This is a genomic window from Krasilnikoviella flava, assembly GCF_900167525.1.
Classification (GTDB): Bacteria; Actinomycetota; Actinomycetes; order Actinomycetales; family Cellulomonadaceae; genus Isoptericola; species Isoptericola flavus.
Map to the genome: position 1 here is coordinate 677,364 of NZ_FUZQ01000002.1, position 55,936 is coordinate 733,299.

51 protein-coding genes and 1 pseudogene (2 of these 52 only partly in view) are annotated in these 55,936 nt (G+C 74.4%); 34 read left to right on the forward strand and 18 right to left on the reverse strand.

Annotated features, from left to right (window positions below):
• From B5Y66_RS07755 to B5Y66_RS07820, 13 genes and pseudogenes are all read left to right on the forward strand, one after another.
• Positions 1-147: the 3' end of a BMP family lipoprotein gene (locus B5Y66_RS07755; protein WP_079573072.1), read on the forward strand. It extends 957 nt beyond the left edge of the window; only the last 147 of its 1,104 coding nucleotides appear in the window; its start codon lies beyond the left edge, outside the window; the stop codon is at positions 145-147.
• A gap of 165 nt (positions 148-312) precedes the next feature.
• Entirely contained in the window at positions 313-1,857 is a 1,545-nt protein-coding gene (locus tag B5Y66_RS07760; RefSeq protein WP_079573074.1) for an ABC transporter ATP-binding protein, read from the forward strand.
• Positions 1,854-3,347, forward strand: a complete 1,494-nt coding sequence (locus B5Y66_RS07765; protein WP_245806974.1) for an ABC transporter permease — start codon at positions 1,854-1,856, stop codon at positions 3,345-3,347. The genes B5Y66_RS07760 and B5Y66_RS07765 overlap by 4 nt, the downstream gene beginning before the upstream one ends.
• Positions 3,344-4,639 carry an ABC transporter permease gene (locus B5Y66_RS07770; RefSeq protein ID WP_079573076.1) on the forward strand — a complete coding sequence of 432 codons (1,296 nt, stop codon included), beginning with the start codon at positions 3,344-3,346 and terminating at the stop codon, positions 4,637-4,639. Before B5Y66_RS07765 ends, B5Y66_RS07770 begins: the two co-directional genes overlap by 4 nt.
• Before the next feature lie 2 nt (positions 4,640-4,641).
• On the forward strand, positions 4,642-5,097 hold the full coding sequence (locus B5Y66_RS07775; RefSeq protein WP_079573078.1) for a cytidine deaminase: 456 nt from the start codon (positions 4,642-4,644) through the stop codon (positions 5,095-5,097).
• Complete coding sequence (locus B5Y66_RS07780; protein WP_079573080.1) at positions 5,094-6,401, forward strand: thymidine phosphorylase; 1,308 nt, start codon at positions 5,094-5,096, stop codon at positions 6,399-6,401. The genes B5Y66_RS07775 and B5Y66_RS07780 overlap by 4 nt, the downstream gene beginning before the upstream one ends.
• A gap of 20 nt (positions 6,402-6,421) precedes the next feature.
• Positions 6,422-7,255 (forward strand): hypothetical protein, encoded by an 834-nt coding sequence (locus B5Y66_RS07790; protein WP_139820783.1) that lies wholly within the window; start codon positions 6,422-6,424, stop codon positions 7,253-7,255.
• Positions 7,256-7,356: 101 nt separating this feature from the next.
• On the forward strand, positions 7,357-7,620 hold the full coding sequence (locus B5Y66_RS07795) for a hypothetical protein (RefSeq protein WP_079573086.1): 264 nt from the start codon (positions 7,357-7,359) through the stop codon (positions 7,618-7,620).
• A gap of 9 nt (positions 7,621-7,629) precedes the next feature.
• Positions 7,630-8,748, forward strand: coding sequence for an adenosine deaminase (locus B5Y66_RS07800; protein WP_079573088.1), 1,119 nt, complete (start codon positions 7,630-7,632; stop codon positions 8,746-8,748).
• Positions 8,745-9,464: a deoxyribose-phosphate aldolase gene (gene deoC, locus B5Y66_RS07805; RefSeq protein ID WP_079573090.1), complete on the forward strand. Its 720-nt coding sequence runs from the start codon at positions 8,745-8,747 to the stop codon at positions 9,462-9,464. Before B5Y66_RS07800 ends, deoC begins: the two co-directional genes overlap by 4 nt.
• Before the next feature lie 4 nt (positions 9,465-9,468).
• Positions 9,469-10,104, forward strand: a pseudogene (locus tag B5Y66_RS07810) (ABC transporter ATP-binding protein); the annotation flags it as partial.
• Between the two features lie 94 nt (positions 10,105-10,198).
• Positions 10,199-11,755: a hypothetical protein gene (locus tag B5Y66_RS07815; protein ID WP_079573094.1), complete on the forward strand. Its 1,557-nt coding sequence runs from the start codon at positions 10,199-10,201 to the stop codon at positions 11,753-11,755.
• A gap of 70 nt (positions 11,756-11,825) precedes the next feature.
• The gene (locus B5Y66_RS07820) at positions 11,826-12,671 is read left to right on the forward strand and encodes a siderophore-interacting protein (RefSeq protein WP_079573096.1); all 846 of its coding nucleotides are present in this window, start codon (positions 11,826-11,828) and stop codon (positions 12,669-12,671) included.
• Between the two features lie 27 nt (positions 12,672-12,698).
• Here B5Y66_RS07820 and B5Y66_RS07825 read toward each other — a convergent pair whose 3' ends face one another.
• Both B5Y66_RS07825 and B5Y66_RS07830 read right to left on the reverse strand, forming a co-directional pair.
• On the reverse strand, positions 12,699-14,549 hold the full coding sequence (locus B5Y66_RS07825; RefSeq protein WP_079573098.1) for a phospho-sugar mutase: 1,851 nt from the start codon (positions 14,547-14,549) through the stop codon (positions 12,699-12,701).
• Positions 14,550-14,577: 28 nt separating this feature from the next.
• Positions 14,578-15,429, reverse strand: a complete 852-nt coding sequence (locus B5Y66_RS07830; RefSeq protein WP_079573100.1) for a purine-nucleoside phosphorylase — start codon at positions 15,427-15,429, stop codon at positions 14,578-14,580.
• 68 nt (positions 15,430-15,497) lie between these two features.
• Here B5Y66_RS07830 and B5Y66_RS07835 point away from each other — a divergent pair, with 68 nt between their 5' ends.
• Entirely contained in the window at positions 15,498-16,994 is a 1,497-nt protein-coding gene (locus tag B5Y66_RS07835) for an NAD(P)H-quinone dehydrogenase (protein WP_079573102.1), read from the forward strand.
• A 102-nt stretch (positions 16,995-17,096) separates the two neighbouring features.
• Here the strand turns inward: B5Y66_RS07835 and B5Y66_RS07840 are convergent, their stop codons facing one another.
• On the reverse strand, positions 17,097-17,639 hold the full coding sequence (locus B5Y66_RS07840; RefSeq protein ID WP_079573104.1) for an NUDIX domain-containing protein: 543 nt from the start codon (positions 17,637-17,639) through the stop codon (positions 17,097-17,099).
• A gap of 184 nt (positions 17,640-17,823) precedes the next feature.
• On the opposite strand from B5Y66_RS07840, the gene B5Y66_RS07845 reads away from it, so the two are divergent.
• Positions 17,824-19,212, forward strand: a complete 1,389-nt coding sequence (locus B5Y66_RS07845; RefSeq protein WP_079573106.1) for an MFS transporter — start codon at positions 17,824-17,826, stop codon at positions 19,210-19,212.
• Between the two features lie 64 nt (positions 19,213-19,276).
• Here the strand turns inward: B5Y66_RS07845 and B5Y66_RS07850 are convergent, their stop codons facing one another.
• From B5Y66_RS07850 to B5Y66_RS07870, 5 genes are all read right to left on the reverse strand, one after another.
• Positions 19,277-21,067, reverse strand: coding sequence for an ATP-binding protein (locus tag B5Y66_RS07850; RefSeq protein ID WP_217700750.1), 1,791 nt, complete (start codon positions 21,065-21,067; stop codon positions 19,277-19,279).
• A gap of 177 nt (positions 21,068-21,244) precedes the next feature.
• A complete protein-coding gene (locus B5Y66_RS07855) occupies positions 21,245-21,943 on the reverse strand; it encodes a Maf family protein (RefSeq protein ID WP_245806975.1) in 699 nt (232 codons plus the stop codon).
• 40 nt (positions 21,944-21,983) lie between these two features.
• On the reverse strand, positions 21,984-22,910 hold the full coding sequence (locus tag B5Y66_RS07860) for an AEC family transporter (RefSeq protein ID WP_079573108.1): 927 nt from the start codon (positions 22,908-22,910) through the stop codon (positions 21,984-21,986).
• A gap of 33 nt (positions 22,911-22,943) precedes the next feature.
• The gene (locus B5Y66_RS07865) at positions 22,944-24,719 is read right to left on the reverse strand and encodes a DUF885 domain-containing protein (protein ID WP_079573110.1); all 1,776 of its coding nucleotides are present in this window, start codon (positions 24,717-24,719) and stop codon (positions 22,944-22,946) included.
• Positions 24,688-25,734, reverse strand: coding sequence for a LacI family DNA-binding transcriptional regulator (locus B5Y66_RS07870; RefSeq protein ID WP_079573112.1), 1,047 nt, complete (start codon positions 25,732-25,734; stop codon positions 24,688-24,690). The genes B5Y66_RS07865 and B5Y66_RS07870 overlap by 32 nt, the downstream gene beginning before the upstream one ends.
• Positions 25,735-25,993: 259 nt before the next feature.
• Between B5Y66_RS07870 and B5Y66_RS07875 the strand changes: the two genes are divergently transcribed.
• The 4 genes from B5Y66_RS07875 to B5Y66_RS07890 all read left to right on the forward strand — a co-directional run bounded on the left by B5Y66_RS07875 (position 25,994) and on the right by B5Y66_RS07890 (position 30,945).
• Positions 25,994-27,001, forward strand: coding sequence for an ABC transporter permease (locus B5Y66_RS07875; RefSeq protein ID WP_245806976.1), 1,008 nt, complete (start codon positions 25,994-25,996; stop codon positions 26,999-27,001).
• Positions 26,998-27,960, forward strand: a complete 963-nt coding sequence (locus B5Y66_RS07880) for a carbohydrate ABC transporter permease (RefSeq protein ID WP_245806977.1) — start codon at positions 26,998-27,000, stop codon at positions 27,958-27,960. The genes B5Y66_RS07875 and B5Y66_RS07880 overlap by 4 nt, the downstream gene beginning before the upstream one ends.
• A 62-nt stretch (positions 27,961-28,022) precedes the next feature.
• On the forward strand, positions 28,023-29,672 hold the full coding sequence (locus B5Y66_RS07885; RefSeq protein ID WP_079573114.1) for a type 2 periplasmic-binding domain-containing protein: 1,650 nt from the start codon (positions 28,023-28,025) through the stop codon (positions 29,670-29,672).
• A gap of 82 nt (positions 29,673-29,754) precedes the next feature.
• On the forward strand, positions 29,755-30,945 hold the full coding sequence (locus B5Y66_RS07890; protein ID WP_079573116.1) for a glycerate kinase: 1,191 nt from the start codon (positions 29,755-29,757) through the stop codon (positions 30,943-30,945).
• 35 nt (positions 30,946-30,980) lie between these two features.
• On the opposite strand, the gene B5Y66_RS07895 is transcribed toward B5Y66_RS07890, so the two are convergent.
• Genes B5Y66_RS07895 through B5Y66_RS07910 form a run of 4 tightly spaced genes read right to left on the reverse strand, consistent with a single transcriptional unit; the run spans position 30,981 to position 34,039 of the window.
• Entirely contained in the window at positions 30,981-31,553 is a 573-nt protein-coding gene (locus tag B5Y66_RS07895; protein ID WP_079573118.1) for a hypothetical protein, read from the reverse strand.
• Complete coding sequence (locus B5Y66_RS07900) at positions 31,550-31,789, reverse strand: acyl-CoA carboxylase epsilon subunit (protein WP_079573120.1); 240 nt, start codon at positions 31,787-31,789, stop codon at positions 31,550-31,552. Before B5Y66_RS07900 ends, B5Y66_RS07895 begins: the two co-directional genes overlap by 4 nt.
• Positions 31,786-32,355: a hypothetical protein gene (locus B5Y66_RS07905; RefSeq protein WP_079573122.1), complete on the reverse strand. Its 570-nt coding sequence runs from the start codon at positions 32,353-32,355 to the stop codon at positions 31,786-31,788. The genes B5Y66_RS07900 and B5Y66_RS07905 overlap by 4 nt, the downstream gene beginning before the upstream one ends.
• A gap of 31 nt (positions 32,356-32,386) precedes the next feature.
• Entirely contained in the window at positions 32,387-34,039 is a 1,653-nt protein-coding gene (locus tag B5Y66_RS07910) for an acyl-CoA carboxylase subunit beta (protein WP_407656374.1), read from the reverse strand.
• 90 nt (positions 34,040-34,129) lie between these two features.
• On the opposite strand from B5Y66_RS07910, the gene B5Y66_RS07915 reads away from it, so the two are divergent.
• Complete coding sequence (locus B5Y66_RS07915; protein ID WP_079573126.1) at positions 34,130-35,020, forward strand: biotin--[acetyl-CoA-carboxylase] ligase; 891 nt, start codon at positions 34,130-34,132, stop codon at positions 35,018-35,020.
• Positions 35,021-35,051: 31 nt separating this feature from the next.
• Positions 35,052-36,095, forward strand: a complete 1,044-nt coding sequence (locus tag B5Y66_RS07920) for an adenylate/guanylate cyclase domain-containing protein (protein WP_079573129.1) — start codon at positions 35,052-35,054, stop codon at positions 36,093-36,095.
• 325 nt (positions 36,096-36,420) lie between these two features.
• Here the strand turns inward: B5Y66_RS07920 and B5Y66_RS07930 are convergent, their stop codons facing one another.
• The gene (locus tag B5Y66_RS07930) at positions 36,421-37,353 is read right to left on the reverse strand and encodes a LysR family transcriptional regulator (RefSeq protein ID WP_176168811.1); all 933 of its coding nucleotides are present in this window, start codon (positions 37,351-37,353) and stop codon (positions 36,421-36,423) included.
• Positions 37,354-37,490: 137 nt separating this feature from the next.
• On the opposite strand from B5Y66_RS07930, the gene B5Y66_RS07935 reads away from it, so the two are divergent.
• Genes B5Y66_RS07935 through B5Y66_RS07945 form a run of 3 tightly spaced genes read left to right on the forward strand, consistent with a single transcriptional unit; the run spans position 37,491 to position 39,596 of the window.
• Complete coding sequence (locus B5Y66_RS07935; protein ID WP_079573135.1) at positions 37,491-37,877, forward strand: VOC family protein; 387 nt, start codon at positions 37,491-37,493, stop codon at positions 37,875-37,877.
• A 58-nt stretch (positions 37,878-37,935) separates the two neighbouring features.
• Positions 37,936-38,787 carry an SDR family NAD(P)-dependent oxidoreductase gene (locus B5Y66_RS07940; RefSeq protein ID WP_079573137.1) on the forward strand — a complete coding sequence of 284 codons (852 nt, stop codon included), beginning with the start codon at positions 37,936-37,938 and terminating at the stop codon, positions 38,785-38,787.
• Positions 38,784-39,596, forward strand: a complete 813-nt coding sequence (locus tag B5Y66_RS07945; protein WP_079573139.1) for an alpha/beta fold hydrolase — start codon at positions 38,784-38,786, stop codon at positions 39,594-39,596. Before B5Y66_RS07940 ends, B5Y66_RS07945 begins: the two co-directional genes overlap by 4 nt.
• On the opposite strand, the gene B5Y66_RS07950 is transcribed toward B5Y66_RS07945, so the two are convergent.
• A complete protein-coding gene (locus B5Y66_RS07950; protein ID WP_079573141.1) occupies positions 39,580-40,365 on the reverse strand; it encodes an SOS response-associated peptidase in 786 nt (261 codons plus the stop codon). The two genes, B5Y66_RS07945 and B5Y66_RS07950, sit on opposite strands and share 17 nt — an antisense overlap.
• Before the next feature lie 92 nt (positions 40,366-40,457).
• On the opposite strand from B5Y66_RS07950, the gene B5Y66_RS07955 reads away from it, so the two are divergent.
• Positions 40,458-41,687: a multidrug effflux MFS transporter gene (locus tag B5Y66_RS07955; protein WP_079573326.1), complete on the forward strand. Its 1,230-nt coding sequence runs from the start codon at positions 40,458-40,460 to the stop codon at positions 41,685-41,687.
• Between the two features lie 25 nt (positions 41,688-41,712).
• On the opposite strand, the gene B5Y66_RS07960 is transcribed toward B5Y66_RS07955, so the two are convergent.
• Complete coding sequence (locus tag B5Y66_RS07960; protein WP_079573328.1) at positions 41,713-43,092, reverse strand: permease prefix domain 1-containing protein; 1,380 nt, start codon at positions 43,090-43,092, stop codon at positions 41,713-41,715.
• Positions 43,092-43,472 carry a PadR family transcriptional regulator gene (locus B5Y66_RS07965; RefSeq protein ID WP_079573143.1) on the reverse strand — a complete coding sequence of 127 codons (381 nt, stop codon included), beginning with the start codon at positions 43,470-43,472 and terminating at the stop codon, positions 43,092-43,094. Before B5Y66_RS07965 ends, B5Y66_RS07960 begins: the two co-directional genes overlap by 1 nt.
• A 187-nt stretch (positions 43,473-43,659) precedes the next feature.
• Here B5Y66_RS07965 and B5Y66_RS07970 point away from each other — a divergent pair, with 187 nt between their 5' ends.
• Positions 43,660-45,960 carry an esterase-like activity of phytase family protein gene (locus B5Y66_RS07970; RefSeq protein ID WP_079573145.1) on the forward strand — a complete coding sequence of 767 codons (2,301 nt, stop codon included), beginning with the start codon at positions 43,660-43,662 and terminating at the stop codon, positions 45,958-45,960.
• Positions 45,961-46,040: 80 nt separating this feature from the next.
• Complete coding sequence (locus B5Y66_RS07975) at positions 46,041-47,354, forward strand: LCP family protein (protein ID WP_245806978.1); 1,314 nt, start codon at positions 46,041-46,043, stop codon at positions 47,352-47,354.
• Between the two features lie 9 nt (positions 47,355-47,363).
• Here the strand turns inward: B5Y66_RS07975 and B5Y66_RS07980 are convergent, their stop codons facing one another.
• On the reverse strand, positions 47,364-48,311 hold the full coding sequence (locus tag B5Y66_RS07980; RefSeq protein WP_079573147.1) for a LysR family transcriptional regulator ArgP: 948 nt from the start codon (positions 48,309-48,311) through the stop codon (positions 47,364-47,366).
• Between the two features lie 84 nt (positions 48,312-48,395).
• On the opposite strand from B5Y66_RS07980, the gene B5Y66_RS07985 reads away from it, so the two are divergent.
• A complete protein-coding gene (locus B5Y66_RS07985; protein ID WP_079573149.1) occupies positions 48,396-49,025 on the forward strand; it encodes a LysE/ArgO family amino acid transporter in 630 nt (209 codons plus the stop codon).
• 57 nt (positions 49,026-49,082) lie between these two features.
• Here the strand turns inward: B5Y66_RS07985 and B5Y66_RS07990 are convergent, their stop codons facing one another.
• Positions 49,083-50,306: a pyridoxal phosphate-dependent aminotransferase gene (locus B5Y66_RS07990; RefSeq protein ID WP_079573151.1), complete on the reverse strand. Its 1,224-nt coding sequence runs from the start codon at positions 50,304-50,306 to the stop codon at positions 49,083-49,085.
• A gap of 96 nt (positions 50,307-50,402) precedes the next feature.
• Here B5Y66_RS07990 and B5Y66_RS07995 point away from each other — a divergent pair, with 96 nt between their 5' ends.
• The 6 genes from B5Y66_RS07995 to B5Y66_RS08020 form a co-directional block, all read left to right on the forward strand.
• Positions 50,403-51,089, forward strand: a complete 687-nt coding sequence (locus tag B5Y66_RS07995; RefSeq protein WP_079573153.1) for a TetR/AcrR family transcriptional regulator — start codon at positions 50,403-50,405, stop codon at positions 51,087-51,089.
• Positions 51,086-51,988, forward strand: coding sequence for an alpha/beta fold hydrolase (locus tag B5Y66_RS08000; RefSeq protein ID WP_079573155.1), 903 nt, complete (start codon positions 51,086-51,088; stop codon positions 51,986-51,988). Before B5Y66_RS07995 ends, B5Y66_RS08000 begins: the two co-directional genes overlap by 4 nt.
• 124 nt (positions 51,989-52,112) lie before the next feature.
• Positions 52,113-53,375 carry a CpaF family protein gene (locus B5Y66_RS08005; RefSeq protein WP_079573157.1) on the forward strand — a complete coding sequence of 421 codons (1,263 nt, stop codon included), beginning with the start codon at positions 52,113-52,115 and terminating at the stop codon, positions 53,373-53,375.
• Positions 53,375-54,232 (forward strand): type II secretion system F family protein, encoded by an 858-nt coding sequence (locus tag B5Y66_RS08010; RefSeq protein ID WP_079573159.1) that lies wholly within the window; start codon positions 53,375-53,377, stop codon positions 54,230-54,232. The genes B5Y66_RS08005 and B5Y66_RS08010 overlap by 1 nt, the downstream gene beginning before the upstream one ends.
• Positions 54,229-55,017 (forward strand): type II secretion system F family protein, encoded by a 789-nt coding sequence (locus tag B5Y66_RS08015; RefSeq protein ID WP_079573161.1) that lies wholly within the window; start codon positions 54,229-54,231, stop codon positions 55,015-55,017. The genes B5Y66_RS08010 and B5Y66_RS08015 overlap by 4 nt, the downstream gene beginning before the upstream one ends.
• Positions 55,018-55,022: 5 nt before the next feature.
• Positions 55,023-55,936, forward strand: the 5' portion of a protein-coding gene (locus B5Y66_RS08020; RefSeq protein ID WP_079573163.1) for a recombinase family protein. Its footprint extends 613 nt past the window's final position; the window shows 914 of its 1,527 coding nt (coding positions 1-914); the start codon lies at positions 55,023-55,025; its stop codon lies off the right edge, out of view.

Below are 55,936 nucleotides of genomic sequence, written 5' to 3' on the forward strand. Positions count from 1 at the left end.
CTCGAGAACGAAGGCGTGGGCATCGCCCCGCTGCACAACTTCGAGGACAAGGTCGACCCCGCCCTGATGGAGGAGGTGACGGCGCTGCAGGAGCAGATCATCTCCGGCGACGTCGTGGTGAAGTCCTACCTCTCCGGCCAGGAGTGACCGCAGGTCCGGCACACCTCTGACGCCCGTGCGCGGGTCCGCGGGATCACCCCGCGGGCCCGCGCACGACCTGTGCGGGGCGGCGTCGACACCGTCCCGGTGAGAGGCTGACGACGATGCGTCGGTCCCGGCCTCGACGACTCCTCGATCGATGGAAGGCAGAGCATGCGGCTCGAGCTGCGCGGCATCACGAAGCGCTTCGGCGCCCTCGTGGCGAACGACCACATCGACCTGGTGGTGGCGCCGGGCGAGATCCACTGCCTGCTGGGCGAGAACGGCGCCGGCAAGTCCACCCTGATGAACGTGCTCTACGGCCTGTACCAGGCCGACGAGGGGCAGATCCTGCTGGACGACGAGGTCCGGACGTTCGACGGGCCCGGTGACGCGATGGCCGCCGGCATCGGGATGGTGCACCAGCACTTCATGCTCGTGCCGGTGTTCACGGTGGCCGAGAACGTCATGCTCGGGCACGAGTCGACGCGGGCGGGCGGTGTCCTGGACCTCGACAGCGCGCGGGACCGGGTCACGGAGATCGCCGGTCGGTTCGGCTTCCACGTCGACCCGGACGCGGTCGTCGAGGACCTCCCCGTCGGCGTGCAGCAGCGCGTCGAGATCATCAAGGCGCTCTCCCGTGACGCCGACGTGCTCGTCTTCGACGAGCCGACCGCGGTGCTCACGCCCCAGGAGACCGACGAGCTCATGGCGATCATGCGCCAGCTGCGCGACGAGGGCGCCGCGATCGTCTTCATCACGCACAAGCTGCGCGAGGTCCGGGCCGTCGCGGACCGCATCACCGTGGTGCGGCACGGCAAGGTCGTCGGCGAGGCGAGCCCCACTGCGACGGATGGCGAGCTGGCCTCCCTCATGGTGGGTCGCGCCGTCCAGCTGACCGTGCGCAAGGACGCCCCGCGCCCCACGGAGAGCGAGCTCGTCGTCTCCGACCTGCGGGTCACGGGGGCTGACGGGCAGGTGCTCGTCGACGACGTGAGCTTCACGGTGCGCGGCGGCGAGGTGCTGGCCGTGGCGGGCGTGCAGGGCAACGGCCAGACCGAGCTCACCGAGGCGCTCGTGGGCCTGCAGGGCTCCGTGTCCGGCAGCGTGCGGCTCGACGGCAAGGAGCTGGTAGGCCGGTCGGTGCGGCGGATCCTGCAGTCGGGCGTGGGGTTCGTGCCCGAGGACCGCTCCGAGGACGGACTGGTCGGCGAGTTCACCATCGCCGAGAACCTCGTGCTCGACCGGACCGACGGTCCCCCGTTCGTGCGCCGCGGCGCGCTGCAGCTGGCCACCCGCGACGAGTTCGCGCGCGAGAAGGTCGCCGAGTACGACGTCCGCACGCAGGGCATCGAGACCCGCGTGGGCCGACTCTCGGGCGGCAACCAGCAGAAGGTGGTCCTCGCGCGCGAGCTCTCCCGCGAGCTGAGGCTGCTCGTCGCCGCCCAGCCGACCCGCGGCGTCGACGTCGGGTCGATCGAGTTCATCCACAAGCGCATCGTCGAGACCCGCGACACGGGCATCCCCGTGGTGGTCGTGTCCACCGAGCTCGACGAGGCGGTCGCCCTCGCCGACCGGATCATGGTCATGTACCGCGGCCGGGTGGTCGGCATCGTCCCCGCGACGACCCCGCGCGACGTGCTCGGCCTGATGATGGCCGGCGTGCCGCCCGAGGAAGCCTCCGGGACCGACCCCGAGAACGAAGGAGACGTGGCGTGAGCGGCGAGACGCCCCGCCCCGACGGCGCGGAGCCGGACGGGCCCGCCCTCGGCGGCACCACACCCGGGCCCGAGACTCCCGAGCCGGGCGCACCCGACCTGACCGCACCCGACCTGACCAAGGCCGACGTCGACCCCGACTCGCCGCTGGGCGAGGCGATCGGGTCGGTCGACGCCGTCGCGGAGCCCGGGCTCGCGGAGGAGCTGGAGCAGGAGGTCGCGCGCGAGGCCGCCCCGGCAGTCGAGGAGTCGGGCGACCGGTGGCGCGACGCGCTGCGCCGCGCGACGTCCGGCGGCTGGGCCGTGGCCCTCGGCGCGATCGTGCTGGCCGTCGTCGCGGGCTCGATCCTCATCGTGGTCACCGACGAGAACGTGCTGGCGTCGGCGCCGTACTTCTTCGCGCGCCCGGCCGACACGTTCGCCGCGATCGGGCAGGCCGTGGGCGGCGCGTACTCCGCGCTCTTCCAGGGCGCGGTCTACAACTTCGGCGCGGACTCGTTCGCGCAGGGCATCCGGCCGCTGACGCAGACCCTCACGAACGCCACGCCGCTCATCGCGGCCGGCCTCGGCGTCGCGCTCGCCTTCCGGGCCGGGCTGTTCAACATCGGTGGCCAGGGCCAGATGCTCATGGCGGCGACGGCCGCCGGCTGGATCGGCTTCGGCGTCACCGGGCTGCCCTTCCCGTGGCACCTGCTGCTCTGCCTGGTGGCCGGTATCGCCGCCGGCGCGCTGTGGGCCGGCATCGCGGGCCTGCTCAAGGCACGCACGGGCGCCCACGAGGTGATCGTCACGATCATGCTCAACTACGTGGCGTTCTACCTGCTGTCCTACTTCCTGGCGACGCCGGGGCTCATGCAGGCGCCGGGGTCGGCGAACCCCAAGACCCCGCCGATGCAGGACTCGGCCGTGCTGCCTCCTCTCCTCGGCAGTTCGTACAACCTGCACTGGGGCTTCGTGCTGTCGCTGCTCGCGGTCGTGGGCGTGTGGTGGCTGCTCAACCGGTCGAGCGCGGGCTTCGCGTTCCGCGCGGTGGGGGAGAACCCCAAGGCCGCGCGCGTCGCCGGGATCGACGTCTCCCGCACCACGGTGCTCGTCATGCTCGTGGCCGGTGGCCTGGTCGGCCTCGCGGGCACCCAGCAGGTGCTGGGCAGCGTGACCACGGGCTTCAGCGTCGACATCGACGCGGGGATCGGGTTCGACGCGATCACCGTGGCGCTGCTCGGCGGCTCGTCGCCGTGGGGCGTGCTCGGCGCCGGCATCCTGTTCGGCGGGTTCAAGGCCGGCGGCTCGGCGATGCAGGCCGCGCAGGGCATCCCGATCGAGATCGTGCTCGTCGTGCAGTCCCTGATCGTGCTGTTCATCGCCGCCCCGCCGCTGGTGCGCGCGATCTTCCGCCTGCCGCAGCCCGAGCGCACACCCCGGCGTCGGGAGACCCGGCGGGACCGCCGTCGCGCCGCGAGCACGGGCACCACCGAGGGAGGACGGGCATGACCGCCACGACCGTCGACGCGGCCGGGCCCGACGCCCGGGCGGCGCAGCGCACCGTGAGCACGGCGACGTGGAAGGCCGCCGTCGGCCTCGGCGTGGTGCTCGTGCTGTACGCGCTGCTCCTGCTGCTGGCGCCCCACGAGGGATCCGCGCGGTTCGCGCTCTCGACGAGCACGGACTTCGTCGTCCTGTCCACCATCGTCGTGCCGGCGATGGCCACCGCCTGGGTGTGCGGCGCCGTCGGGCTCCTCGTGCTCGGGTACGCCGTGGTGCGCACCCGCGCGGGCCGGCGCGTGCCCACCTGGGCGATCGCGGTCTTCGCGGTGGCGCTGCTGGTGGGCTTCCTCGCCTGGGCCGCCGCGGGCAGCCCGCGCGACCTGTCCGTCGTCGGCCTGCTGGGCGGCGCCGTCGGGCTGTCGGTCCCGCTCGTCTACGGCGCCCTCGGCGGCGTGGTGGGCGAGCGCGCGGGCGTGGTGAACATCGCGATCGAGGGGCAGCTGCTCGCCGGCGCGTTCGTCGCCGCCATCGTCGGCTCGATCACGAACAGCCCATGGGCCGGGCTGGTGGCGGCCGTGGTGGCGAGCGCCCTGGTGGCCCTCGTGCTGGGGGCGTTCACCATCACCTACAAGGTCAATCAGGTGATCGTCGGCGTCGTGCTCAACGTGCTGGTGATCGGCCTGACGAGCTTCTTCTACTCCGAGCTGCTCGTGCCGAACGCCGAGACGCTCAACTCGACCACGCGCTTCGAGCGCCTGCCGATCCCGCTGCTCGAGAGCATCCCCGTCATCGGGCCGGTGCTGTTCAACCAGACCATCGTCGTGTACCTGATGTACATCGCGGTGCCGGCCGTCTGGTACGCCCTGTTCCGCACCCGCTGGGGCCTGCAGGTGCGCGCGGTGGGCGAGCACCCCAAGGCGGCGGACACGGTCGGGATCGACGTCGTGAAGGCCCGCTACCGCGCGGTCCTCATCGGCGGCGCGGTGGTCGGCCTCGGCGGCGCGTTCTACACCGTGGTGTCGATCAACCAGTTCGGCCGGGAGATGACGGCGGGCGCCGGCTTCATCGCCCTCGCGGCGGTCATCTTCGGCAAGTGGGACCCGCTGCGCGCCGCCCTGGCAGGGCTGCTGTTCGGGTTCGCGACGAACCTGCAGAACGTGCTGTCCGTGGTCGGGTCGCCCGTGCCGAGCCAGTTCATGCTCATGCTCCCGTACCTGGTGACGCTCCTGGCGGTGGCCGGCCTGGTCGGCCGGTCCCGGGCACCCGCCGCGTCGGGCACCCCCTACACCAAGGAGTAGCGATGGGTGACGTGACGCCCACCGGGCAGGTCGCGGCGGCGGCGGCCCCCCGTGTCGACTGGGACGCGCTCCGGGCGGCGGCGCGCGACGTCGTCGGCCGGGCCTACGCGCCCTACTCGGGGTTCCCCGTCGGCGCCGCGGCGCTCGCGGACGACGGCCGTGTGGTGGTGGGCTGCAACGTGGAGAACGCCGCCTACGGGGTGACGCTCTGTGCGGAGTGCTCGCTCGTGTCGGCGCTCGTCACGGGCGGCGGCGGGCGCCTGGTCGCCTTCACCTGCGTCGACGGCGCGGGGGAGACGCTCATGCCCTGCGGGCGGTGCCGTCAGCTGCTGTGGGAGCACGGCGGCCCCGACCTGCTGGTGGACTCGGTGCGGGGCGTGGTGCCCATGACCGAGGTGCTGCCGGACGCGTTCGGCGCACCGGACCTGGAGCGCCACCGGCGAAGGGAGACGACATGACCGGCACGCCGGGCGCCGAGCCGTTCGACGCCGTCGACGTCATCCGCACCAAGCGCGACGGGCACCCGCTCGAGGCCGCCCAGATCGACTGGGTGGTGGACGCCTACACCCGCGGCGCCGTCGCCGAGGAGCAGATGTCGGCCCTCGCGATGGCGATCCTGCTGCGGGGCATGACGCGACCCGAGGTGGCCCGCTGGACGGGCGCGATGATCGCGTCGGGCGAGCGGATGGACTTCTCCGGACTGTCGCGCCCCACGTCGGACAAGCACTCCACCGGGGGCGTGGGGGACAAGATCACGCTGCCGCTCGCGCCGCTGGTGGCGTCTTTCGGGGTGGCCGTGCCCCAGCTCTCGGGCCGCGGGCTGGGACACACGGGCGGCACCCTCGACAAGCTCGAGGCGATCCCGGGCTGGCGCGCGTCCCTGAGCAACGCGGAGCTGATGGCCCAGCTCGAGGACGTGGGCGCGGTGGTCTGCGCCGCGGGCGCGGGCCTCGCTCCCGCGGACAAGAAGCTCTACGCGCTGCGCGACGTGACCGGCACCGTCGAGTCCGTGCCGCTCATCGCCAGCTCGATCATGAGCAAGAAGATCGCGGAGGGCACCGGCGCGCTCGTCCTCGACGTCAAGGTGGGCTCCGGCGCGTTCATGAAGGACCTCGACGCGGCGCGCGAGCTCGCCCGCACGATGGTCGACCTCGGCACCGACGCTGGCGTGCGCACGGTCGCGCTGCTCACGGACATGGAGGTGCCGCTCGGGCGCACCGCGGGCAATGCGCTCGAGGTGCGGGAGTCGGTCGAGGTGCTCGACGGCGGCGGACCTGCCGACGTCGTCGACCTCACCGTGGCGCTGGCCGTCGAGATGCTCGCGGGCGCGGGCCGCCCCGTGCCGGAGGCCGAGGTGCGGGCGGCGCTGGGCGACGGACGCGCCAAGGACGTGTGGCGCCGGATGATCGCCGCGCAGGGCGGCGACCCGGACGCGCCGCTGCCCCGGGCGCGCGAGCGGCGGGAGGTGCTCGCGGACCGGTCCGGGGTCGTCACCCGCCTGGACGCCTACGCCGTGGGCATCGCCGCCTGGCGGCTCGGGGCGGGGCGCTCGCGTCGCGAGGACCCCGTGCAGGCCGGGGCGGGCGTGGAGCTGCACGCGAAGCCGGGCGACGAGATCACGGCCGGGCAGCCGCTGCTCACCCTGCACACCGACACGCCCGCGCGCTTCGAGCGTGCCAGCGCGGCGCTCGCCGGGCGGTGGTCGGTCGACGACGCCGGTTCCGCCGGGCCGCGGCCGCTCGTGCTCGACCGGGTCGGCTGAGCCGGTAGGGAGGGCGAGCCGTGCCGGCGCTGCGTCTGTCGGACGCCCTGGCGAGGCTGGGCATGTTCGCCGGCCCGCTGCCCGCGCCGGCGCCGGCGGGGAGGTTCGCCCGGCCGGAGCCGCCCGCCGATCTCGTGGCGGCGCTCGACGCGCTCGCCCCGGCGTTGCGGGCCCGGGTGCTCGACCCGCTGGGTCGCGACGCGCCGTCGCCGGTCCCGGGTCGCCCGCGCACGCTGTCCCTCCCGTCGGACGAGGGTGTGGTCGCCCCGGCCCGGCAGGTTGACGAGCGCACCTGCGGGTCGGCCGTGCTGACGATGCTGGCGCTCGCGGGGGACCCGCGGCAGGCGCTCGAGCTGAGCCGTCGTCCGCGGGGTGCCGCCGCGTCGTTCGCGGCCGCCCAGCGGGCCCTGCACGCGCGCACCACCCGGGGCCCGGGCGGGCTGCCGGCCTGGCCCGCCGGCCTCGGCACGCCGCCGTGGGGTGCGGCCCGCGTCGCCCGGTACGGCCGCGTGCGCTACACCCACCGGGTGGTGGGCGGGCGCTCGGCCCCGCAGGTGCTGGTCGCGGCGGCCGGGGCGGCGGCCGCCGGCGTGCCCGTCCCGCTCTACACGGGCGGCGACCTGTCGCGCGGAGCGGCGACGGCGGTGCCGCGGCACGTCGTCCTCCTGACGGCCGTGCGGGGCGGGCTCGCGACGCTGTACGAGCCGTCGGCAGGCCGCCTGCACGCGGTACCGGTCGCCGGGCTCCTCGCGCCGGGAGGTCCCGGGAGCGGGGCCCGGCGGCTGCTCGCCCCCGCGCTGGGCGGCTGGCCGCACGTCGTGTGGGCCTTGCTGCCGCGCGACGCGCGCGGCTGACGCACGAGACCTGGTCGCGCCACGGAATCTCCCTCTGGCGCGCCATCGGGCCCGGGGCCAGGATGGGAGCGCACTGCCGTCGAGCGAAGGAGGAGGGCTCCATGAGCACCGTCCCGGAGGACGCCCGGCGAGACGCCGGGCTGGAGAACCCCGACGACACCACGAGCTTGGTCGAGGACGCCCTGACGCAGGACGAGGCGGCCCCCGACGACGCGGCGGGCGAGCGCCGCGCGGAGGAGTACCAGCCGCGGCACGCCCGGCCCGACCTGGACGGCGAGGCCGCGGAGGCCGACGTCGTCGAGCAGAGCCAGGAGGTGCCGGGCCTGGACGAGCCCGACGCCGACGACGAGGCTGACGGCCGGTAGGTTGGCCCCATGACGCAAGCCCTCGTCGACGTGATCCCTGCCCTGCCCAAGGTGCTCCTGCACGACCATCTCGACGGCGGCCTGCGACCGCAGACCGTGCTCGAGCTGGCTGCCGAGGTGGGCCACGAGCTGCCGGCGCACGACGCCGCCGCGCTCGGCACCTGGTTCGTCGAGTCGGCGGACTCGGGGTCGCTGGTGCGCTACCTGGAGACGTTCGACCACACGATCGCCGTCATGCAGACGGCCGACGCCCTGGTACGCGTGGCGCGCGAGGCGGTGCTCGACCTGGCCGCGGACGGTGTCGTGTACGCCGAGCAGCGCTGGGCGCCGGAGCAGCACCTCGCCCGCGGCCTGAGCCTTCCGGAGACGGTCGAGGCCGTGCAGGCGGGCATCGACGAGGGTATCCGCGAGGCCGCCGCCCGCGGCCAGATCATCCGCGCGGGGCAGCTGGTCACCGCGATGCGGCACACGGACCGGTGGCAGGAGATCGCCGAGCTGGCCGTCGCGTACCGCGACCGCGGCGTGGTGGGCTTCGACATCGCGGGCCCCGAGGACGGCTTCCCGCCGTCCCGGCACGCGGAGATCTGGCGCTACCTGGCCGAGCAGGACTTCCCGACGACGATCCACGCCGGCGAGGCCGCCGGCCCCGCGTCGATCGCCGAGGCCGTGCACCTGGGGCAGGCCGACCGGATCGGGCACGGTGTGCGGATCGTCGAGGACATCACGTTCCACGTGGGCTTCGACGACGACGGCGAGCGGCGCGCGGAGCTGGGGCGCCTGGCGCACTGGGTGCGCGACCACCAGATTCCGCTCGAGGTGGCGCCCGTCTCCAACTTGCAGACGGGCGCCACCCCGTCGGCGACGTCGGTGGCCGACCACCCGATCACCCGGCTCAAGGAGCTGGACTTCGCGGTGACGGTCAACACGGACAACCGGCTCATGTCCCGCACTTCCATGACGCACGAGATGACGCGACTCGTCGCGGAGGCGGGCTGGACGATCGACGACCTGGCGGACGTCACGCTGACGGCCGCGTGGAGCGCGTTCATGCACCACGACGAGCGCCGCGCGCTCGTCGACGACGTCATCCTGCCGGGGTACCAGCGGGTCGAGGGAGCGCAGCGATGAACGACACCGCCCGGCACCTCCCCGCCGACGCGATCGCGCTGGCGCAGTACGTGGACCACACGCTGCTCAAGCCGGAGGCGACGACGGCCGACGTCACCGCGCTGGTCGAGGAGGGCGTCCGACTCGGCGTGTTCTCGGTCTGCATCTCGCCCACCTTCGTCGCGCACGCGTCGCGCGTCGCAGCCGGCCGCCTCGCGGTGGCGACCGTGTGCGGGTTCCCCTCCGGCAAGCACGTCAGCGCGGTGAAGGCGGCGGAGGCCGCCCGCTCCGTGGCCGACGGCGCCGACGAGGTCGACATGGTGATCGACGTCGGCGCGGCCAAGGAGGGCGCGTTCGACGCCGTCCGGGCCGACATCGCTGCCGTGCGGGCGGCCGTGCCCGCCGCGCACCTGCTCAAGGTGATCATCGAGGCCGCGGCGCTCACGGACGACGAGATCGTCGCCGTCTGCCGCGCCGCGCAGGATGCCGGCGCCGACTTCGTCAAGACGTCGACGGGTTTCCACCCGGCCGGGGGCGCGTCCGCGCACGCTGTGACCCTCATGGCCGAGACCGTCGGGGGTGCGCTGGGCGTCAAGGCCTCCGGCGGGGTCCGGACGCTGGACGACGCGCTCGCCATGATCGGTGCCGGCGCCACGCGGCTGGGCCTGTCCGGGACCGCGGGCGTGCTCGCGGGCTTCACCGGCGGGGCGGCGCCTGCCGGTGGCAGTGGCTACTGAGCCGCTCGTCGACGTCCGCGCCGCGTCCCGCACGCACGGGACGGTGCAGGTCCTCGCACCGACGTCGCTGACGCTCGGTCCCGGCGAGGCGGCCGCCGTCGTCGGGCCGAACGGGAGCGGCAAGTCGACCCTGCTGCGGCTCGTCGCGGGCAAGGACGAGCCCACCACGGGCGAGGTGCGGGTGCTGGGGCTCCCCGCGGACCGGGCGCGGCTGCGGCGCCGCGAGGACGTCGCCGTGCTGCTCGGCGGCCTGTCCGCGTACCCGGACCTCACGGTGGCCGAGCACCTGCGCCTCGTCGCGTCGGCGTGGGCGGGCCGCCACCCCGGGCCGGACGTCGAGACGGCGCTCGCCGCGGCCGAGCTCGACCGGGTGCGCGACCAGCTGCCGGGGGAGCTGTCGTCCGGCGAGGGGCAGATGTTCGCCCTCGCGACGACGCTCTACCGGCCTGCCCGACTCGTGCTCCTCGACGAGCCGGAGCAGCGCCTCGACGCCCGTTGGCGCGCCGTCGCCCGGCGCCTCGTCGACGGCGCGCTGGACGCCGGCCGGGCGCTGCTCGTCGCGACCCACGACCCGGATCTGCGCGCCGACCTCGCGCGCCGGGGCCGGAAGGTCGAGCTCGCCGCCCCGGGACCGCGATGACGGGGACCGCGACGACGGGAACCGCGACGACGGGAACCGCGACGACGGGGACCGTGCTGATGGCGATGGCGACGTCGGCTGGCGTGGTGGTGTCGTGAGCACGATGGCGCACGTCGACGACGGCGCCCGGGTGCCGTACCGGCGCTGGCGGCGGTGGGTCGCGTCGCTGCGGCGCCGGACGCTCGCGCTGCGCGCGGCGGAGTCCGGCGGTGACCCGCACGACCGCGTCTACCTCGGCTACGGCGTGGTGCTGCTCGCGCTGGTCTACGGGCCGATCCTCTGGTCGGCCCTCGCGCAGGCCGCTGCGGCCGTGCCGGTCCCGGACGGCCCGACGGCGCTTGCCGCGCTCGTCGTCGCCGGGTCGGCACTCGCGCTGGGGGTGACGTGCGCCGCGGGGCTCGCGGCGGCCCGGGCAGGCGGGCCGTTGTGGACCAGCCCGGCCGAGGTGACCTTCGCCCTCGGCGGTCAGTTCCGCGCCCGCGACGTGCTGCGCGGCCGTGCCCTGCTGCTGACGCTGGGCGCCGGGGCCGTCGGCGCGTTCGTCGCGACCGCGGCCGCGGCGGGGCTCGCGGGCGGCCCGGCCGCCGCCCCGCCCCCCGTGCTCCTCGGCGCCGCGGCAGTCGCCGCGCTGCTGGCGCAGGTGCCGCTGGCGGTCGGCTCGGCGGCGCAGGCTCCGCGACGGCGACGTGCCGCGGTGGGCGTCACCGTGCTGCTCCTGGCCCTCGGCGCCGTGGCGGCCCTGGGCGCCGCGACGCCGACGGCGGCGGCGGTGGCGATGTCCGGCCAGGCGTTGCCCGGGACCCGGACGGGCGTCCTGGCGGGCGCCGCGCTGGTCGCCGTCGTCGGGCTGCTGTCGGCGTGGCTGGTCGTGCGGGTGCTGCCGGACGAGCTCGACGTCGACCGGGCAGCCGCGGGCCAGGCGCGCACGGTGACGGCCGGGCGCGGCCTGGTGGGCGGCGACTCCGGCGCGGTGGCGGACGTCCTCGGGCCGCGGGTCCATGCGGGCCGCGCCGCGGGCCTGCCCGCCGTCCTGCTGCGCCGTGCGCCCCTGCTGGCGCGCGACCTCCTCGGCCTGCGTCGCCGCCCCGCGGCTGCCGTCGCCACCCTGGTCGCGGGGTGCGCCGGTGCGCTGCTCGTGCGCCTCGGCACGGAAGGCGGCCCCGCGCTCGCGACCGTCGCGGGCGCCCTGGCGCTGTACGGCGCGGCACGCACCTGGGCCGACGGGCTGCACGCGTTCGCCGCGCAGCCGGAGCCCGGCGCCCTCCTGCCCGGGACGACCGGCCGTGCCGTCGCCGGCCACGCAGTGGTGCCCGTGGCCCTCGCCCTGCTGGTGGCCGCCGCGAGCTCGGTGGGTGCGGGGGCCGACGCCGTCGTGGCGGTGCTCGTCCTGACCGGGCTCGCGCTCGGCGCGCGCGTCTGGGTGGCCGGCGCGACGGCGGCGCCCCCGGGGCTCTTCACCCCGATGATGACGCCGAACGGCGACATGTCGATGCTCGTGCTCGGCGCCTGGTACCTGCGCGGGTGGCTCGTGGTGGCCGCCGCGGCCTGGCTGCTCGAGCGCGCCGGCCCCGGTGCCGTGACGGCCGGGCTGGTGCTGGCGCTCGCGGCAGGTCTCGCCGCGGCCGGGGTGCGACGGTTCGCCCGGGCATGAGCGCGCAGCCGGCATGGTGACCGACCTCACACCGGGACTGGTGCCCCGAGGAAGTTAGGCTCGCCTCACCATGTCTGACAACCAGCCTGGGACGCCCGTCGGGCCGCCGGCCCGCAAGCGCACCCCTCACCACGCGACCGTCTCGGCCGTGCGCCGCCTCACCCCGCACCTGGTGCGGGTCACGATCGCCGGCCCCGAGCTCGCCACCCTCGACCCCACCGGGCACACGGACAGCTACGTGAAGCTCGTCCTCGGCGAGCTGACCGACGGCAGGCCGCTGCTGCGTGCCTACACGGTGCGCGCGGCCCGCGGCGCGGCCGCCGGCACGTCGGGGGAGGCCGAGTGGGACATCGACCTCGTGGTGCACGGCGACGAGGGCGTGGGAGGGCCGTGGGCCACGCGTGTCCAGCCGGGCGAGGAGGTCTCCTTCATGGGCCCGGGCGGCGACTACGCACCGGACGCAGCCGCGCCGTGGCACCTGCTCGTCGGCGACGACTCGGCCCTGCCGGCCGTCGCCGCGGCCCTGGAGGCGCTCCCCGCGGGCGCCGTCGCGCACGCGGTGGTCGAGGTGCCCGGCCCGGCGGACGAGCTGCCGCTGGAGACCACTGCCGACCTGACGCTCACCTGGGTGCACCGGGGGAGCGGCGACGGGGTCGGCCTCGCCGGCACGGTCCGCGCCGCGCACGCCGCCGGGGCGTTCCCCGCCGGCGCGCCCCACGTCTTCCTGCACGGCGAGGCGGGCTGCGTGCGCGACCTGCGTCGCTGGGTCCGCGCCGAGCTCGGCGTGCCGCGCGAGCTGCTGTCGGCGTCGGGGTACTGGCGCCGCGGCAGCGACGACGAGGACTGGCGTGCGCGCAAGGGCGAGTGGAAGACCGCCGTCGAGCAGGACGACGCCGCCCTCACCGTCGCCGGCTGAGCTCGTCGAGACCCGGCCCCGACAGGCTCAACCGGCGAGGCCCAACGCCGTCCGCAGGTCGGCCTTGATCCTGTCGAGCTTCTTGTGCGCCGCGACGCGCTGCCGGCCGACGTCGATCGCCGTCGCATCGGGGTCCACGGGCTCCACGACCTCGAGGTAGCACTTCACCTTCGGCTCGGTGCCGCTGGGGCGCACCACGACGCGGGTGTCGTCGCCGCCCAGCAGCACGATGCCGTCGGTGGGCGGCAGGCCGTCGATGCCGTCGGACAGGTCGAGCACCTGGGCGACGCCGGCCCCCGCGAGCGTGCGCGGCGGCGACGTGCGCAGCCGCGCCATCGTCTCGGGGATGCGCTCCAGGTCGTCGAAGCGGACGGAGAGCTGGTCGGTGACGAACAGGCCGTTCTCGCGCGCCACGTCGTCGAGCGCGTCGACCAGCGTGCGGCCCGCCGCCTTCTCCCGGGCCGCGAGCAGCGCGACGAGCACCGCGGTGCTGAGGCCGTCCTTGTCGCGGACGTGGGCGGGGTCCACGCAGTAGCCGAGCGCCTCCTCGTAGCCGAACACCAGACCCGGGGTGCGCGAGATCCACTTGAACCCGGTGAGGGTGGTCGCGTGCCCGACGCCGTACCGCACGGCGATCGACGACAGCACGCGCGACGACACGACCGAGCACGCCACGACGGGCCCGCCGGAGCCGTCCGGCGCCTCGATCCCGCCCTGGGCGATGCGGCGTACCGCCTCCCGCCCGAGCAGCGCGCCCACCTCGTCGCCGTGCAGCATGCGCCAGCCGTGCGAGCGCGCCGTCTCGGCCCCTTGGTGGGTGCCGTAGCTGGGGTCGTAGACGGCCACCGCGCACCGATCGGCGTCGGGGTCGTTGGCGATGACCAGGTCGGCGTGCGCCTCGGCGAGCGCGACCGCCATGTCGATCGCGCCCGGCTCCTCGGGGTTGGGGAACCGGACCGTGGGGAAGGCCGGGTCGGGGTCGAGCTGCTCCTCGACGGGCAGCACCCGGGTGAAGCCGGCGTCGGCCAGCACCCGGGCGAGGACACGGCCGCCGACGCCGTGCAGCGAGGTCGTGACGATGCGCAGCGCCGCGCGCTCCTGCGGCCCGGTGGACGTGCCGGCGCGCTCGGCGAGGTCGTGCACCGACGCGACGTACGCGTCGACCACCTCACGGCCGAGGACCTGCCAGCCGGACTCCGCCCGCGGTACGCCCGACGGCGGGCCCGCGGACGCGATGGCCTCGGCGATGCGGGCGTCGTGCGGCGGCACGATCTGCGCGCCCTGCCCCGCGTCGGTCACGACCCGGCCGCCCAGGTACACCTTGTAGCCGTTGTCCTGCGCCGGGTTGTGGCTCGCGGTGACCATGACGCCCGCGTCCGCGTCCAGGTGGCGCACGGCGAACGCGAGCACCGGGGTGGGCAGGGCGGCGGGCAGCAGCAGCACCTCGTGCCCTGCGGCGGTGAGCACCGCGGCCGTGTCCGCCGCGAAGGTGGACGACCGGTCGCGCGCGTCGTAGCCGACCACGACGCGCGCCGGCACGCCGCGTCGGAGCACGGAGGTGAGGTACGTGCCGAGCCCGGAGGCCGCCGTGGTCACGACGGCGCGGTTCATCCGGTTCGGGCCCGGCGCCATCGCGCCCCGCAGCCCCGCGGTGCCGAACTGGAGCGTGCCCGCGAACCGGTCGCGCAGCAGCGCCACGGCGTGCTCGCGGGTGCTGGACCGCTCGGACGTCGTCTGCTGGGCGAGGCGGGAGAGCTCCGCCTTGTCGTCGTCGTCGACGTCGTAGCGGATCCAGCGCTCCACCTCGTCGAGCAGCGTGGGCAGGTCGGTACCCGTCGTGGCCGGCTCGTAGGCCGGGTCGTCGGTGTCCAGGCTCATGGCGGACTCCCTCGGTCGGGTGCTCAGGTCACAGGGCGGTGACGATACGGGCGAGGAGCTCGCTGATGCGCGGTCCGGCCGTCCGGCCGGCCTCCAGCACCTCCTCGTGCGACAGCGGCTGCGGGCTGATGCCGGCGGCGAGGTTCGTCACGAGCGAGACGCCCAGCACCTCCATGCCGGCGTGCCGCGCGGCGATCGCCTCCAGGGTGGTCGACATGCCGACGAGGTCGGCGCCCATGAGGCCGGCCATCTTGACCTCGGCGGGCGTCTCGTAGTGCGGGCCGTGGAACTGCGCGTACACGCCCTCGGGCAGCTCGGGGTCGACGGTGCGGGCGATCTCGCGCAGGCGGGGCGAGTACAGGTCGGTGAGGTCGACGAACGTGGCGCCCTCGAGGGAGGACGTGCCGGTGAGGTTGATGTGGTCGCGGATGAGCACCGGCTGGCCCGGGCGCCACGCGATGTGCAGGCCGCCGCACCCGTTGGTGAGGACGACCGTCTCGCAGCCCGTGGCGGCGGCCGTGCGCACGCCGTGCGCGACGCGGCGCACGCCCTTGCCCTCGTACAGGTGCGTGCGGCCGCCGATGACGAGCGCGTGCCGCACCGAGCCGTCGGGGCGCTCCACCCGGATCGAGCGGGTGGTCGCGGCATGGCCGGCGACGGCCGGCCGGGCGAAGCCGGGGATCTCGTGCGTGGGGATCTCCGCCACGACGTCACCGATCAGCTCGGCGGCACCGCCCCAGCCCGACCCGAGCACCAGCGCCACGTCGTGGCCGGGCACCCCCGTGGCCTCGGCGATGTGGTCGGCCGCGGCGCGGGCGACGTCGAACGGGTCGGTAGTCGGGTCGTCGAGGTCCCCGACGCTGCGGCTCGTGGTGCTCATGGTCCCGAGGGTAGTCCGGGGCGGGGCACGCCGCCGCGCCGGCGCAGGGGCCCCCGCGGCCTGACACAATGGCCTCCGTGCCTCCCGCGAACACCCCTTCCCCGGACACCCCTGCCTCGACCGTCGCCCCCACCCCCGGCGTCCCCGAGTCCGATCCTCGCGCCCCCCACGTCGTGGTCGTCGGCGGCGGCCCCGGCGGCTACGAGGCCGCCCTCGTGGCCCGCCGCCTGGGCGCCCGCGTCACCGTCGTCGAGCGGCAGGGCCTGGGCGGCGCCGCCGTCCTCACCGACGTCGTGCCGTCCAAGACCCTCATCGCCACCGCCGAGTGGTTCACCACGGCCGAGCAGGGGCCGGAGCTCGGAGTCCGCGGCGAGGCCCCGGCGGGCGAGCGCCGCGACCTGGTCGACCTCAAGGCCGTGAACTCGCGCGTCCTCGCGCTCGCCGACGCGCAGTCGCGCGACATCCACGCGCGCCTGGAGCGGGAGGGCGTCGACATCGTCACCGGCACCGGCCGGCTCGACGGGCCGTCGCGGGTCGTGGTCGAGGAGGGCACGGAGACGGGCACGGTCGCGACGACGACTCTCGACGCCGATACCGTGCTCCTCGCGGTCGGCGCGACCCCGCGCACGCTGCCCACCGCTGTCCCCGACGGCGAGCGGATCCTCACCTGGACCCAGCTGTACCGGCTCACCGAGCTGCCCGAGCGGCTGATCGTGGTGGGCTCGGGCGTCACCGGCGCGGAGTTCGCCGGCGCGTACCAGGCGCTGGGCTCCCAGGTCGTGCTGGTCTCCTCCCGCGACCGCGTGCTGCCGGGCGAGGACATGGACGCCGCCGAGCTGCTCGAGGGCGTCTTCCGCTCCCGCGGCATGACCGTCATGTCCCGCTCGCGCGCCGCCTCCGCCGAGCGCACCGCCGACGGGGTCGCCGTCACGCTCTCGGACGGTCGTGTCGTCGAGGGTTCGCACGTGCTCATCGCCGTCGGCGGGGTGCCGTCGACCGCAGGCCTCGGGCTCGAGGAGGCGGGCGTGCGGCTCTCCGCGACCGGCCACGTCGAGGTGGACCGCGTGTCGCGCACCTCGGTGCCCGGCGTGTACGCCGCCGGCGACTGCACCGGGGTGCTGCCCCTCGCGTCCGTCGCCGCCATGCAGGGACGCATCGCCATGTCGCACGCCCTCGGCGACGCAGTCGCGCCGCTCAAGCCGGGTCGCGTCGCGGCCAACATCTTCACGGCCCCCGAGATCGCGACCGTCGGCCTCAGCGAGGAGAAGCTGCGCGAGCGCGGCTACCGGTACGTCACGACCACCCTGCCGCTGGCGCGCAACCCCCGCGCCAAGATGCTGGGCATGCGCGACGGCTTCGTGAAGCTCTTCGCGCACCCCGACGCCGGGGCCGTGCTGGGCGGCGTGGTCGTGGCCCCGCGGGCGAGCGAGCTGATCTTCCCGATCACGCTGGCCGTCGCGCACCGGCTCACGGTGGACGACGTCGCGGACTCGTTCACCGTGTACCCGTCGCTCTCCGGCTCGATCGCGGAGGCGGCGCGCGTGCTGCACGGCCAGCTGCGCTGATCCGCACCCGACGCCAGGCGGGGGGTTGACCTCGACCGCGGTCGAGGTCCGAGCATGGTCGCCATGCGGATCCCGACGCGGGCACGGGGAAGGGGCCGGTCGTCAGGACGGCGCCGCGGCGCCGTGGTCGAGCAGGCGGAGCAGGTCGGGCAGCGCCGCGCCGAACGCGGGGAGCAGCGGCAGCCCGTCGAGCTCCTCGAGCGCGACCCAGCGGACGTCGAGGCTCTCCGGGTCGGCGGGCGCGGGCTCGACGACGGCCCCGGGGGCGACCTCGCCCACGACCGTCGTGTAGGACCACGGGCCGTGGTCGAGCACGTGCGTGCCGACGACGCCGACGGCCTCGGGCGGGATCGCCGCCTCCTCGAGGGACTCGCGCAGGGCCCCCTCGACGGCGGTCTCGCCCGGCGCGAGCGCCCCGCCCGGCACGCCCCACGTGCCGCCCTGGTGGGACCACAGCGCGCGGTGCTGCAGCACCACGTCCGTCACCGGGCCGGGGGCGCCGCCGGTGCCGGGGGCGCCGCGACGCCGCGCGAGCAGCAGGCCGGCGGCCCCGTGCAGGCCCCAGTGCCGATGGTCGCCGCAGCGCACCCAGCCGTCCCCGGCCTGGCGGTGCAGCGCGTCTCGGGGCGGAAAAGAGGTCGGCACGCCGTCAGGCTACAAGGCAGGATCGAGAGCGGGGCCCGCGACGGGCGGTGCGTCCACCGCGGCGCCGATGAGTGCCGCGCCCGCTCGCGGTCGTACCCGGCACGGGCGCCGCCGGCCCGCACTGTCAGCCCGTCCGCGGCCCGCCGCACGCCCACGACCCGACGAACGAAGGCCCGACCGGACCATGACCGATCCCGCCCGCAGCTCCGCGTCCGACACCACGACCGCCCCGACCGGCCCGACCGATCCGACGACCGCCCCGACGACCGAGGACGGGGGGAGCGCCGTCACCGACCCGAGGGCCGGCGTCGCCGAGGACGACCCCCGGTGGAAGCGGAACATCGCGATCTTCCTCACCGGCCAGACGGTCTCCCTGCTCGGCTCGATGCTGGTGCAGTTCGCCGTGATGTGGCACCTGACGATCCTGACGCAGTCGGGCTCGGTGCTGATGCTCAGCATCGTGTTCGGCATGCTGCCCCAGGCGTTCGTCTCGATCTTCGGCGGTGTGTGGGCGGACCGGCACAGCCGCAAGCTCCTCATCGTCGGCGCCGACAGCACCATCGCCGTGGTCACGCTCGGGCTCGCCCTGCTCATGCTGTCGGGCGTCGACGACCTGTGGGTCATCTACGCGGCGCTGGCCGTGCGGTCGACCTTCGCCGGCATCCAGACGCCGGCGGTGAGCGCGATGGTGCCGCAGATCGTCCCCGCCTCGCAGCTCATCCGCGTCAACGGGATCAACCAGACGATCCAGTCGGGCATGATGCTCCTCGCGCCGGCGCTCGCCGCCGCGATCTACGCGAACTTCGACATCGTCGCCGTGTTCTTCCTGGACGTCGTCACCGCGCTGGTGGGCGTGGGCCTGCTGCTGCTCGTCAAGGTCCCGCGGCTCGTGCGGTCGGACGAGGGCGCGCCGGTGAGCTACTTCGGCGACCTCGCCGCCGGGGTCCGCTACATCCGCACGCACGCCCCGGTGCGGTGGCTGATGACGATCTTCGCGGTGACGATGCTGCTGGTCGGCGCGCCGTCGTACCTGACGCCGCTCATGGTCACCCGGACCTTCGGCACCGAGGTGTGGAAGCTCACCGCCAACGAGATCTTCTGGGCATCGGGGATGCTCGCCGGCGGCCTGCTCATGGCGTTCCTGGGGCCTCGGGTGCGCCACCGCGTCGCGCTGGTCGTGGGGGCGACGCTGGGCGCCGGCGTGCTCACCGCCGGCCTCGGCGTCGCCGGGAACCTGTGGGTCTTCTACGCGCTGGGCCTCGGCGTGGGCGCGGCGTTCACGCTGATGTCGACCCCGGCGATGTCGATCCTGCAGGAGACGGTCGCGCTCGAGATGCAGGGACGGGTCTTCGGGTTCGTGGGCATCGTCATGACCGTCGCGATGCCGCTGAGCATGGTGGTGTTCGGTCCGCTCGCGGACCGGTACGCCGTCGAGTCGCTCCTGGTGGTCGCCGGGGCGCTGCTCACCGCGTTCGTGGCAGTGGTCCTGGTGATCCCGTCGGCGCGCCGCTCGCTCGCCGCCGTCTCCCGCCCGGCGCAGGACGTCGGGGCGGTCCCCGAAGCCGCGAGGTAGCCCGATCGTCCGCGAGGTAGCGCGCAGACCGAACTACCTCGCGGAGGATCCGACTACCTCGGCGTCAGTCGACGATCTCGCAGATGGCGGCACCGGCGGTGACGCTCGCGCCGGGCGCGGCGGACAGGGACCGCACGGTGCCGGCCTTGTGCGCCAGCAGCGGCTGTTCCATCTTCATGGCCTCGAGCACGACGACGAGGTCGCCCTCGGCCACCTGGGCGCCGTCCTCGACCGCGACCTTGACGATGGTGCCCTGCATGGGCGACGCGAGGGTGGCGCCGCTCGCGGCCGCGGACGTGCGGCCGTTGCCGCGGCGGGCGGGACGACGGGCGGCGTTCGCGCGGCGCGCGCGTCCGGCGGCGACGCCGAGGCCCGCGGGCAGCACGACCTCGAGGCGTCGGCCGCCGACCTCGACGACGACGCGCTCGGCGAGCTCCTCGGGCGACTCCTCGGAGTCGGGCACGGGGGCCGGGGCGGCCGGGGCCAGCGCGCCGAGCTCGTCCGCGAAGTCCGTCTCGATCCAGCGGGTGTGCACGCGGAACGCCGTGCCGTCGGTCGGGACGAAGTCCTCGGCCTCCATCACCGCGCGGTGGAACGGGACGACGGTGGGGATGCCCGCCACGTCGAGCTCACGCAGCGCGCGGCGGGCGCGCTGCGCCGCCTGCTCGCGGGTGGCGCCGGTGACGATCAGCTTGGCGATCATGGAGTCGAACGCGCCGGAGATCGTGTCGCCCTCGACGACGCCGGTGTCGACACGCACGCCCGGGCCCGACGGCCAGCGCAACGTGGAGACGGTGCCGGGGGAGGGCAGGAAGCCCGCGGCCGGGTCCTCGCCGTTGATGCGGAACTCGAACGAGTGGCCGCGCACCGTGGTGGAGTCGTAGCCCAGCGGCTCCCCGGTCGCGATGCGCAGCTGCTCGCGCACCAGGTCGATGCCGGTGACCTCCTCGGTGACGGGGTGCTCCACCTGCAGGCGGGTGTTGACCTCGAGGAACGACAGGGTGCCGTCGGTGCCGACGAGGAACTCGCAGGTGCCGGCGCCCACGTAGCCCGCCTCGGCGAGGATGGCTCGCGACGCGCGGTCGAGCTCGGCCTCCTGCTCGGGGGTGAGGAACGGCGCGGGCGCCTCCTCGACGAGCTTCTGGTGGCGGCGCTGCAGGGAGCAGTCGCGGGTGGAGACCACCACGACGTTCCCGTGCGCGTCGGCGAGGCACTGCGTCTCGACGTGCCGCGGCCGGTCGAGGTACCGCTCCACGAAGCACTCGCCGCGGCCGAACGCGGCGACCGCCTCGCGCACCGCGGACTCGTACAGCTCGTCGATCTCGTCGGCCGTGCGGGCCACCTTCAGGCCGCGGCCACCGCCGCCGAACGCCGCCTTGATGGCGATGGGCAGGCCGTGCTCCGCGGCGAAGGCGTGCACCTCGTCCGCGCCCTGCACCGGGTCGGAGGTGCCGGGCACCAGGGGTGCCCCCGCGGCCTGCGCGATGTGCCGCGCGCTCACCTTGTCGCCGAGCGACTCGATCGCCGCCGGCGGGGGCCCGATCCACACCAGCCCGGCGTCGAGCACGGCCTGCGCGAACTGCGCGTTCTCCGACAGGAATCCGTAGCCGGGGTGCACCGCGTCCGCGCCCGAGCGTCGTGCGACGTCGAGCAGCTTCTCGACGTCGAGGTAGGTGTCGGCGGCGCGCTGGCCCTGCAGCGCGAACGCCTCGTCGGCGAGCCGGACGTGCAGCGCGTCACGGTCGGAGTCGGCGTAGACGGCGACGGAGGCGATCCCGGCGTCGGTGCAGGCGCGGGCGATGCGGACGGCGATCTCGCCGCGGTTCGCGACGAGGACCTTGCTGATGGTGGGCACGGCTCACGGTAACGCGTGCCCCGCCGTCCTCCGGCACCCGCGGGACGCCCGCGCCGAAGTCTGTGCCCGGTGCCAACGACGATCCGAGCCGTTTGGAGGGATCCCACATGGACCTGGGCGCGAGGCGGTGCCAGACGTGCTCGGAGTTGGTGGTTTCGGCAGTCGTTCTCGGCCCGCTCAACCAGCGCTGCGGAGCGAGCGCCAGGGCACGCCCAGCTCGCCGAGCAGCTCGCGCAGCAGGGGCAGGCTCAGGCCGACGACGCCGTGGTGGTCGCCCTCGATCCGGTCCACGTACGGCCCGCCGAGACCGTCGATCGTGAACGCGCCGGCCACGTGCAGGGGCTCGCCGGTCGCGACGTAGGCGTCGATCTCCGCGTCGTCCACGTCGGCGAAGTGCACGGTGGTGGCCGACGACGCGCCGAGGGTGCCGCCGGTGCCGCCGTCCTCCGGGTCCCGCAGGTCCACGAGCCAGTGGCCCGTGTGCAGCACGGCAGCGCGGCCTCGCATCGAGCGCCAGCGGCGCCGGGCCTCCGCGGCGTCGGACGGCTTGCCCACCACCTCGCCCCGGCCCCCGGGAAGCTCGAGCATCGAGTCGCAGCCGAGCACGAGGGCGGACTCCTCGCCCTCGACGCGGCCGCTCACGTCTTCCGCCTTGGCCCGGGCCAGCACGAGGACGGCGTCCGCGGGGTCGAGGTCGCCGCCGACACCGGCGCGCGCGGCGTCGAGCACGGCGGGCTCGTCGACGTCGGAGACGACGACCCGGGGCGTGACCCCGGCCGCCGCGAGGGTGGCGAGGCGGGCGGGGGACTGGGAGGCGAGGACGAGGCGCACGGCGTCGTTCACGGGGGCGTCAGGGGCGTCGGGGGTGTCGGGCACGCACGCACCCTATCCAGGCGTGCGGCCCCGGCGGCGTGGCTCAGCCCGTGTGCAGCAGCAGGGAGGACACGAGCAGCACGACCGGCGACGCGACGGTCGTGACCAGGATCGTGTCGCGTGCGAGCATCTCGCCCGTGCGGAAGCGGGCCGCGTAGTTGTACACGTTCTGCGCGACGGGCAGCGCCGCGAGCGTCACCGCCGTGGCGACCTGCACGTCGTCGAGCCCGACGACGTACCGCGCCAGGACGAACGCGAGGGCGGGCATGACGACCGCCTTGAGGACCGACGCGACGACCACGGCGGCACGCCCGCCGGGCTGCTGGAACGGGCGCGTCCCGTGCAGCGACATCCCGAACGCGAGCAGGATCATCGGCACGGCCGCGCCGCCGAGGATCTCCAGCGGCGCGAGCACGGGCGCGGGCACGCTCCACCCGGTCACGGACACGACCGCGCCGGCGAGCGAGCCGAGGATGATCGGGTTGCGCACGGGCTGCGCCAGCACGAACCGCACCGAGACCCGGCCCGACGTCTGCGCGTCGAGCACCAGCAGCGTGAGGGGCGCGAGCACCAGCAGCTGCAGGAGGATCACCGGCACGACGACGGCCGGGTCGCCCAGCACGTACACCGCCACGGGCAGCCCGATGTTGTTGGCGTTCACGTAGCCGGCCGACACCGCGCCGATCGTGACCTCGGTGGCCGGGCGGCGCAGCCACAGCAGGTTCACGAGCACGAACAGGCCCGCGGCCGCCACGGCGGCCACCGCCTGCACCAGCAGGGGGGCCTGGAAGAGCTCGCCGACGTCGGCGTCCGCGATCACCGTGAACAGCAGCGCGGGGCTCGCGACGAAGAACCCGATGCGGTTCAGCGCCGTCCGGGCGTCGGGACCGCCGAGGCGCAGCCGCGCCGCGACGTACCCGACGACGATGACGACGCCGATGATCGCGAAGCCGGTGAGGATGCCTTCCATGCCGGATGACCTGCGGTGCCCGGGCGCGCCGCGTCAGCGGGCGTCGCGCAGCGCGCCGGTCAGCACGTCGAGCCCGACGGAACCGAGTCCCAGCGCCCGGGCGTGGAACGCCCGCAGGTCGAACTCCTCGCCGCGGTCCCGCGCCGCCGACCGGGCGTCGTCGCGGGCCTGCTCCCACAGGCGCTGGCCCACCTTGTACGACGGCGCCTGCCCGGGCCAGCCGAGGTAGCGGTTGAGCTCGAAGCGCACGAACGACTCCGGCATGTTGACGTTCGCCCGGAGGAACGGCCACGCCTTCTCGGCGTCCCAGGTGCCGCCACCCCACTCCTCGGGGGCCTTCTTGCCCAGGTGCACGCCGATGTCGAGCACCACGCGTGCCGCGCGCATCCGCTGCGCGTCGAGCATGCCGAACCGGTCGCCGGGGTCGTCCAGGTGGCCGAGGTCGGCCATGAGCCGCTCGGCGTACAGCGCCCAGCCCTCGCCGTGGCCGGAGACCCAGCACATGAGGCGGCGCCACGAGTTGAGGGTGTCGCGGGCGACGACGGCGGCCGCGCACTGCAGGTGGTGGCCCGGCACGCCCTCGTGGTAGACGGTCGTCTTCTCGCGCCAGGTGTTGAACTCCGTGACGTCGGCGGGCACCGACCACCACATGCGACCGGGGCGCGAGAAGTCGTCGCTCGGCGGCGTGTAGTAGATCCCGCCGGTCTGCGTGGGCGCGATGCGGCACTCGATGGTGCGCACCGGTCCCTCGATGTCGAAGTGGGTGCCGGCGAGGTCCTCGATCGCGGCGTCCGCCGTCTCCTGCATCCAGCGGCGCAGGGCGTCCGTGCCGTGCAGGGTGCGGGCGGGGTCGGCGTCGAGCGCGGCGACCGCGTCCTCGACGCTCGCGCCCGGGCCGGCGATCTGCCGGGCCACGGCCCCCTGCTCGGCGACGATGCGGGCCAGCTCGTCGAGACCCCACGCGTACGTCTCGTCGAGGTCCACCTCCGCACCGAGGAACTCGCGCGAGAAGCGCGCGTAGCGGTCGCGGCCGACCGCGTCGCCCTCCGGCGCCTGGGGTGCGAGGTCGCGCTCGAGGAACTCGGCAAGGCGGGCGTAGGCGCCGCGGGCGGCGCTCGCGCCGCGCTCGAGCTCGGCGCGCACGAGGCTGCACGCGGACGACTCGTCCAGGACGGCGGCGGCGTCGTCGCCGCGCACGAGGCCGAGGAAGAACGAGTCCTCGCCGGCGAGCTCACGCGACTGGGACACGCCCTCGCGCACCTGCCGGATCGCGGCGACCTGTCCCCGCCGTGCCGCCTCGGTGAGGGACGCGACGTAACCGTCGACCGCGTCCGGGACGGCGTTCAGGCGGGCGGCGACGTTCTCCCACGCCTCGACCGAGCCGGTGGGCATGAGGTCGAAGACGTCGCGCAGCTGCTGCACCGGCGACTCGATGTTGTTGAGGCTCGCCAGCGGCTCGCCCGCGTCGTGCAGCTCGAGCGCCAGGCCCACCCGCTCGCGCATCGCGGCGAGGGTGACCCGGTCGACCTCGTCGAGCGGCCCGCCGTCGCGCTCCGCCGCGTCGAGCTCGCGCAGCACCGCGCGGTCGGACCCGGCGCGGGCCTCGTGCCCGGCGGGGGAGAGGTCGGTCATGCGGTGGTCGTGACCGGGCAGCCCGATCGCGGTGGCGAGCAACGGGTCGAGCTCGGCGGAGCGGGTGACGTACGCGTCGGCGACGGCGTCGACCGCGGAGGGCGTGCGGGGCGGGGTGGGGGTGCTCGAGGTCACGAGGGGCAGCCTAGGGCGTGGCCCCGCCGCGGTCCCGCCCATTCCGCGCCGGCCCGGTCGACCCGCGCCAGATGATGGTGTTCAGCGGGGTCGCGGGCGGGGGCGGGGCGGGCTCGCCCCGCAGCCTCGCGACCATCCGGGCCATCGCGGCACGCCCCAGCCGGTGGTGGTCGACCTGGACGGTCGTGAGGGTGGGCTCGAGGTACGCGCCGAGAAGGCTGTTGTCCCAGCCGGTGACGCTGAGGTCCTCAGGGATCGACCAGCCGCGCTCCCGGGCGCCCTGGACCACGCCGGCGGCGACGGGGTCGCTGGCCGCGACCACCGCCGTCGGGTGGTCGTGCTCCGCCAGGGCGTGGACCGCTGCGCGCCCGGAGGCGGGCGACCAGTCGCCCTCGTGCACGATCGCCGGGCCCAGCCCGAGCCGCTCGATCGTGGCGACGAAGACGTCGCGGCGGCCCCGCGCGGAGGCGAAGTCGAGCGCGCCGGTGACGTGCAGGAACCGCCGGTGCCCGAGCTCGGCGAGGTGCTCGACGATCTCGGCCACGGGGGAGCCGTCGGCCAGCTCGCCGACCCCGCGGAAGCGGTCGTCGTAGTCGGCCGACGCGACGATGGCCGCGCGCGCGGGCACCTGGTGCTCGGACGCCGGAGGGAGCGGCGCGAGCGCGAGCACACCCTCGACCTGGCCCGAGTCGGCGAGCTCCAGGACCCGGTCGAAGCGCTGCGCCGCGGACCCCTCGACGCTGAGGGCCTCGATCGTGTACCCGTGCTCGTGGGCCACCTCCATGACGCCGCCGAGGATCTGCGGCGGGCCGTACGTCGCGACGGCGGGCAGGAGGACGGCGACCCGGCCGGTGCGACGCGTGCGCATCGACCGGGCGGTGAGGTTGGGACGGTAGTCGAGCTCCGCGACGGCGCGGGCGACCCGCTCGACCGTCTCGGGGCGCATGCGGGGGTCGTCCCGCAGGTAGCGGGAGACCGTCTGGTGGGAGACCCCGGCCGTCTTGGCGACCTCCCAGATGGTCGCCCGCCGGTCCCGTCCCGCCCGCTGCTCCGTCATGGCTCGTCCTTGCTGGTCATCGCGCCGGCCTCGGTGCGGCGCCCGGTCATTCTGGCACGGCGCCGTCGCGGAGGCGTGGCAGGAGGTGGTTGCGGTGTGATCGATCACCTTCTACGGTGTCGCCCTGGAAGTGATCGATCACTTTTGCACCGGCGCAGCACGCGGAACATCGCGGTTCCCGATGCTCGACCGCTCGACGACGAGAGGACCGACCCATGGCACCACGCCCATCCCTGCGGACACGGCCGCGGAGGGACGGATGACCGCGGTCGAGGAGGCCGGCACGCGGCACCGCCTCCGTTCCCGGGACGACGAGGGCGCGCCGTCCGGCGAGGAGCCCGGCGCGCCGCGCCCGCCGCTCCCGTGGTACCGCCGGATGTTCCGCGACCGTGCCGTGCTGCTCCTGGCCCTGCCGGCGATGGCCGTCGTCATCGTGTTCCAGTACCTGGCGCTGGGCGGCAACGTCATCGCGTTCCAGGACTACCAGCCGTACCTCGGCGTCGGGCGCTCCCTGTGGGTGGGACTCGAGAACTTCTCGATCCTGTTCTCCGGCGACCCGGAATTCCTCGCCGCCCTGCGCAACACGCTCATCATCACCCTGCTGCAGACGGTGCTCGTCTTCCCGGCGCCGATCATCCTGGCACTGCTGCTGCACAGCCTGGTGTCCAACCGGGTGCGGCAGTGGGTGCAGTCGGTGCTGTACCTGCCCCACTTCCTGTCCTGGGTGATCGTCGTCGCCGTCTTCCAGCAGGTGCTCGGCGGCGCGGGCATGATCAACAACTTCCTGCGCGCCCACGGGTGGCAGCCGATCGACGTCATCGGCAACTCCGACGCCTTCTACGGGCTCATCACCTCGCAGGTGATCTGGAAGGACACCGGCTGGGCGACCATCCTCTTCCTCGCCGTGCTCGCGGGGATCGACAAGTCGCTCTACGAGGCCTCCGCCGTCGACGGCGCCACCCGCTGGCGCCAGACCTGGCACATCACGCTGCCGGGGATGCGGCCGATCATCATCATGCTGCTCATCCTCAAGCTCGGGGACTCCCTCAGCGTCGGCTTCGAGCAGCTGATCCTCCAGCAGGACGCCGTCGGCCTCGGCGTGTCCCAGGTGCTGGACACCTACGTCTACAACCAGGGCGTCGTCGGCGGGTACTGGGGCGTCGCGGCCGCCGTCGGGCTCGTCAAGGGCGTGCTCGGCCTGGTCCTGGTGCTCGTCGCGAACAAGGTCGCCCACATGTTCGGCGAGGAAGGGGTCTACCGCGCATGACCATCACCCGAGAGCCCGCCACCCGCGGACCGGTCGGCGGCCCCGCCGGCGCGCCGCCCCGGCGCCGCCGGCGCGCGGTGGTCGACGGGGTCGCGATGCCGGGTCCCGTCGAGCGGACCGCCAAGGGCATCATCCTCACGATCGCGTGCGCGCTGGTGATCCTGCCGTTCGTCGGGATCGTCTCCACCAGCCTCGCGACGCCCGAGCAGGTCACCGAGGCCGGCGGCTTCGTCCTGCTGCCCACGGGGATCGACCTCAGCGCGTACCGCATGATCTTCGCCGGCGGCGTCGTCACGCAGGCCCTGTGGGTCAGCGTGCTGGTCACCGTGGTCGGCACCGCGATCAGCCTCGCCCTCACGACCACCCTGGGCTGGGCGCTCAGCCGCCGCGGCGCGTTCGGCGTCCGCGCGATGCTGCTGCTGGTGCTCGTCAGCCTGCTGTTCAACCCGGGCATGATCCCCAGCTACCTCGTGGTGCAGCGGCTCGGGCTGCTGGACAGCCTCTGGGCGCTGATCATCCCGACGTCGGTCTCCGCGTTCAACGTGGTCGTGGTGCGGGCGTTCTTCGTGCAGCTGCCGCAGGAGATCATCGACAGCGCCCGCATCGACGGGGCCACCGAGTGGCAGCTCTTCCGCCGCATCGGTCTGCCGCTGTCCAAGCCCGTGCTCGCCGTCGTGGGCCTGTTCTACGGCGTCGGCTACTGGAACGCCTTCTTCAGCGCGCTGCTCTACCTGTCCGACGCCAGCAAGTGGCCGCTGCAGCTCGTGCTGCGCACCTACGTCGTCGACGGCGCCCAGCTCGGCTCGCAGGACCTGGGCATCGACGCCTCGTCCCTGCCACCGCAGACCTCCCTGCAGATGGCGATCCTCGTGGTCTCCGTCGTGCCGGTGCTCCTGGTCTACCCCTTCCTGCAGCGTCACTTCGCCAAGGGGATGCTCACCGGCGCCGTCAAGGGCTGACCGCGCCGCACCCGTCTCATCACCCCGCACACCGTCTCGACCTCACTCGACGAGGAGTAGTCATGCCTGACATCCGCACCACCGGTCGGCAGCCGTCCCGGCGCAACGTCCTGTTCGGCGGCCTGGGGGTGGGCGCGTTCGCCCTCCTCGCGGCCGCCGGCTGCAGCAACGAGGGCCGCGGCGGCGTGGGCGCGGTCTCCGCGGCCCAGAACAGCTCCGTGCTGCCGAAGTACATCCCCTACACCGGCGTCCCCATGGACATCAAGGGCGCGGACGGCGTCCCCGACACGATGCTGAAGTACCCGGCGAGCCCGAAGAAGGCGACCAGCGGTCAGCCGGGCGACGGCGAGGACGTGGGCGTCTTCGTCATGACGAACACGCCCGCGCCGCCCAAGCTCGAGAAGAACGCGTACTGGCAGGAGCTCAACGAGCGGCTCGGGTTCGGCCTCTCGGTCGCGCTCACGCCGAGCGGCGACTACTCCGACCGCTTCCAGACGACGGTCGCGGGCGACCAGCTCCCCGACATCTTCGCGATGTTCTCCGGTGACATCCCCGGCCTGCCGAGCCTCCTCGAGGAGCGCGCCGTCGACCTCACCGAGTACCTCGCGGGCGACGCCGTGGCGAAGTATCCGTTCCTGGCGAACATCCCGACCGAGAGCTGGCAGTCGTGCGTCTACAACGGGAAGGTCTTCGCCGTGCCGGTGCCGCGCGGCCCGGCGCAGAGCATGGTGATGTACGCGCGGCAGGACTACTTCGAGTCCGAGGGCATCGACCCGCAGGTGACGTCCTTCGAAGAGTTCTACGACCTGTGCAAGGAGCTCTCCGGCGGGAACACGTGGGCGCTCGGCCGCGTGCCCCTGGGGTTCATCCGGCAGATGTACGAGATCCCGAACGGCTGGTCGGAGGCCGGCGGCACCCTCACCAGCGCGAACCTGCACGAGCGCCAGCAGGACGCACTCGAGGCCGCGCGGCGCCTCGTGGCCGACGGGTTCGTGCACCCCGACGGCGTCACCGCCGCGCAGCCGCAGCGCAAGACGTGGCTCGTGAACGGCACCATCCGCTTCCTCGACGACACGTTCAGCGCCTGGCCCGACTTCTCCAACTACCCGCTCGGGGAGGGCTTCCAGCTCGCCGTGGTGCCGCCGCCGCTCGCGGAGGGCGGCGGCACGGCGGGCATCCACATGGGGCCGCAGGTCCAGAACATCACCTCGATCAGCGCGAAGTCGGCGGACCGCGTCGAGGCGCTGCTCGACGTGATCAACTATCTCGCCGCCCCGTTCGGCACCGAGGAGCACATGTTCAAGACCTACGGCGTCGAGGGCGTGCACTACGAGCTGGACGGCACGGACCCGGTGCCCACGGAGAAGGGGCGCACCGAGGTGCAGCTCGGCCTCAAGTACGTCGTCGAAGGGCCGTGGGTGAACTTCCAGGCAGGCGACCCGAGCGTGGCGCAGGCCGAGCACGACGCCCAGGCCGCCGTCGTCCCGTCGGCGGTGAAGAACCCGGCGTCCGGGCTGTTCAGCGACACGGCCAGCCGCAAGGGCGGCCAGATCGGCGAGAAGCTGGGGGCGGTGGAGACCGACATCCTCGCGGGGCGCCAGAAGGTCGGTGCCTGGCAGCCCGCCGCGGAGGCCTGGGCCAAGGGCGGCGGCGACAAGATCCGCGCCGAGCTCGAGAAGGCGCTCGCGGACCGGAAGAAGACGGAGGGCTGACCGGGCCGGCCCCTCGGGCGGGGCGTGGGTCGTCGCGAGACGCCCGCGCCCCGCTCCGCCCGACCGGCTAACCTCGACCACCGTGCACGAGGACGTGAAGAACCCCGCTGTCTCCCCGCGGCCGCTCCGGGTGGTGGTCGCCCCCGACTCGTTCAAGGGCAGCGCCACCGCCACGCAGGTGGCCACGGCGCTCGCTGCCGGCGCCCGCGCAGGCCTGGGCGACGGCGCCGACGTGCGGGCCGTGCCGTTCGCGGACGGCGGGGAGGGCACTCTCGACGCGATCCTCGGAGCATGGGGCGAGCCGCCGCGCTCGTGCTCCACGACCGACGCCCTGGGCCGCCCCACGACGGCGCGGTACGGGGTCTCGCCCGACGGCCGCACGCTCGCGGTCGAGGCGGCCGAGGCATACGGCCTCCCGAAGGTGTCGGACGTGCCGCTGCGTCCGCTCGACGCGACCAGCCACGGCGTCGGCACCGTCGTCCTCACCGCCCTCGACGACGCCCCCGAGGCGCAGGAGGTCGTGCTCTTCGTCGGCGGCTCCGCGAGCACGGACGGCGGCGCCGGCCTGCTCACGGCGCTCGGCGCCGCCCTGCTCGACGACGGCGGCGCGGCGGTGCCGCCGGGCGGCGGGGGCCTGCGGTCCCTCGCGCGGGTCGACCTGGCCGGCCTGGACCCGCGCGCCCGCGCGCTGCGGTGGCGCATCGCGTGCGACGTGGACAACCCGCTGCTCGGGCCGCGCGGCGCGGCCGCGGTCTTCGGGCCGCAGAAGGGCGCGACGGACGGCGACGTCGCGCTGCTCGACGACGGCCTGGCGCACCTCGCCGACGCGCTCGCCGCCGCGACGGGTCACGACGCACGCGACCTGCCGGGCGCCGGTGCGTCCGGGGGGCTGCCCGTGGGGCTGTCGGCCGCCCTGGGCGCCGCCCTGGTGCCCGGCGGGGAGCTCGTCGCCGATGCGGTGGGCCTGGCAGACGCCCTCGAGGGCGCCGACCTGGTGCTCACGGGCGAGGGGCGTCTGGACGAGCAGTCGCTGCACGGCAAGGTCGTGGACACCGTGGTGCGGCTCGTCGCGGGCCGTGCGCCGGTGGTTGTGGTCGCCGGCGGGGTCGAGCTCACGCCCGCGCAGGCCGCAGCGGCAGGTATCGCCGCCGCGTTCTCCCTCGCGCCGGGCCCCCGGTCCCTCGCCGAGCTCTCCCGGGACGCCGTGACAGAGCTGGAGCGCACCGCCGAGCACGCGTGCCGGCTGTTCGCCGCGGGGCGCGCACGGCGCTGAGGGCCCGCCGTGGACGGTCGCGGAACCCGTCGGGATCAGCGACCCCCCGCACGCCTCCGCACCGCGTCGGCCCAGTCGCGGTGGTACCGCACCACGACGGTCTCCGTGCCCGGTGCCCACCAGACGTCCACCGGGTCGCCGTCGCGCGGGGGCGGGAGCTCGTCCTCCTCGTCGCGGCGCACCAGGTGCGAGTAGGCGCGGTCGGCGACGCCCTCGTCGGTCGGGTACGACACGACTCCGCTGAGCAGCAGACCGGAGCTGGTGCGGCGCTCGTTCACCGTGACCGTCCCGGTGACCGACCGGGCGCCCGCCGCGAACGCCTGGGCGGCCCTGCCCTCGGCGGCCGTGCGCTGGTCGTCGCGGTAGCGCACCAGGGCGGCGACGGCCGTGACCATCAGCCCCGCGAGCATCCCCATGAACAACCACAGCTCGAGCTCGCCGGACGGGTCCTCGATCGTGCGGCGCAGCACGTACAGGCCCGCCGACACGACCAGCGCGGGTGCCCACACCCAGCGCCGCAGCCACCCGGGCCGCGGGGGAGCGGGCAGCTCCTGCAGCGGGGCGTCGACGTCGTCCGCGCCGTCCACCTGTTGCCAGACGACGCTCACGAGTGCAGGCTCCAGCGCCACGCGTCGGCATTGTGGCGGCCCCAGCGGCCGCCGAAGCTCTTCGCCGTCACGCCGGCGCCGTTGCCGCGCACCGACCGGGCGCGGTTGGTCCACTCCTCGACGGGCGTCTCGTCGTCCGGCAGCCCGTCGGCGGACGCCACCGCCGCGAGGCCGGCGACGAGCGCGGCGACCTCCACGTCGTCCGGCCGCCCGCGCACCACGCGCACCTCGTTCATCGCGCACCTCCGAGCGGGTCTTCGCCGTCCTCGTCGTCCTCGTCGTCGAGGTCGTCGTCCCCGAACTCGACCGCGGCGCCGCGCGACGTCGCCCACTCCGCGACCTCGTAACCGCCGTCGAAGAGGCGCTGCGCGACATCGCCACCGGCCTCGTCGAGCAGCTCCACGACGCCGTCCAGCGTGCCGGGGGACCCGGGCGCCGGGTCCGCCACGACGAAGCCGAGGTAGAAGACCTCGGCCGGCACGGCACCCTCCGGCGCGTCGTGCGCGTGCTCGGGCTCCTCGTCGTCGCCCTCCCACACGGAGCTCGTGAGGTCGGGGTGCATGCCCAGCTCGTCGTGCAGCGCGTCGAAGACGGCGGCGTTGAGCTGGCCCACCCGGCTCTCCAGCGCGAGCACGCGCGGGTCCTCGTCCGCCTCGGACGCGCCGAACTCGGCGCGCACGCCGACCGCGGTCTGCACGTACTCGTGCAGCGCGGTCGCCAGCGCGTCGACGGCGCGGTGCATCGGTTCCGGGTCGACCGACCCCAGCGGGGCCGGTCCGTGCGTGGCGTCCTCGTGGCTCATCAGGCGATTGTCCTCCAGCAGCTGGCCGCGGTCACAGCGGGATGTTGCCGTGCTTCTTGGGCGGCAGGCTCGCGCGCTTGGTACGCAGCGCGCGCAGCGCGCGCACCACCTGCACGCGCGTCTCGGACGGGCGGATGACGGCGTCCACGTACCCGCGCTCGGCCGCGTCCCACGGGTTGACGATCGCGTCGGTGTACTCGTCCGTGAGGCGCCGGCGCTCCGCCTCGACGTCGCCGCCGGCCTCCGCGACCTCCTTGAGCGCCGAGCGCTGCAGGATGTTCACCGCGCCGGACGCGCCCATGACGGCGACCTGCGCCGTCGGCCACGCGAGGTTGACGTCGGCGCCGAGCTGCTTGGAGCCCATGACGATGTAGGCGCCGCCGTAGGCCTTGCGCGTGATGACCGTGACCAGCGGGACGGTCGCCTCGGCGTAGGCGTAGATGAGCTTGGCGCCGCGGCGGATGATGCCCTGGTGCTCCTGGCCGACGCCCGGCAGGAAGCCCGGCACGTCGACGAAGGTCAGCACGGGCAGGTTGAACGCGTCGCACGTGCGCACGAACCGGGCGGCCTTCTCGGCGGCGTCGATGTCGAGCGTGCCCGCCATGGACAGCGGCTGGTTGGCGATGATGCCCACCGACTGGCCCTCGACGTGGCCGAAGCCGATGAGCACGTTCTGCGCGAACAGCGGCTGCACCTCGAGGAACGAGTCCGGGTCGAGGACCGTCTCCACGACGGCACGCATGTCGTACGGCTGGTTGTCGCTGTCCGGGACGATGACGTCCAGCGTCTCGTCGTCGGGGGTGACCTCCAGCGGCGTCTCGTCCTCGGGCGGGAACGAGGGCGGGTCGCCGAGGTTGTTCTGCGGCAGGTAGCCCACGAGGTGGCGCGCGTAGTCGATCGCGTCGTCCTCGTCCGCGCCCAGGTAGTGCGCCACGCCCGACGTCGCGTTGTGGGTGCGGCCGCCGCCGAGGGTCTCGAAGTCGACGTCCTCGCCGGTCACCGTGCGGATCACGTCGGGGCCGGTGATGAACATGTTCGACGTGCCGTCGGCCATGACGATGAAGTCCGTCAGGGCAGGGGAGTAGACGGCGCCACCCGCGCTGGGGCCGAGGATGAGCGAGATCTGCGGGATCACGCCCGAGGCCGCGACGTTGCGCCGGAACATCTCCGCGAACTGGGTCAGCGCGGCCACGCCCTCCTGGATGCGCGCGCCGCCGCCGTCCGAGATGCCGATGATCGGCACGCCCGTACGCAGCGCGAGGTCCTGGACCTTGGCGATCTTCTGGCCGTGCACCTCGCCGAGCGACCCGCCGAAGACGGTGAAGTCCTGGCTGAACACGCACACCTGGCGCCCGTCGATCGTGCCGTGGCCCGTCACCACGCCGTCGCCCGCGATGCGGCGCCGGTCCAGGCCGAAGTTGCGGCTGCGGTGCTTCGCCAGGGCGTCCAGCTCGACGAAGCTGCCCGCGTCCAGCAGCGCCTCGATGCGCTCCCGCGCCGTCTTCTTGCCGCGCGGGTGCTGGCGAGCCTGGGCCTTCTCCTCGGCGTCGGCGACGGCCTCGGCCCGGCGGCGCTCCAGGTCGGCGAGCTTGGCGGCGGTGCCGGTGGGGGTGGTCGGCTCGACGTCGGTCGAGGGGGTGGCGTCGTTCACCCGACCGACCCTAGTTGGTGGGTTGCCACGCATCGATGCGTGACAGGCTGCGGTGCTCCCGGATTCTTTGGAGGGACCCCACAAAGGAGGGGGACGGCGCGGGGATGCGGCACGATCGGGAGCATGACCCGCGACCCGCACCGTGCCCCGCTGGACGCCACCACCCTGTGCCGCGACCTGGTCGCGCCCGCCGGACCGCTGGCGCGCCTCGACGTCGTCGACGTCTCCGGGTCGACGAACGCCGACCTGGTCGAGGCCGTGCGACGGACCCCGCAGGAGTGGCCCGCGCCCGCGGCACTCGTCGCCGAGCACCAGGTGGCCGGGCGAGGGCGCGCGGGGCGGGCCTGGCAGACGCCGCCGCGGGCCGCTCTGACCGTGTCCGTGCTGCTGCGGCCGCGGCTCGCTCCCGCCCGGCTCGGCTGGCTGCCGCTGCTCGCGGGGCTCGCCGTCGTCCGGGCGGTCGACGCCGCCGGGACGACCCGGGCGGGCACCGCGCTCAAGTGGCCCAACGACGTGCTGCTGCCGGCCGCCGACGACGTGCCCGGGCTGGGGCCGTTCCGCAAGGTGGCCGGCGTGCTGGCGGAGGTGGTGCCGGGGGCCTCCGGCGCGGCTCCCGCCGTCGTCGTCGGCGTGGGGCTGAACGTGGACCAGTCCGCGGCGGAGCTGCCGGTGCCGACCGCGACGTCGCTGGCGCTCGCCGGGGTGGGTGGCGAGCGGGCGGCCCTGCTCGGCGGGCTGGTGCGCGAGCTCGTGGGCGCCGTCGCGCGGCTGGAGGGCGCCGGGGGCGACGCGGCGGCGGCCGGTCTCGCCGCCGAGTACGCCGCCCGGTCGGCCACGCTCGGCACGACCGTGCGCGCCGAGCTGGCAGGGGGGAGCGAGGCGGTCGAGGGCGAGGCGCTGCGCGTCGCGGCCGACGGCGCGCTGGTGATCGCCACGCCCGACGGCGAGCAGACCGTGACGGCGGGCGACGTGCACCACCTGCGCCGCTCCCAGCCGGGGCACAGCGGGCGCTGATTACAGTGGGGGCGTGACGAGCGACACCACCATGGGACCCGATCTGCCGACGGACGACGATGCCCGACGGGCGGGAGACACCGCGGCCCGGCTGGACGAGGAGATCCTCGGCGGCCCGCGCCGGTACACGCTGTCGGACCTCGTGCAGGGCACCGGCCTGTCGCAGGAGTTCATCGAGAACTACTGGCGCTGGCTGGGCCTGCCCGTCACCCACCCGGCCGAGGTGGGGTTCACCGACGCGGACATGCGGGCGCTGCGGGAGATCGGCGAGCTCGTGGACGCCGAGCGGCTGGACGAGCAGGCGCAGATGACGCTCATCCGCTCCCTCGGGCACACCACGGACCGCCTGGCGCTGTGGCAGGTGGAGGCGTTCGTCGAGCACCTCAGCCGCCGCGACGGACTGGACGACGTGAGCGCGCGGCTCGCCGCGATCGACCGCATGCCGGACCTCACCTCGCAGCTGTCCCACCAGCTCGAGCACGCCTGGCGGCGCCAGCTCGCCGCGCTCACCGGGCGGCTCGCCACGGAGTTCGGGGGCGCGCGCCGCGGCACCCAGGAGGTCCATGACGACGAGCTGCCGCTGCCGCGCGCCGTCGGGTTCGCCGACATCGTGTCGTTCACCAAGCGCACGGCGGGCCTCGGGTCGCAGGAGCTGTCGGAGTTCGTGCAGCTCTTCGAGTCCCGGGCCCGTGACGTCATCACCGAGGCGGGCGGCCGCGTGGTCAAGACCATCGGCGACGCCGTCCTGTTCGTGGCCGACGACGTGACGACCGGCGCCGAGGTGGCGCTGGGCCTGGCCGCGCCGCACGCGTCGGAACCCGAGATCCCCGTCCGGGTCGGCTTCGTCTGGGGCCGGGTGCTGTCCCGGTTCGGCGACGTGTTCGGCTCCGACGTGAACCTCGCCTCCCGCATCACCGAGCTCGCCGAGCCCGCCGCGGTGCTGGTCGACCCGCACACGGCGTCCCTGCTCGCGTCGTCGTCCCGCTACGCGCTGACGGCGCAGCCCGCGCAGGAGGTGCAGGGCATCGGCGAGATCACGCCGGTGCGGCTGCAGAGGGCGTACACCGGCGCCTGAGCCCGGACCCGGTCAGGCCGCGTCGCTGCGCACCACCCCGCAGGGTGCGGTCGCGCCCACCGCTCGGTGAGCTCCGCGCCGGCGAGCACCACCAGGGCGTCGACCCTCTCGGCGAGGAACGGGTCGGACGGCAGGGACTCGCGCTGCAGGTCGGCCACCACCCGGTCCGCCACGACGTCCCGGTCGGGGAAGACGTCGCGGGCGCGCGGACCCGTCAGCAGGACGGGCGCCCCGGGCGCTCCGCGCTCGGCTGCCTGTTCGACGCGCGCGAGGTCGCGAATGCGATCGTGTCTACCCGGTCGGCGGCCAGCACGGGCATCACCGGTCAAGGGGTCGCGGTGACCGGCGGGGCCTGAGGGGCGTCGCCAGGCCGGTCCGTCGACCCGCGGACCGCCTCGACGAAGCGGTCGACGGCCGGCCCGCCACGTCCGGACACCCAGGCGGGCACCCATTCCAGCGGCGGCGTGCCCCTGAGCGGGAGGTACACGACATCGTCGCGGGCGTAGAAGCGGCGCATCTGTGCCCCCAGGACGAGGGCGCCCGAACCCGCGCCGATGAGTGCGAGCGCCTCCTGGACGGTGGAGAAGGACGGCCCGGCCATCACGGGTCTCCCGCCCGGTGTGCGGCGGGGCGTGCGGTCCGAGCGCCAGTGGACGGGCGTGGCGTCCGGCAGCTGCAGCGCGGGGATCTCGGCGAGGTCCTCGAGGGTGGCCGACACCCGGCGTGCCAGGGGGTGGTCGGCCGGGACCGCGAGCACCCGCGCGTCGGTGAGGACGACGGGTCCCGTGACCACGTCGGGCTCGTCCAGGGGGAGGGGGAGCACGAGGACGTCGAGCTGGCCGTCGCGCAGGCGGGCGACGGCGTCGACGGCCTGCACCTCGCGCAGCTCGGCACGGTGGCCGGGGTTGCGTCGTGCGAACAGCTCGGCGGCGCGGGCCACTAGCTGTCCGGCACCCGCGCTGAGGAATCCGACCCTCAGCACCGTGACGGCGCCCCGCCCCTCGGCGACGGTGCGCGCCCATACCGCCTCGACCTGCTGGTAGGCGGGGCGCAGGTCGTCGGCGAGCCGGGCTCCGAGCGGCGTGACCGCCACCGTGCGGCTGGTCCGCTCGAAAAGCGGCGCGCCGGCGAGGCGCTCCAGCTTCTTGATGGTCTGGCTGACCCGGCTCGTGGTCACCTGCAGCCGCTCGGCCGTACGGCCGAAGTGCAGCTCGTCCACCAGGGTCAGGAAGGCCTCGATCTCCAGGCGTTCGAGCATGCGGTCCTCTCGTCGTGGGCGTCGTCGGATCGTTGAGCGAGGCTCAACGAGCGTTTCGGGATCGTGCCTTGCCGAGAATCCTCCCTGCATCGAGGCTGAGTGACGTCGGGACTCGCCCAGCTTCACGAGAGGCATTCATGCAGATCAACGGCACCGCCCTGTCACTCAACGTCGACGACGAGGTCGCGTCGGCCGAGTTCGCCAAGCGGCACCTCGGCTTCGCCGAGACGATGTCCGCCGACGGGTTCGTCTCGCTGCGCCATCCTGACGCCGCGTTGGACGTCATCTTCCTGCGGACGGGGCTCGGCACGTTCAAGCCCGCGCAGATCGCCGGCTCCGCCGGGCAGGGGATGCTGCTCGCGTTCGTCGTCGAGGACGTCGACGCCGAGTTCGCCCGCCTCGCCGCTGCCGGCGCCGCGGTGATCACCGCGCCGGAGACCGAGCCCTGGGGCGAGCGCTACTGCCAGTTCGCCGATCCGAACGGGATCGTCTGGCAGCTCGTCTCCTGGCTCGAGCAGCCCTGACAAGACCCACGTCCCCTTCCCGCCCGCCGACCGTCAGGTCCCCCCGCCGAGGAGCGCTGTGCCGCCTTCATTCCCCACCCCCCGCACCTGGTTCATCACGGGCGCCAGCCGAGGCCTCGGTCACGCGCTCGCAGCCGCCGCTCTCGAGCGCGGCGACCGGGTCGTCGCCGCAGCCAGGACCGCGACCGTCGACTCCTTCGACTCCGCGCACCGGGACCGAGTCCTCGCGCTGCGCCTGGACGTGACGGACCGGGAGGCCGTCCGCGCCGCGGTCGACACCGCCGTCGAGCACCTCGGGCGCCTCGACGTCGTGGTGAACAACGCCGGGACGTTGTCCATGGGCATGGTCGAGGAGTTCACCGAGGCCCAGGCCAGGGCGCAGCTCGAGGTGAACTTCTTCGGTGCCCTCTGGGTCGACCAGGCCGTGCTGCCGCACCTGCGTCGGCAGGGCTCGGGTCACATCCTGCAGGTCTCGAGCATCGCGGCCCTCGGCGGGTTCGCGAGCACCGGGCTGTACAGCGCGAGCAAGTTCGCGCTGGAGGGGATGAGCGAGGCCTTGGCGGCGGAGGCGGCGGCCTTCGGCGTCGCCGTGACGATCGTGCAACCCGGCGGATACTGGACCGACCTCTACGCCGGCATGGAGTCGACGACCCCGCACGAGGCCTACGGCCCGCTCCGGGCGGAGCTGGAGCGCCAGTGGGCGGAGGGCTCCGTGGACAGCGACCCCCGCCTCGCCGCCGAGGCGATGCTCACCCTGGTCGACAGCGACGAGCCGCCGTCGCGCCTCCTGCTCGGCAGCATGGTCTACGACCTGGCCCAGGACGTCTCGCGTCAACGGATCGCGACGTGGGCGTCCTGGGAGCAGGTCAGCCGGGCCGCCGAGCGTGCCTTCACCGAGGTGCGCTCATGACGTCGACGACGTCGCCCGCCACGTCGTGGACGGGGATGGTGCCGGTCGAGGACACGGCCCTGGCCGTCACGGACACCGGCGGCACCGGCGTCCCCGTGCTCTACCTGAACGGGCAGTTCGCCACTCAGGGGTACTGGCGGCGCGTCGTCGCCGAGCTGGGCCCTGCCTCCTTCCGGCACATCACCTTCGACGAGCGTGCGCGCGGCCGCAGGTCGGGGACCTCCACGGACTACTCGTTCGAAGCTGCGGTGCGGGACGTGGACGCCGTCCTCGCGGCGCGTGGCGTCGAGGGAGCGCTGCTGGTGGGCTGGTCCTACGGGGCGGTGGTCGCCGCGCACTGGGCCGCCCGCCGGCCTGGCCGCGCGCTGGGAGCCGTCCTGGTCGACGGCGCCTTCCCCGACGACTGGCTGGACGACGCGATGGAGCAGCGAATCCGCACGCTGTTCCGCCGGATTGCTTGGCTCCGGCCCGTGCTACGCCCTCTGGGACTCGTCCCGCGGATGACCGCGGCGCAGCAGGCGGAGAGCAACATCGAGCTGGGCCGGCTCTCCCGGCGGAGCGAGCTGGGCCCCGTCCTCGAGGCCCTCACCGTCCCGACCCGATACGTGGTCGCCTCGGGGACCTCCTTCGGGAGCCGCGGGGACGAGCAGGAACGCATCCGCGCCGGCCTCGACGACGTGATCGCCGGCCACCCGCACGTGCGGGTCAGCGCGAAGGTGACCAGCAACCACGGCGCGATCCTGCGCAAGGACGCCCCGGCCGTCGCTCGGGCCGTCCGCGAGGTGAGCGGGGCTACGCCTCCGTCGTGACGACGTCCGGGTCCCGCGGGTCGGGGTCCACGTCGAGGAGCGACGGCCGGTTGTTCTGCACCGACCCGACGGCGTCGCCTACCGGGTGCGTGGCCATCCCGACCTGGGGGCCCGTGACGATGCCCATCGCCTGCTCGGCCCCGACCGCGGGGTCGAGCCAGGCGTCCCAGGACGTGCGGGGGAGGACGACGGGCATGCGGTCGTGGATGCGCTCCAGGTCCTGCGACGCGGCCGTGGTGATCACCGTCGCGGAGACCAGCCAGCGTTCGGGGTCGTCGTCCGCCTTCGAGCGGTCGCGCCAGAACTCGTAGAGGCCCGCGAGCGCGGCGACGCCGCCGTCGTCCGGGTGGATCCAGTACGGCTGCTTCGGCACCTTCGCCCTGGCCGGCGCGCCCGGCGGCAGCTCGAGCTTGCGCCACTCGTAGTAGCCGTCGGCCGGGAGCAGGCAGCGGCGCACGCCGAGGGGCTTGGCGAACGCCGACTTCTCGAGCAGCGTCTCCGTGCGGGCGTTGATCATGCGCGCGCCGATCGACGGGTCCTTCGCCCAGGACGGGACGAGCCCCCAGCGCGCCAGCCGCAGCGAGCGTGTGATCTCACCGGTCTGGCCGCCCTCGAGCCGCTGCGGGCGCTCGACGACGATGCGCACGGCGTCGGTGGGGGCGACGTTCCACGACGGGGACAGGAGGCGCGCGTCCTCCGCGATCTCGGCGACGGCGAGGTCGTCGGCGATGTCCTGGGCGTCGCGGAAGGACGCGTAGCGGCCGCACATGGGTCCATCGTGACGCATCCCACCGACAGTCGTCCGAGCGGGCGGGGCGTTCGCCCTGGGCGCGGTCGTAACGATTCGATAGGATGGCGGCCATGCCCGACGACTCTGCGAGACTTCCGCGCGCCCGCTCTCCGTACCGTTGGGTCATCATGCTCGGCGCCCTCGCGGCGCTGCCTGCGTTCACCGTCGACATGTACCTGCCGTCGCTCCCCGAGGTGGCGGCGGACCTCGACTCCTCCGCGTCGTTCGCGCAGCTCTCGGTCTCCGTGATGCTCATCGGCGGCGCGCTGGGCCAGCTCACCATCGGTCCGCTGTCGGACCGTTTCGGGCGGCGGGCGCCCCTCATGTGGGGGCTGGCGCTGCACGTCGTGACGTCGGTCCTGTGCGCCTTCGCGCCGAACATGACGATCCTCATCGGCCTGCGCCTCATGCAGGGGTTCTTCAACGCCGCCTGCGGCGTCGCCGCGATGGCGGTGGTGCGCGACCGGTTCGTCGGCGCCGAGGCCGCGCGCATCCTGTCCCGGCTCATGCTCGTCATCGGGGTCGCGCCCATGCTGGCGCCGACCTTCGGCTCCGCGGTCGCCGCGGCGGCCGGCTGGCGCTGGGTCTTCGGGTTCCTCGCGCTCGCGGGCGTCGCGATGGGGTTCGTCGTGTGGCGGTTCATGCCGGAGACGCTGCCGGCGGGGCGTCGCCAGACCGGCGGCACGCGCAGCGTGTTCGCCGGCTACCGCACGCTGGTCAAGGACAAGCAGTTCATGGCGCTCGCCGTCATCCCCGGCCTGGGGCAGGCCGTGCTGATGAGCTACGTCGTCGGGTCGCCGTTCATCTTCCAGGAGGGGTACGGCCTGAGCCACGGGCAGTTCTCCGTGCTGTTCGCCGTCAACGGCCTCGGGCTCGTGCTGTCCGCGCAGGTGAACGCCGCCCTGGTGCGGCGGGTCGCGCCCATCCGGCTGCTGCGCGCCGCGCTCGCGATCCAGGGCGTCGTCGCGGTCGGGCTCCTGGCCGTGGCCCTCACGGGTGCCGGCGGGCTGATCGGGCTGCTCGCGATGCTCTGGCTCGTGCTCGCGTTCCAGGGGCTCATCCCCGCCAACGCGTCGGCGATCGCCCTGTCCCGGCACGGCGAGCGCGCCGGTACGGCCGCCGCCGTCATCGGCGCCGTGCAGTCCGGGGTCGCGGGCCTCGTCTCGCCCCTGGTGGGCGTGCTCGGCGGCGACGCGGTCGCGATGTCCTGGGTCATTCTCGGCGCGCTGGCCTGCGCGCTGGCCGTGCTCGCCTTCGCCACCCCGGCCTACCGTCGCGACGGCTGGGTCAAGCTGGCCTGACGGCCGGCCGGGGCGGGCCCCGGGCTCAGGCGAAGCCGAAGACCGGGCCGAAGGCGACCACCACGAACGCCGCCCACACCGCGTACACGGGCAGGAAGCGGGTCTGCCAGCGGACCAGCGCGCCGAACGGCCGCCGCTCGCGCAGGAAGCCGAGCAGCAGCAGGCCCGACCGGGCCAGGTGCACCAGGAGCAGCAGGTTGAGGCCGAGGGCGGCCACCTTGTTGGGGCTGAAGCCGAACTCGGCGATCCGGGTGAGCATCGCCGTGAGCGCGACGGCGTCGACGGCGAGCGCCGCGGCCACCAGCACCAGCTGCAGCCCGTCGAACCAACCGGGGCGGGCGAGGGAGTCGCGCGCCGAGACGGAGTAGAGCAGCAGGCACAGCACCAGCAGCAGGATCGCGTCCATGAGGATCAGCAGCTCGCGCTCGACGTCGGCGAGGCCACCGGCACCGAGCAGCACGACCAGCGTCACGAGCAGCATCACCGTGGTCAGCGGCGTGAAGACGCGGGTGAGCACCGGGGCGATGTTCTCCACGACGTCCTGCTTGGCCTCGACCAGCCACGCCCCCACGACGACGGCGCCGGGCACGGCGAACGGCATGATCCAGCTCTCCATCGCCGGCTCGATGTCCACGCCGACGAGGCTCAGCGTCGCGGCCGTGAGGCCCAGCAGCACGCCGCCGCCGATCGCCAGCAGCGTGACGTACACGACGAGCTCGCCGGTGAAGCGCGCGAAGTCCATCCGCGGGTCCTGGGCCCGCCAGCGGCCGCCGACGTAGACCACGCCGACCAGCGCCCACAGCACGACGGGGGCGTGCACGGCGGCGAGCACCACCGTCGAACCGTTCTCGACGTAGGGGTAGACGTTGAGCACGACGGCGAGCAGGGCGTACGGCACGAGCAGCGCGGCGACGACGCGCCAGGAGACCCGGCGCTTCCACACGAAGTAGCCGGCCAGGAACGGCGCCGTCATCAGGGGGACGTTGCGCAGCAGCACGGAGTCCGTGTCGAACGCGGCGAGCGCGACCTTCACGGCGATCCCGGCACCGACGGCGAGCGCGAGGACGACGGCGAGCTCGCGCCACGCGGGCGCCGACCCCTCCGAGGGCTCGTCCGGGACCAGCACGAGCTGCTTCCACAGCCGCTCCGAGTGCTCGCGCGCGAACTCGCGCGAGACGGCGTCGAGGTTGCCCATGCGCCGCACCGCGACGAGGAACGCCTCGTCATCGTCGAGCCCGGTGGCCGTGAGGTCGGCGACCCTGCCGCGCAGGTGGTCCTCCATCTCGTCGACGTCGGCGGGCGAGATGGCGCGGTGCCGCTGCACGTAGGAGCGCCACTGGTCGATCTGCGTCTCGAGCCGGCCGTGCCCGCCCGCGGGCTCGACCCGCTCCTCCTGCCCGGCCATCACGCCCACCCCTCGGCGACGGCCGGGCGGGCGGGGGCCTGCGCGGCCTGCTGGGCGGACCGCCAGACCTGCTGCAGGACGTCCGCGACGACGGACCACTGCTCCTGGCGCTCGGCCAGCGCGTCGCGCCCGGCCGCGGTGAGGGCGTAGTGCTTGCGGCGGCGGCCGGCCTCGGAGGTGCCCCACGTGGCGACGACCAGGCCGAGCCGCTCGAGCCGGTGCAGCAGCGGGTAGAGCATGCCGTCGGTCCACTGCATGCGACCCCCGGAGAGCTCGGTGACCCGCTTGAGGATGGCGTAGCCGTAGGACTCGCCCTCGGCGAGGATGCCGAGCACGAGCGGGGTGGCGGACGCCGCCACCAGGTCCTTGTCGAAGCGCACCTAGGGCTCCTATGTCTAGATCTGCTAGGGGTGCCGAACCTAGCAGATCTAGGCATGACTCGGGAGGGGGTCGCCGGGTGGTTCGCGTGCCGGGCGCCGTCAGGCGCCACCGGATCGTCGCCCGGCGGACGGCCAGGGTTCATCCGGGGTTCGTCGAGCCGTCGCGGAGCGCCGGTGGGATCGGCCCATGACCCGCTCACCGATCCACGCCCGCGCGCTGCGTGTCGTCGCGTCCGGCGCCGCCGCGGCCGTCGTCCTGACCACCGTGGCCGGGACCGCCGCCCTCGCCGGCGGCCCCGGCGACCACGGCACGCCCGGCCCCGGGCGGCCCGGCACCGTCGCGACCCACCTCGTCCCGACGCTCGAGGGGCGGGCGACGCTGTCCGCCGACTTCCTCGCCGAGGGGCCGCCGTCCGGCGCCCGGGCCTCCGCCGCCAACGGCCGGCAGGGGCCCTGGGACGGCCAGGTGATCCCGGGCTTCTCGGCGATGGTCGACAACGGCGACGGCACGTTCTGGGCGCAGCCGGACAACGGCTTCGGCAGCCAGGGCAACTCCGCGGACTTCCTGCTGCGCAGCTACCTCGTACGGCCCGACTGGGACACGGGGCGCACGGGCTCCGGGGAGATCGAGGTGCTCGACCACATCTCGTACAACGACGCGGACGAGGTGCTCGACGTCGACATCGTGAACGGCGACACGGACGGGCGGCTACTCACCGGTGCCGACTTCGACATCGAGTCCGTGGTGCGCGCCGACGACGGCACCCTGTGGGTGGGCGAGGAGTTCGGACCGTTCCTGCTGCACTTCGACGCGGACGGCACGCTGCTGGAGAAGCCGTACCCCCTGCCCGGCGGGCTGAAGTCCCCGCAGAACCCGTACCTCGGCGACGGCGAGGAGCCCACGGTGCGCGCCAGCCGCGGGTTCGAGGCCATGGCGGGCGTCCGGGGCGGGCGCTACCTGTACCCCGTGCTCGAGGGCGCCCTGGTCGGCGACGCCGACCAGCGCCGGCGCGTGATCCACGAGTTCGACACCCGCCGCGGCGAGTACACCGGCCGCACCTGGGACTACCAGGCCGACCAGGAGGCCAACGTGCTCGGCGACGCGTTCGCCGTCGGCAAGGACTCCTTCTGGGTCGTCGAGCGCGACGACTTCGAGGGCCCGGCATCGGTCACCAAGCGGGTCTACGAGATCGACCTGAGCGAGACCGACGGCGACGGCACGGGTGGGAGCGGGCATCTGCGCAAGGAGCTCGTGCTCGACGCGCTGCGCGTGGAGAACCCCGACGGCATCGACGCGGGGGAGGGCTACGGCCTCGGCGAGACGTACGCGCTGCCCGTCCAGTCGTTCGAGACGGTGCTGCGGCTGCGCGACGGGCGCATCCTCATCGGCAACGACAACAACTACCCGGGCAACGCGGCCCGCAACCCCGGCACGCCGGACGACACCGAGATGGTCGTGATCGACCTGGAGAAGCAGCGCACCCGGGACGACGGCGTCACCGTCGTCGGGCACCGCGGCGCGTCCGGCGACCGGCCCGAGCACACGCTCGCCGCGTACGAGCAGGCCGTCCTGCAGTGCGCGGACGTCATCGAGCCCGACGTCGTGCCGACCAAGGACGGCGTGCTCGTGGCCCGGCACGAGAACGAGATCGGCGGCACGACCGACGTCGCCGACCACCCCGAGTTCGCCGACCGCCGTACCACCAGGACGATCGACGGGAAGGCCGTCACCGGCTGGTTCACCGAGGACTTCACGCTCGCAGAGCTGCGCACGCTGCGCGCCGAGGAGCGGCTGCCCGAGGTCCGGCCCGGCAACACGGCCTACGACGGGCTGTACCAGGTGCCGACCCTCGACGAGGTGCTCGACCTGGCCCGGCACTCCGAGACCTGCGACGGCCGGCCCGTCGGCGTCGCCCCCGAGACCAAGCACCCCACGTACTTCGACTCGATCGGGCTGCCCCTGTCCGCACCCCTGGTCGCCGAGCTCGCGGCGAACGGTCTCGACTCGCGGCGCGCCCCCGTCGTCGTGCAGTCGTTCGAGACCACGAACCTGCGCGAGCTCGACCGGCTGACCGACGTGCGCCTCGCGCTCAACGTCTCGCCCAGCGGCGCGCCGTACGACCTGGTGGCCGCGGGAGACCCGCGCACCTATGCCGACCTGGTGACTCCGCGCGGCCTGCGCGAGGTCGCCCGGTACGCCGACATCGCGAGCCTGGAGAAGAACGTCGTCATCCCGCGCACCGCCGCGGGCACGCTCGGTGAGCCCACCTCCGTGGTCCGCGACGCGCACCGTGCCGGGCTGGACGTGTACGCCTGGACGTTCCGCGCCGAGAACCAGTTCCTGCCGGCGGAGCACCGCTCGTCGGCCGACCCGGCCGCGCACGGCGACCTGGCGGGCGAGCTGGACGCGTTCCTCGACGCCGGCGTGGACGGGGTCTTCTCCGACCAGCCGGGCCTCGCGGTCGCCGCGGTCGCGGCCCGGCGGTGACCGGTCGCGCGAGGGGTGAACCTGCCGGGGCGGAGGGGACCCCTCGCGCGAACGTGCTGCTCACGGCCTAGGATCGCGCTGTGCGGACCCTGCCACGGCACGCGAGCAGCCTCGCCTCGCACCGCGTCGTCCGTTCGATCGCTCTCGTCGTCACCGCGGTGGTGGCGTTCGTGTCGGCGGCCGCGGTCGCGTCGTTCGTCGACCTGCGCTCTCAGATCGCGGTCTCCGACGTCGACGACCTCCTCGCGGACGACGACCGCCCGCCCGAGGTCGCGGCAGAGCAGGACCCGAGCGACCCGTTCGCGGGCAAGGACCTCAACATCCTGGTCATGGGGACCGACTTCCGGGACGAGGCGAACGCCGAGATCGCCGGGGCGGGCGACGAGTTCCACTCCGACACGACGCTGCTGGTGCACCTGTCGGGCGACCGGAGCCGGATCGAAGCCGTCTCGATCCCGCGCGACTCGCTCGTGGACATCCCGGCCTGCAAGCTGCCGGGCGGCGGCGAGACCTCGCCGCAGTCGGACGCGATGTTCAACTCGTCGTTCACGCTGGGCGGCGGTGCGGACAAGGACGTCACCGGCGCGGCCGCCTGCACCATCCGCACGGTCGAGGAGCTCACCGGGGTGCGTATCTCCGACCACGTCGTGGTGCAGATGACCGGCGTGATCGGTGTCGTCGACGCCATCGGCGGGGTCACCATGTGCCTGCCCGAGCCGGTCAAGGGCGAGCGCGTGGACCTCGACCTGCCGGAGGGGAAGCAGAAGCTCGACGGGTACACCGCGATCAACTTCCTGCGCGCCCGCAAGGGCGAGGGCATGGGCCTGGAGATCGGCAGCGACCTCAAGCGCATTGAGCGGCAGCAGGCGTTCTTCGACGCCGCCATGCGCGAGATCCTGTCGCAGAACGTCATCACCGACTCGCCCCGCCTGTACCGGATGGTGCGCGAGATCCTCGGCTCCATCTCGACGGACCCCGAGCTCGCCAGCCCGACGGCGCTCGCGGGCCTGGCGTGGAGCATCCGGGACATCGACCCGTCACGCATCGTGTTCACGTCCGTGCCCGTAGCCACCGCGCCCAGCGACCCCAACCGCGTCGTGTGGACGTCGGAGGCCGACGCGATCTGGGAGCGGATCCGCGCCGACGAGGCGCCGCCCGGCACCCCGGAGCCGGACCGGGACGCGAGCAGGAGGCCGTCGGGCGCGACCGCCGTCGACGACGACGTCGCGTCGCCGGACAGCGACGAGCCGGGTGCCACCGGGACGTCGGGCAGTGGCGAAGGCAAGGGCGACGTCGCCGGCGAGGACGGCGGCACGCGCGGCGGCAAGGAGGGGGACGGCGGCTCGCCCGACCCGTCGCCCAGCCCGTCCGTGCTGCCGGGGGTCTGCGCCTGACGGGCGGCCTCAGGACTGGGGGAGCGCGCGGCGGGCCTCGCCGCGCAGGGCGTCGGCGACCCGGTCGAGGACGCCCGAGCGCAGCTTCCACTGCTGCAGGTAGATCGGGACGTCCACGACGGCGTCGCGATCGAGCAGCACCACGTCTGCGCCCGCGTCACCCGGCCCGCCGGCGAGCATGCCGAAGCGCGCCCCCGGGCCGGGCAGCGGGCCCCACATGCCCCACCCGAGCCCGCGGCGGATCGCGTCGACGTACTCGGGGGTGCTCGGCACGTGGTGGCGCGGTGGCGACGGGACGGCGGCGCCCGCCGCGGCGGCGCGGTCGCGCAGCCAGGCGTCCTGCAGGTCGTCGGCGCGGTTGAACACCAGCATCGGCGCCCGGCCCAGCGCCTCGACCGTGGGCCCGTCGGGGAACCACCGCTCGACGACGGCGCGGGTGGCCGCCGGCCGGTACCGGGTGACGCCGAGGAACGTCGAGGTGCAGCCCTGGACCGGTGCCCGCTGCGAGGTGATCGCGGCCATCACCGCGCCGGCCGGCAGGAGGTCCACCGTCCGGTCCTGGTCGTCGCGGTAGAGGTCGAAGCAGACGCCTTCCACCCGCGTGAGCGCGGGCAGCACCCAGGTCGCGAGCGAGTCCGCGTTCACGGCGAGGGGCACCGTGACGGGCCGTGGCGCGTCGTCGTCCTCGGGCTCGGCGTCCCGCGGCCCGAGCTCGCGGCCCGCCTCCGCGCCGAGCAGCTCGACCTGGCGGGCCAGGCGCAGCAGCGTGCGCCCTGGCTCGGTGGGGGCGACGGGGCGGGTGCGCTGCACGAGCACCGAGCCGGCCGCGTTCTCGAGCGCCCGCACCCGTTGGCTGACCGCCGACGGCGTCACGTGCAGCGCGTGGGCCGCGGCCTCGAACGACCCCTCCGTGATGACGGCCGCGAGTGCCTCGAGCTGCCGGGAGTCCCATCGCATGGCGACACCCTAGATGAAGCAGTGCTGCACCAGGTGTAGAAACAGTAGATGGACTTCATCTGATGTCGCGCCTAGCGTCGAGAGGTGCTCACCCTCCTCGCAGGCCTCGGCTTCGGCCTGTCCCTCATCGTCGCCATCGGCGCGCAGAACGCCTTCGTGCTGCGTCAGGGCGTGCGACGCGAGCACGTCGGCCTCGTCGTCGCCGTCTGCGCGGCGTCCGACGTCCTGCTGTACCTCGCGGGGACGGCCGGGCTCGGGGCGCTCGTCGTGAGCCACCCCGCCGTCGTGGAGGTCGCGCGCTGGGCCGGGGCCGCCGTCGTGCTCGGCTACGGCGCCCTCGCGGCACGCCGCGCCTGGCGCGGCGACGAGGCGGGGCTGGCGGCGGCGTCGGACGGGACGGTCGCCGACGCCGGGAGGCGTGCGCGCCCGGTGCTGCTCACGGCCCTCGCGCTCACGTGGCTCAACCCGCACGTGTACCTCGACACCATCGTGCTGCAGGGGTCGCTCGCCGCGTCGCACGGCGACGAGCGCTGGCTCTTCACCGCCGGGGCGATCGTCTCCAGCGTGCTGTGGTTCGTCGGCCTCGGCTACGGGGCACGGCTGCTCGCGCCCGTGCTCGCGCGGCCGGGCGCCTGGCGCGTCGTGGACGGCGTCGTCGCGGCGATCATGCTCGTGGTCGCGGCGACCCTGGTCCTGCCCGCGCTCACGTCGTAGCCCGCCGAGGTAGTTCGAGGCGTGCCGAGGTGGTTCGGAACCTGGCGAGGACGCCGCCTAGCTCGCCAGGCGGTGCAGACGCCCGACGGCGTCGCGCAGCACGTCCTCGCGCTTGACGAACGTGAAGCGGACGCGCGAGGCAAGCGCGGCCGACGTCGGGGACCCGGGGCGGCAGAACGCGGAGACGGGGACGCCGACGACGCCGGCGAGCTCGGGCAGACGGCGGCAGAGGTCGTGGCCGTCGGCGACGCCCAGGCGGCCCAGCAGGTGCGCGCCGTCCGCCACGACGAAGTACGTGCCCTGCGGGACGACGACGTCGAAGCCTGCGGCGGTCAGCCCTTCGCACAGCAGGTCGCGCCGGGCGGCGAGCGACGTCGCGAGCGCGCGCGGCGTCTCGTCGTCCCCGAGGGCGCGGGCGATCGCGGGCTGGAACGGCGCGCCCGAGGTGTAGGTGAGGAACTGCTTCACGGTGCGCACGGCGGTGACGAGCTCGGCCGGGCCGTGCACCCAGCCCACCTTCCAACCGGTGAGGCTGAACGTCTTGCCGCTCGAGGAGACGGTGAGGGTGCGCTCCGCCATGCCCGGCAGGGTCGCGATCGGGACGTGCACGGCGTCGCCGAAGGTGAGGTGCTCGTACACCTCGTCGGTGAGGACCACCGCGTCGGACTCGCGCGCGATCGCGGCGACCTGCTCCAGCTCGGCTCGCGTGAGCACCGTCCCCGTGGGGTTGTGCGGGGTGTTGAGCACGATGAGGCGGGTGCGCGGGGTGACGGCGGCGCGCAGGGCGGCGGCGTCGAGCCGGAAGCCCTCGGCCGTGAGCGGGACCGGCACGTGCGTGGCCCCGGCCAGCGCGATGCCCGCCGCGTGCGAGTCGTAGAAGGGCTCGAGGGTGACCACCTCGTCGCCCGGGCCGGCGAGCGCGAGGATCGACGCCGCCAGCGCCTCCGTGGCGCCGGTGGTGACCAGCACCTCCGTGTCCGGGTCGACGTCGAGCCCGTAGTGGCGGAGCTGGTGGTCGGCGATCGCGCGGCGCAGCTCGGGGACGCCGTCGCCGGGCGGGTACTGGTTGCGGCCCGCGTCGATCGCGTCCTTGGCGGCGGTCCGGATGAACTCGGGGCCGTCGACGTCGGGGAAGCCCTGGCCCAGGTTGATCGCGCCGGTGCGCGCCGCGAGCGCCGTCATCTCGGCGAAGATCGTCTGCGCGACCGCGCCGTCCGGGCCCAGCAGCCCGGTCGCGCGGGCGACGTCGTTCCAGCGGCCGGGCGGGGGAGAGGTCGGCATGGTCCTCGACCCTAGCCCCGGCAGGTGGCGTGCGCGGCTCGCGTCCGTCTATCGTAGTGACCAGTATCTTAAAAGTGGTCACTACGGAGGTGTTCCGTGCCCCGCCCCCTCGTCCCCGACCGCCGTGCGCGCATCCTCGACGCCGCCCGGTCCCTGATCCTCGAACGGGGGTGGCCGCGTACCACGGTCGCCGACGTCGCGGCGCGGGCCGGGATCGGCAAGGGCGCCGTCTACCTCGAGCTCCCCGACAAGGCCGCGATCCTCGACGCCGTGCTGCGGCGCAGCACCCGGGACCTGACCGCCGCGGTGCACCGGCGCGTCGTCGAGGCCGCCGGCCTCGTGGACCTGCCCGCCGTCTACCGGTTCGGGATGGACGCGCTGCTGGCCGACCCGCTCATGCGGGCCCTCACCGTGGGCGACGAGACGCTGCTGGGCGACCACGTGCGCGACGTCGCCGCCGGGGAAGGCCGCTACGCGGCGCGCCTCGCGTGGCTCGCGGAGTACGTCGCACGCCTGCAGGACGCCGGCGTCGTCGACCCGTCGGTCCCCACGGAGGCGGTGGTGCGGGTGCTCGGCGTCTTCAGCGTCGGCCTGGTGCACGCGCCGGGCACGATCGGCACGACGTCGGACGACGAGCTGCGCGACGCGGTCGCACTCTTCGCCGACCTCGTCGGCCGCGGGCTCGCCGCCGACCGTCCCGCCGACCCCGAGGCCGCCCGCAGAGCCCAGCTCGGGCTCCTCGCCCGCCTCGACCACCAGCTCGACCTCCTGGAGGAGCCATGACCGGCCGTCCCGTGACCGACGTCTTCGCCACCTGGACCGACCTCACCGTCGCGGGCGGACCCGTGCGCCACTACCGCGCGGGAGACACCGGCCCGCCCGTCCTGCTGCTGCACGGCGGCATGCTCGACACGGCCGCCGGGGTGTGGCGCCACGTCGCGGGAGGGCTCGCGGCGGACCACCGGGTCCACGTGATCGACCTGCCTCGGCACGGCGGCAGCCGCCCGTGGAGCGGGCTGCTCGACGACGCGTTCTACCGTGCCTTCCTCGGCGAGCTCCTGGACGCACTCGGCCTGGAGAGCGCGGCCCTGGTGGGGCTGTCCCTGGGGGCGGGCGTGTCCGTCGGGTTCGCGCTGGACCACCCGGAGCGCGTCGACGCGCTCGTGGCGATCGGGCCCGGCGGGATCGGCGCGCGGCGTCGCGCGCAGCTGATCACCTGGCTCGCGCTGCGCACGCCCGGCCTGCTGCGCCTCACCAGCCGCTTCCTCGCGCGGCGGCCCGCCGTGGTGCGCCGCTCGATGGCGGACAACCTCGTGGCCGGTGAGGGCACGGACGGCTTCGAGGAGATCGTGGGGCTCGTCGTCGAAGAGGCGCGCGCGAAGGCGGCTCACCGCGAGCCGGCCCTCGACGACTGGATGGTCCGCGCCTACGGCCCGCGCGCCATGGCGCTCGACCACCTGGCCGACCTGTCGCGGCTGCGCGTCCCGTCGCTGTGGGTGCGCGGCGACCGCGACCCGCTCGTGGGGCACGCCGAGCTGGCCGCGGCAGCCGCGGCGGCCCCGGGCGCCCGCCTGACCACCATCCGAGACGCCGGGCACATCGTGACCTACGACCAGCCCGAGGAGACGTCGCGGCTGGTCAGGGAGTTCCTCGCCGCGGCGCGCGAGGGCCGTCCCGCCTAGCGGCTCGGCGCTGGTGGCAGGGTGTGTCCACAGGCGGTCCTCAGCCGGTTGCCCGGGACCCCTATCCTGGTCCCGCCTTGCCGCCCCGCGCACCCGCCGTGGCACGACGAGAGGGAACAGATCAGTGTCGATCGACACCTTGGCGCCGACGGACGCCCCCGCGATCCTCGAGCACGAGGTGCGCGAGCTGGTACGCCGCCGCGCCCTCGACCCGGTCCGTGACCGGGCCGGGCTCGAGCGCCTCGTCGCGGAGGCCGCCGCCGACTACGCCGAGCGCGCCACGCGCGGCGTCGTGCCGGCTCTCGCGGACCCGCAGGGCGCCGCACGGGCGGTCGTCGACGCCCTCGGCGGCCTCGGCCCGCTGCAGCGCTACCTCGACGACCCCGAGGTCGAGGAGATCTGGATCAACTCGCCCGCCAAGGTCTTCGTCGCGCGGCGCGGCGTCCCGGAGCTCACGACGACGATCCTCACCGCCGCGCAGGTGCGCGACCTCGTGGAGCGGATGCTCAAGGCGTCCGGCCGCCGTCTCGACCTGAGCAGCCCCTTCGTCGACGCCTCCCTGCCGGGCGGCGAGCGGTTGCACGTCGTGATCCCGGACGTCACGCGCGAGCACATGGCCGTCAACATCCGCAAGCACCTGGTGCGCGCGGACCACCTCGACCACCTGGTGCGCCTCGGCTCGCTCACGTCGCACGCCGCCGCCTTCCTCGACGCGGCGGTGCGGGCCGGGCTGAACGTGCTGGTCTCGGGCGCGACGCAGGCGGGCAAGACGACGATGCTCAACGCGTTGGCCGGCTCGATCCCCGCAGGGCAGCGGGTGATCTCCTGCGAAGAGGTCTTCGAGGTGCGCTTCGCGGCCCGTGACCACGTGGCCATGCAGTGCCGGCAGCCCAGCCTGGAGGGCACCGGGGAGATCCCGCTGCGCCGTCTGGTCAAGGAGGCGCTGCGGATGCGGCCGGACCGGATCGTCATCGGCGAGGTGCGCGAGGCCGAGAGCTTCGACATGCTCGTGGCGCTCAACGCCGGGATCCCGGGGATGTGCACCGTGCACGCGAACTCGGCCCGCGAGGCCGTCACGAAGATGTGCACGCTGCCGCTGCTCGCGGGCGAGAACGTGTCCGACCGCTTCGTCGTCCCGACTGTCGCGTCGGCGATCGACCTCGTGGCGCACCTCGACGTGGCGTCGGACGGTGCCCGGCAGGTGCGCGAGATCGTCGCCGTGACGGGTCGCGTCGAGGGGGACCGCGTCGAGACCGCCGGCATCTTCCACCGGCTGCCCGCCGAGCAGGGCGGCGACCTGGTGCGCGGCGACGGCTTCCCGCCGGGGGAGGAGCGCTTCGCCCGTGTCGGCGTCGACGTCCGCGCCCTCCTGGCCGGGGGCCGCTGATGGGGGTCGTGGTCGGGCTGCTGCTCGGGGCGGGCCTGGCGTGCGTCTGGCTGTCGTGCTGGGAGGCTCCGGCGCGTCCGCGCCGCCGGGTGGGCCGTTCCGCCGCCGTGCAGGACCTGCTCGTCCAGGCCGGCGCGCCGTCGGTGACCCCGGCGGCACTGTGGTGGCTCAGCGCGATGGCGGGCGTCGTGGTGCTGCTCGCCGGGCTGGCGCTCACCCGCTCGCCCGCCATCGCCGGGTGTTTCGCCCTCATGTCGGCCGCGGCGCCCGAGATGCTCGTGCGGGTGCGTGCGCGGCGGCGCCGGCGGGACCTGCGGGAGGTATGGCCGGAGGTGGTCGATCACTTGGCGTCGGGTGTGCGGGCCGGGCTGTCGCTGCCGGAGGCCGTGGCCCAGCTGAGCGAGCGCGGCCCGGTCGAGCTCCGCGAGCCGTTCTCCCGCTTCGCGGCGGACTACCGGGCGACCGGCCGCTTCGGGGAGTGCCTCGACCTGCTCAAGGCGCGGCTGGCCGACCCGGTGGCGGACCGGATCGTCGAGGCCCTGCGACTCACGCGCGAGGTGGGCGGCACCGACCTGGGTCGGCTGCTGCGCACGCTGTCGACGTTCCTGCGCGAGGACGCGCGGACGCGCGGCGAGCTCGAGGCGCGGCAGTCGTGGACCGTGAACGGGGCCAGGCTCGCGGCGGCGGGCCCGTGGGTGGTCCTGGCATTCCTCGCGACCCGCCCGGAGACGGCGCAGGCCTACAACTCGGCCGCCGGTGTCGCGGTCCTCGCGGCCGGTGCGGCCACGTCGGTGCTGGCCTACTGGCTGATGCGACGCATCGGCCGGTTGCCCGAGGAGGGGCGGGTGCTGCGATGACCGCGCCCTGGTTCTCCGGCGTCGGTGCGCTGGTGGGGCTGCTCGGCGGCCTCGGCATCCTGCTCGTGATCTCGCGGGTCCGCGCGCGCCGGGCGACGCTCGACCAGCGACTGGCCCCGGCGCTGCGCCCGCGCGACGCCACGTCCGGACTGCTGCGCGAGCAGCCCACCCACACGCCGTTCCCCGTCCTCGAGCGCCTGCTCGCGCCGTGGATCGCGGACGCCGCGCACTGGTTCGAGCGGCTCGGGTCGTCCCGCGCGGACGTGCGCCGACGCCTGGACCGCGCGGGCTGGCACGAGAGCGTCGAGGCGTTCCGGGCGCGCCAGGTCGTCTCGGCCGCACTCGGGCTGGCGGCCGGCCTCGTGCTCGCGCTGCTCCTCGCCGCCACGCGCGGGTCGTCGCCGGTACCCCTGGCGGCGCTCGTCCTGCTGTGCGGTGCCACCGGTTTCGTCCTGTGCGACCAGTGGCTGAGCCGCGCCGTGCAGCGCCGTGAGGAGCGGATGCTCGCCGAGTTCCCGACCGTCGCCGAGCTGCTCGCCCTCGCCGTCACGGCGGGCGAGGGTCCCGTGCCCGCGCTCGAGCGGGTCGCGACCACGGCCCGCGGCGAGATCTCCGGCGAGATCTCCACGATGCTCGCCGACGTCCGAGCCGGCGCGCCGATCGCGACCGCTCTGACGGCGATGGCCGACCGGACCGGACTGTCCTCGCTCACGCGCTTCGCCGAGGGCGTCGCCGTGGCGCTGGAGCGCGGCACCCCGCAATCGCCTATAACGCTGCTACCGTAGCAACGGTGAGAGCACTTGTCTACGTCCGGCTGTCCGACTGGCGCGGCGAGGAGGACCCGAGCCTGAGCCCGCAGGGGCAGGAGGAAGCGGGGCGCGCGTACTGCAAATCTAAGGGCTGGGACGTCGTGGACGTCGTGCGGGACCTCGACCAGTCCGGCAGTGACAAGGGGCTGGGGCTCAGCCGTCCGGGCATCAAGGAACTACGAACGTATTACGGCAAGGCTGATGCCGTGGTGTTCAAACGCCTTGACCGCCTCGCACGCGACGTTGCCGACTTCGGAGCGCTCATGAAGGAGGCGAGGGCTAACGGAATGGCGCTCGTATCCATCAACGAGGGCGTCGATATGACAACCGACCAAGGCGAGTTCTTCGCAACAATCGTCATGGCTTTTGCTCAGATGGAATCGCGCATGATTGCCGCGAGGGTCAAGGATGGGCGTAGGGAGCAGCGCACTGCCCGACGCTGGGGCGGGGGATTCACGCCCTGGGGCTATGAAAGCGCACCGAACCCTGATGGTCCGGGAAGGGTACTCATCGTCAAGAAGGACGAGGCGGAGATCCTAAAGGAATGTGCCGCAAGGGTCGTACGCGGCGAATCTCTCTACTCCATCGGGCAAGATCTCGTGAGGCGAGGCGTTCCGGGCAAGCGCTCGGGCACGTGGGACGCAACCAAGATCAAGCGCATTGTCACGTCACCTGCGAGTGTTGGCGTGATGATGCATGGCAAAGAGCCATTGAGGGACGAGCTCGGCCTACCCGTCAGGGCGTGGCCGGCAGCGCTTGACCCTGACTTGCAGGCTCAGGCGCGCGCCGCGCTCAAGCCGGGCAAGAAGTCTGGTCAGGTGAAGCGACAGAAGGCCGCGCGCCTTCTTTCGGGGCTGATTGTCTGCCCGTCCTGCCGTCGCTCGCTGGCACTCAA

Excerpts from the sequence above, each read along its gene's own strand:
- B5Y66_RS07760 (WP_079573074.1), top strand. The coding sequence starts at position 313 with ATGCGGCTCGAGCTGCGCGGCATCACGAAGCGCTTCGGCGCCCTCGTG.
- B5Y66_RS07770 (WP_079573076.1), top strand. The coding sequence starts at position 3,344 with ATGACCGCCACGACCGTCGACGCGGCCGGGCCCGACGCCCGGGCGGCG.
- B5Y66_RS07775 (WP_079573078.1), top strand. The coding sequence starts at position 4,642 with ATGGGTGACGTGACGCCCACCGGGCAGGTCGCGGCGGCGGCGGCCCCC.
- B5Y66_RS07780 (WP_079573080.1), top strand. The coding sequence starts at position 5,094 with ATGACCGGCACGCCGGGCGCCGAGCCGTTCGACGCCGTCGACGTCATC.
- B5Y66_RS07795 (WP_079573086.1), top strand. The coding sequence starts at position 7,357 with ATGAGCACCGTCCCGGAGGACGCCCGGCGAGACGCCGGGCTGGAGAAC.
- B5Y66_RS07800 (WP_079573088.1), top strand. The coding sequence starts at position 7,630 with ATGACGCAAGCCCTCGTCGACGTGATCCCTGCCCTGCCCAAGGTGCTC.
- deoC (WP_079573090.1), top strand. The coding sequence starts at position 8,745 with ATGAACGACACCGCCCGGCACCTCCCCGCCGACGCGATCGCGCTGGCG.
- B5Y66_RS07820 (WP_079573096.1), top strand. The coding sequence starts at position 11,826 with ATGTCTGACAACCAGCCTGGGACGCCCGTCGGGCCGCCGGCCCGCAAG.
- B5Y66_RS07825 (WP_079573098.1), bottom strand. The coding sequence starts at position 14,549 with ATGAGCCTGGACACCGACGACCCGGCCTACGAGCCGGCCACGACGGGT.
- B5Y66_RS07830 (WP_079573100.1), bottom strand. The coding sequence starts at position 15,429 with ATGAGCACCACGAGCCGCAGCGTCGGGGACCTCGACGACCCGACTACC.
- B5Y66_RS07835 (WP_079573102.1), top strand. The coding sequence starts at position 15,498 with ATGGCCTCCGTGCCTCCCGCGAACACCCCTTCCCCGGACACCCCTGCC.
- B5Y66_RS07845 (WP_079573106.1), top strand. The coding sequence starts at position 17,824 with ATGACCGATCCCGCCCGCAGCTCCGCGTCCGACACCACGACCGCCCCG.
- B5Y66_RS07860 (WP_079573108.1), bottom strand. The coding sequence starts at position 22,910 with ATGGAAGGCATCCTCACCGGCTTCGCGATCATCGGCGTCGTCATCGTC.
- B5Y66_RS07865 (WP_079573110.1), bottom strand. The coding sequence starts at position 24,719 with ATGGGCGGGACCGCGGCGGGGCCACGCCCTAGGCTGCCCCTCGTGACC.
- B5Y66_RS07870 (WP_079573112.1), bottom strand. The coding sequence starts at position 25,734 with ATGACGGAGCAGCGGGCGGGACGGGACCGGCGGGCGACCATCTGGGAG.
- B5Y66_RS07875 (WP_245806976.1), top strand. The coding sequence starts at position 25,994 with ATGACCGCGGTCGAGGAGGCCGGCACGCGGCACCGCCTCCGTTCCCGG.
- B5Y66_RS07880 (WP_245806977.1), top strand. The coding sequence starts at position 26,998 with ATGACCATCACCCGAGAGCCCGCCACCCGCGGACCGGTCGGCGGCCCC.
- B5Y66_RS07885 (WP_079573114.1), top strand. The coding sequence starts at position 28,023 with ATGCCTGACATCCGCACCACCGGTCGGCAGCCGTCCCGGCGCAACGTC.
- B5Y66_RS07900 (WP_079573120.1), bottom strand. The coding sequence starts at position 31,789 with ATGAACGAGGTGCGCGTGGTGCGCGGGCGGCCGGACGACGTGGAGGTC.
- B5Y66_RS07905 (WP_079573122.1), bottom strand. The coding sequence starts at position 32,355 with ATGAGCCACGAGGACGCCACGCACGGACCGGCCCCGCTGGGGTCGGTC.
- B5Y66_RS07910 (WP_407656374.1), bottom strand. The coding sequence starts at position 34,039 with ATGCGTGGCAACCCACCAACTAGGGTCGGTCGGGTGAACGACGCCACC.
- B5Y66_RS07915 (WP_079573126.1), top strand. The coding sequence starts at position 34,130 with ATGACCCGCGACCCGCACCGTGCCCCGCTGGACGCCACCACCCTGTGC.
- B5Y66_RS07920 (WP_079573129.1), top strand. The coding sequence starts at position 35,052 with ATGGGACCCGATCTGCCGACGGACGACGATGCCCGACGGGCGGGAGAC.
- B5Y66_RS07930 (WP_176168811.1), bottom strand. The coding sequence starts at position 37,353 with ATGCTCGAACGCCTGGAGATCGAGGCCTTCCTGACCCTGGTGGACGAG.
- B5Y66_RS07935 (WP_079573135.1), top strand. The coding sequence starts at position 37,491 with ATGCAGATCAACGGCACCGCCCTGTCACTCAACGTCGACGACGAGGTC.
- B5Y66_RS07945 (WP_079573139.1), top strand. The coding sequence starts at position 38,784 with ATGACGTCGACGACGTCGCCCGCCACGTCGTGGACGGGGATGGTGCCG.
- B5Y66_RS07950 (WP_079573141.1), bottom strand. The coding sequence starts at position 40,365 with ATGTGCGGCCGCTACGCGTCCTTCCGCGACGCCCAGGACATCGCCGAC.
- B5Y66_RS07955 (WP_079573326.1), top strand. The coding sequence starts at position 40,458 with ATGCCCGACGACTCTGCGAGACTTCCGCGCGCCCGCTCTCCGTACCGT.
- B5Y66_RS07960 (WP_079573328.1), bottom strand. The coding sequence starts at position 43,092 with ATGGCCGGGCAGGAGGAGCGGGTCGAGCCCGCGGGCGGGCACGGCCGG.
- B5Y66_RS07970 (WP_079573145.1), top strand. The coding sequence starts at position 43,660 with ATGACCCGCTCACCGATCCACGCCCGCGCGCTGCGTGTCGTCGCGTCC.
- B5Y66_RS07980 (WP_079573147.1), bottom strand. The coding sequence starts at position 48,311 with ATGCGATGGGACTCCCGGCAGCTCGAGGCACTCGCGGCCGTCATCACG.
- B5Y66_RS07990 (WP_079573151.1), bottom strand. The coding sequence starts at position 50,306 with ATGCCGACCTCTCCCCCGCCCGGCCGCTGGAACGACGTCGCCCGCGCG.
- B5Y66_RS08000 (WP_079573155.1), top strand. The coding sequence starts at position 51,086 with ATGACCGGCCGTCCCGTGACCGACGTCTTCGCCACCTGGACCGACCTC.
- B5Y66_RS08010 (WP_079573159.1), top strand. The coding sequence starts at position 53,375 with ATGGGGGTCGTGGTCGGGCTGCTGCTCGGGGCGGGCCTGGCGTGCGTC.
- B5Y66_RS08015 (WP_079573161.1), top strand. The coding sequence starts at position 54,229 with ATGACCGCGCCCTGGTTCTCCGGCGTCGGTGCGCTGGTGGGGCTGCTC.